This is a genomic window from Nitrospira sp. (genome assembly GCA_029194675.1).
Taxonomy (GTDB): domain Bacteria; phylum Nitrospirota; class Nitrospiria; order Nitrospirales; family Nitrospiraceae; genus Nitrospira_D.
Genome location: JARFXP010000001.1, coordinates 1,665,629 through 1,722,602, shown reverse-complemented (window position 1 = coordinate 1,722,602; position 56,974 = coordinate 1,665,629). Strand labels below are relative to the sequence as shown.

Below are 56,974 nucleotides of genomic sequence, written 5' to 3'. Positions count from 1 at the left end.
TCACCTTCGGTTGAAATTTCTGGAAGTCAGCACTGAGGCGGGTGAGCAATGGATACAGCGCGTCCGAGCCTTGAAGTTTGAACGCACCTGCGACCTGCTTCTTCGGGCTATAATGAGCCAATTCTGAATGTGCACCTCCAACGGCAAATGGATCTCTCAGCTCAGCCGACGATGGCTCAGGAAAGCAGATAAGATAAAGAGCGGACCGCACAAGAATTCCAAGCGCGATCGTTTTCCAAAATGGCCGTATCATTGGGTTCCTCCCTGCTTAAGGTAACCGTTGCTGTCGGCTTCCATGTAATCGCTCAGGATTGCGAGAGGGTAACCGCAGTATTACAAGACTGTTAATTTTCTTTTGGAACCTACAGTGACGAGGACAGGCCAAGGCGATGAGAGAGTGACAGACCTTTCACGCCTTGTTCACACCCTCGTGGGGTGGCATGCCATCTGACCTGCTTCAGGACTTCGGGATTAGGGAACGGCTGCGCAGCCGGACAATTAGTTGGGCATGACTGCAGCATCGACAAGCGATGAGAGTAATAGGAGTGAGCCTCCGCTCTGGTCGATCGGCCTTGCCGCAGTCATCGTTCTGGTTGCTCCGCTGGTTCTGTATTCTTTGGCGCCGACCGGCCCCATTCGGGATGGAGACACCGTCTTCTCCGAGGGTGAACAGCATGTGCAGATTCGTCATGCGGCTACCGAGCAATCAGGTAAGGCGGACGATACCTGCTTACTTGATCCGAACAGTCCCTTGATCGTCCTCCATTCTCCGATCGACCAAGCTGATGGCTTGATCATCGCTCAAGTTCAAGGCAATCCGGCCGGGGCATGGCCGTTTTGCCCTGTGCATGCCGAAGTTCTTGTCAAATTGCATCAGATATTTCAGAAACCGGCGGTGTTCGGGGCGGTAAAGGAGATACTGACGAGATGGTTCAGCCGGTGAGCGAGGTCTAGCCTAGACTTTGAGGCGTTGGGCAAACTGTTTTCTAAACTTGGCGACTTTTGGACCCACCACAACCTGGCAGTAGCCTTGGGAAGGATTTCGGACGAAATACTCTTGATGGTAAGCTTCTGCTTCATACCATTGGGTAGCCGGTACAACTTGAGTTACGATAGGAGTGTCGAACAGCTTCCCTTCCGAAAGCGATTGGATGAGCCTCTCAGCTGTTTGTTGCTGTGCCGGACTACCGTAATAAATTGATGAGCGGTATTGGGTGCCTCGATCGTTTCCTTGCCGATTGAGGGTCGTGGGATCATGAATGGAAAAAAAGATTTCAAGGAGTTCTTTGTAGGAGATCATTCGAGGATCAAACGTGATCCGTACGGCTTCAGCATGGCCGGTCTGCCCCCCGCACACGGCTTCGTATGTAGGATTGTCCAGGGTTCCACCGACGTAACCTGACTCGACCGATTCCACTCCCTGGACCTGATCATAAACCGCCTCAAGACACCAAAAACAGCCGCCTGCGAGAATAGCGACTTCCTTCTCCGATGAGATCAAGTGAGATTCGTCTCCCATTGTGCGATTTGTCGGCGAATGGAGAGATGCTTTCAGTTGACGAAGACCGACTACTCCTCTTCTTCTTCCTCAATATCCTCAATCCCTTCGTAACTCATTTCCGGGAATGAGGCCGAGGCCTTTTCACAGGCAGTTTCGACCATCTCTTCAGCATCTTCCGCAGAATCGGCATCGACGAAGAATTTCACGGTGATCGCATACCTCTGTTCCACTCCCCACTCCTTTCTCTATCCTCATGCCGAAATTTTTGATTCAAACCTTAACCATTCTGTACTTTCTGACAGTTATGGCAGCCATGTCAACCGTGTTCAGGATAGCCTGGGAGGGCACATCGCCCCACAGCGGAACGAGAGAGCGACGAGATCCACTGCCGAACACTCCATCAAGAAATCATACGAGAGTGGCCGTGTCTGCGCTGCAGCGATTAGGGGAGAACTACTCGTCCTGTTCAAGTTCGGAGAGTACCGTCTTGAGCTTTCCAAACTCTTCTGGAGCGATACGCGAAAACGCGATCCCAAAACTATTGCCATCAACCCAACGGACCGTCGCTTCTTCGATCCGCAAAGGCCAATCAAGGCCTGGAATGTGGAGTCGGCATTCGAACTTCGCACCTTGCTCCACCATCATGTCGCTTTCAATTTTACAACCGCCGGCTGAAACATCCAGAGTTCTTCCCTGTCCTTCCTGTTTCTCACCCGAGAAAGTGCTGCGAAATTGCGTGGTGAATCTCGGTTGGACTCGCCGGTCCTGTGGTCGAGGTTTGGACGGGGTCTGATCGGGTGCATCTGACTTGAAGAGAGAACTGAACTTGTTCAAAGAGGAGGCCCTTGTCTAATTTATCTATTATCTGAGGTGATCGACAGATCTTTTTGAGGCCCGTCCCCGAAACGCACAACTCACATGAAGCGCCTTACTTCTTGGTAGTCAGAAGCATGTGGTCGCGGCGGTTCTGCCGATAGCAGGGCTCATCCCGATCAAAGCAAAAGGGGCGCTCTTTGCCGAAAGACACGATCGCCATCTGTTTAGGATTCACCCCGGCTTCCGCAAGATAGTTCCGCGCTGCCTTGGCGCGTTTGTCGCCCAAAACCATGTTATAGTCGCTGGTGCCTCGCTCGTCACAGTGCCCTTCAATTTTCAGCACGGCCGCTGGATGATCCTTGAGATAAGCAGCGTCATGATTGAGTGCTTCCATCCCGGTATCCGACAGGGTCCACTGGTCATAACGAAAGAAAACATCCTGCAACCCTGCTTCCACGGCAGCCTTTTCCTCTTTTGTTAGTTCGGCACGCTGACGTGGGCTGAGTCCTGACGGGTTCAGTGCCGTCGAATATCCGCCTTGCGTAAGCCGCTCTTCCGACGGATTGCGAGAAAAACCGCTCAATTCGCCGCTTGAGCCTATTGAGCCTAGTCCTGACATGCTTGGAAGCTTCGCACTCCCACTCTCGGATCCAGCTTCACCGTCAGACTTGAGCCATTTCGTGTTACAGCCCTGGTTTGACAACAAGATCAGTCCCATCACCATCAGCGCTCCGGACTTCGCCATCACCTTATTCATGACCCTTCTCCTCCATGCAACATTCCCATTCAGCCCCTCAATCGATCCAGAAACAATCAATGTAATGAGGATCACCTGGAGGCTCGCCAGTTATCTTCTCCACACAAAACAAATATAGCACCGGCGTTGAAAACTGATTCTTTAACAGGAGCTTAGCGGATCGATGGCAGGATGCCTAATGATTTCACATATTTGGAGAGACAGGAGGGAGAATCTTCTTTGATCAGACAAGAACGCGATTAAGCCAGCTGCTAACCTATACTGACAGACACTTTCGTTCAGCGACCGCCTTTGCGCTCAGACCAACGGGCCGGTTGTAGCACCGCTCCTAATCCGGCCAGCGCACAGATAAACAACAGCATGGCGAGTGCGATCAAGAGGAAAAATGCTGCTCTCACGTCGTGCAAAACGGGGATCATGGTACCTCCCTCTTCTTGCTCGATTCATTGACTGCGCCATCCGCACTCACAGATCCAGGGGGTCATCGGATCCAGCTTCTCAAGTGGTCTCCCACAACAGGGACATTGTCTGGTCCAGGCAAACCGCTGCTTCTGTTCGCAGTATAGCGCTCCGATGGTCGTCTGCCTTCTATATCGGCAAAACCTCCGCAGGGCATAACCGCTTTCGCGCATGAACGGTATAGTGGACGAAACTCCATCACGGATCTATCCAACTTTAGCGGAATGAACCCCCTACATTCCTGACCCGTAGAGAAAGCATCCTCTGTCGAGCGCCCTGGCATCAATTGAACGTGAAATCTATGGGGTTCGAGAGCGCCCTCTGAGCGGTTCAGGTGTCGGAAATTCTACAGATGGGAAGGCTACACAGACGGATGAACGAAAATCAAGGGAGGAGTTTCAGAGATCGACTCCTTTCCTGCTTCTCAAGCCTTGCTCGTACCACAGCCTGCTAAAACAGCGGCTTCTTTCCGCCAGCTTTGACGATGGCGTGCTGAAAGGCCTTCGAAAGGCTTTCTAAGGATGCCATATCACAGACAGGAATATACACCTCCCCCTTCTTTTCCCCCGGTTTGTCTTTTGGGGTACCATCCTCATACACCAGGTCTTCGAGGCTCGTGATGGCTACCCTGCCGGTTTTTAGTTCGTGCATGGGTTTACCATGTATCGCGAGAGACGCTAGCCATTCCGTTATACACGCGCCGCGGGCACAACGTAACCGAATTCCAAAAATATTCTCACCTTCCCGCTCCGGGTTCACGTTAGGCGATAGTGCATTCAAGTCGAACTCCTGAATCCTTTCTGCTGGTGATTGGAGTGCGAATATCCCGCTCAACTTCCTCAGTTCATTCAGACGTGTAACAACTTTGAGAGCTGATGGAGGCATAAGAACCACGTCGACCTTCGCCATTCGATCCACATGCCAGAGTGATCCGTCCTTAGCCATCATGCGTTGCAAACCACTGTGCATTGTTGAGCACGCTCCCCACGTGTCTTTGATAAACGCCAACGTCTCCTCCAGCGACGGCCCGTCAGTGCCGGGTGTGTCGTTCGATGTCGCCCGTGCACCAGGCAGACTCGTCATGAGGATGAGGATGCAGGTGGCCAGCACCCCTGCCTGACGTTTCCTCATCATTTTGCCTCCCCAAAATGAGCGGCGAGATGCGAGTCCTGAACTATTCTCGATGTTCACAGTTATGAGTACAGCTCGATCATGATAACGGTCGAGTTGCCTGAACATGAATCCCTGGTGGCCATCGGCAGGCGGTAGATCGGCTCGACGAGTAAGTCACACACGATGGAGAGGGACCTGCAGCCTCCGCGCAACCAACCTGGTAGGAATATCGGTGAAGCTCCGGTAACCGCGTGACCTTGGTGCGCCCGGCAGGAATTGAACCTGCGACCTACGGGTTCGAAGTCACACCCTGATCAATCAGATACTCCAGAAACTCAAACAAATCAAGAGCCTGGGTGTGCAGATGAATGAGAACTGCGGCAGGTTTTCCGCAACCCTGCAACCTCGGCGCAACCAGAACTTACTCAGTAGTCAGAAAGATAGGCCACACTCGGGTGTTGGAAGAAGGACCGCACCAGCGCCGGGCGGTGACCGATCTCTGTCAGCTGCGTGGTGACCCGCGCCTCAAGCGTCTCGCCCTTTTGCAGCGGGGTCCGGGCTGTCCCAGTCCGCTTCGCATAGCTCCACACCAGCTCATCCGGGTTGAGGTCTGGGGCGTAGCCGGGCAGATAGTGCAGGGTCAGCTTGCCGTTGAGTCCTGCCACATAGTGCGTGACCGCCCTGGTTTTGTGGGCCGGCAATCTATCCAGGATTAGATGCAGGGGCTTGCGCCGGCCGCGCAGCATCCGGTGCAGCAGGGTGACAAACCGTTCGCCCGTCAGTCCGCCCGCATAGGTAGCAAACCAGAAGGCACCTTGGGCACTGACCGCGGACGCGGCACTGATGCCTTGGCGCTGACCAGGGACCGCCACCACTGGGGTCTGGCCCTTAGCCCCCCAGGTGGTGCCGTGTACCGCATCGGCCCGAAAGCCGGACGCGTCCCAGAAATAAATCTCGGCCTTGGCCCGCTTGGCGCGGCGTACGATCGCCGGATACGTCTCACGCTGCCAGCGCGCAATCGCGACGGGGGCGCGCTGGTAGGCGCGCTGGAACGGCTTCTGTGGAGGCAGCCCCTGACGGGCCAGGACTGCCCCGATTGACGCCAGGCTCAGGCGCACCCCAAATCGCCGAGCGACTAATTCACGCACGATCTGGCGCGTCCAGAGGCCAAAGTCAAACCCGTATTGCCTCGGATTCTTGCCGTTGATCCAGCGAAACACCTGCCGCTCCTGTGCCGCCGTGAGGGTGCGGGGACGACCGGTGGCGGGCCGGGCTGCCAAGGCGTTCAGACCCTGGCCACGCCGGCGGGCCGTCTTCAGCCAGCGGTAAATCGTGCAGCGATGAAACCCCTAGCTGGCGATGACCGCACTCGGGCGCTCCCCCTCACGCACCCGCGCGACGGCCATCGTGCGAATCGTCTCCAAGGTCCGGTGATCGAGGGTGCGACCGTCGCGTGTCATGGCGAGGCCGAGTCTCGCACTTCCAGATACTGTTGTCTATATTACTGACCGATGAGTAGACATTCCAGATCCATCTGGGGCAGAGGGAGGTAAGCCATGAACACTCGTCTTGCACTCCCTTCACGTCGTCACCACATCACCCAGAAGGTCCGCATTGCAGACCAGCGAACGCTCTACATCTCCGTTCACGACGATCCATCCCCTGCCGAGATCTTCCTTCGGGTGAAAGGGACCGACTGTACTCCGGAGACGATCGCGCTCTACGACGTAATCGCCCGCCTGATGAGCGTGGCTTTGCAGTACGGTGCTCCCCTCGAAAAGCTCGGGGATCTCCTCACCGGCGCCCAATTTACCCCATGCGGGCAGGTGTCGGGACACGATCGGCTGAAACACTGCTCCAGCTTGCCCGATCTCATCGGCCGACATCTGCTGGTCGAGTACTGCGGGCGCGACGAGCTGGCCCATGTAACAAGGGCGATAGCCGAGGATAGGGCCGAGGGAACTTGACGCGAGGAGGTCGTGATGACGAAACGTAAGGAGACCGTTGAGTATGACGCAGAGGCCTTGTTGCGGAAAAACAAGCTCACGCGCCATGAGGCGGCGTTTCTGCTCGAAGTCACGCCTAGGACGGTCGATAATTACATGCGGGACGGGAAAATCGAGTACACGCGCACACCGGGCGGACAGCGACGGCCACTCACTGAGAGCGTCAAGCGGTACTTATAGTCCGCGTCAACCGGGAGGACGTGAAGCCTTCGTTAGTTTTATCTAGGAGTAGGATGGGAACACTGCTTAACGCAATGAGCGGCCATCTTTTCCACGTCCGTCTGAGGCAAGGCCGCATACCTCGCCAGAGCCAATGTGAAAAGAATCCCGCAACAAAGCCCACTTGCCAAGGTCATCACAAGAACAAGCATGGTGAGTCCCTCCCGTTAAAACCACCATAATGGTCGGAATGGTGGCTGACCTCATCATTTTGTCCCGCCTGGAGATCCCGCCCCGACGTCGCCCGCCTCTTTAGGCGGCACGCGGTTCAACCGGCTCCGATTCCCAGGACAATTCGGAAGTCTCTAGAACCGTCACGGCCTGAGGACTTACGACGATCGGCTTGGCGTGTAACTGACGGTGGTGCCGCATGACCGCGTCATCTCGATGGCCACAATTGAAACATCGCCAACTGCAGCTCCACATCTCGCCATACCCCGCTTCCATATCGATCATGTGTTCTTCCAGCATCAACCCCTGACAGCGTGTACAGTTCATTGCAGTCCTCCGGGTGGTGATCGCGTCGCGCATGAGTTAACCGTATCAGGTATGAGCATTGGAGCCAGATTCGAACGAGGTACGTCGAAAGGGGGATAGGGAGCGGGGACCGTGCGTTATTGAAGTGACAAGAAACGAGCTAGCCCCGTGAGAAGATTGTGGGTGAGCTACTGGGGATGCGGTGAGAACAATCGAGCTGGTAAAAAAGCAATTGCCGAGAACCGCCGAGCCTATGTGATCATCGACAATCAATCAGAGGGGAACGCCCCGTTGACGATTCAGGCCTTGCTGAAGGCATTGCAGGGGTGATGAGCTGTGACCACTCGTCAATCTTGAGCGTATCTCTGTCCTGCTGCAGAACGCTACGAAAGATTTTTCTCTTCGACGGTGACGTCTCCCAACTTTGAAACCTGAATTCGCTTCCCAGGGTTCTTGAGGACCTTCGGGATCACCTTGTCTTCTACGAATCGCCGCAACTTCTCGAGGGACATGTGACCAGCTAAAAACTCCTCGTTCACGACAAGGAGCCAGGATACCTTCTCGACGCCGTGGTGAAAGCCAAACGTCGGTCTGATAGTCTGACTGAACTTCACGTCTACGAATTGCTTTTCGAGACATTCCCGTATGGTCTGAATTGTGATCGGATTAACTCCACATTTACCAGTGTCCATGATTCCTCCATCACCTGAAGGGGGCACCTCAATCATTTCTTCTTTTCCTTGTCCTTGTACTTCTTCGCTAGATCCTTTCAATGGTAGCATTCGGAAAGCTTACCTTAGGGATTCGCCCAGTATCGACCTGAGTCTGAACGGGATAGCATGAAGGTGGAACAGCGCAGAGACATTTTGAGCGAGTAGCGGAAACGTGACCCGACACAGAATGAGAGAAGCTGTGCTGTTCAGCCAAGCTCCGCCCTTGCGAGAGGACGGAGTTTTCTTTTAGTGTGGTCGAGCGCAATCGACAGCCCAGTACTCAGTAGCGGTCATGAGAGGAAAGGAGGTGGCTCGCTATGATGCTATGGCTCATCGAACCGGTCTTGGTGGGCCTCATTGTGGGACTCATGTACATCGTCGTATCAGCGTGGAGGAATAGACGGAGGGACTCGTAACAACTCAGAAAAAGACGCTTCAGCATGAACGTGAACAGATTCGCTCCGCCCGGTTCTCGCTGGGAGGGAGAATCATTCCAGCAGTCAGATGGAACTGAATGTATGTGAAGAAAGAGTGTTTCAGAGATTTGGGCTCGCGGCTTCTTCTTTCGTAGCTCAATCACCGTCTTCACCAGATCCTGCTTTGTACAGATGCCCTTCTTCTCCAAGACCTTCACGAGCGCCGCAATCTCCCACATGTTGGAGATCGTCGCTTCTTCGAGGGACATGCTTTCGCGTTTGGGCCGGTCGCTGCTCATGGCGTGAGCAAAACCTTCACTACCTGTCCCTCCCCTAGTGTTATGGGCTTCCGTATTACGCCTCCAGTCGTTTGATTTCCAGCCAACCAGGTAATGGTGATTTCAAGGAAGTAGTCTCCAGGCGGGAGATCTGTAAACTCATAATTACCTTGGGCATCACAAACGTTCTCTCGAACATATGGGCGCATTTGTTGGACCATCTCCGTGGTGTAGTTGGAAATGCTATACCCTCGGTCTTTGAGCGAAATTACTTCCTTCATGAAGGGAGGATTAGGCCACAATCACACCGTGTCACCAGCCCCTATTTTTACATCTCCCCCTCTAGTCTTCAAAAAAGCTTGGCCATAAATCTTCCCCTGCCCCTTAGTCTTGTAAGGTTCAAAATCATTCACCGAAAAGGGTGTCTTCATCTCTACCTGGGGATTACCAATACATCCTGATTGAGCTAGAAGGAAGAAGCTCACTAACGTAATTACAAGATATGCCTTCATTGACAACAAACCTCCTTAGCTAAGCCACTTCCCTGCACCAGCCGCTTCACATAGTGCTGAAGTCTTGCCATCGTGCGCGGGTTGATCGTATTTGTCTCCGCAGCAAACTCATTGCCTCTCGACCATCCGACGGTCGCCTTTGGAACATTGATTCGTTGCTTGTTTGGTAGCGTCACTGACAATGACGGCGTTTCCCATTCTCTCATCGGTAAGTCACCGGAGAGACGCCACCCGGCCAACGAAAGATTCCACACAGTGCCCACCCCGTTAAACGGACCAGCGGAATAGGCAACAGGGCATTGAATCTGGAAGCGACGATAGGGATGCAGCACGAAGGGCATAGGCATCTCGATAGAGGGGCAAATTCTAGAAGGGAGTGAAATCTAACCGCAATAGGACTTTAGAAGGTGGTGCAAAGTTGAGGCGAGCCTACTATGGAGGATGAAGAATCAAATATTTATGCAATTGCCGGTGGTAGCCGCCTTTGCACGGCCAGGCTAGGGCGTGTCCTCAATTGAGCCAGATGACGGAGGCGGCGAGATAGATTGCGCCGAGGAAATTTCTGGCGGTTTTGTCGGAGCGCGTCGCGATGGCGCGATCGTGCTTGAGTTTGGCAAAGAAATGTTCTATCAGGTGGCGCGTTTTATAGAGTTCTTTGTCGTATTCCCGCTGTTCCATGCGGCTGGATTTTGGCGGGATGACACTCTCAACGCCCGCCTGCTTCAGAAGGTCCAGAACGCGCTCGCTCGCATCGAAGGCTTTATCCGCAAGCAAGGCTTCGATTTTTTCAAGAACCCCCGGCAGGAGAACATCGGCCCCTTGCAGATCGTGCGCGTGACCGGGCGTGAGGTGAACACCCGTGGGATTGCCCAACGCGTCGCATGTGGCGTGGATGTTGGTGGTCAGTCCGCCCTTGCTGCGCCCGATCGCTTCTTGTTCGCGGACGTCTTTGGTCTCCTGCCCCCCTTTTTACGCGCCCCCGCCGCGTGCTGATGGGCACGCACGATTGTGGAGTCGATCATCGCGTATTCATTGTCGGCATCAGCGGCCAGATGCTTGAACACATTTTCCCAAACGCCGCGCTCGCACCAGCGCGTGAAGCGTGTGTGCACAGCCTTCCACGGGCCAAACCGTTCCGGCAAATCCCGCCAGGGAATCCCCGCCCGGTAACGGTATAAAACCGCCGCCACGAACAACCGGTTGTCCTTCGCCGTCACGCCAACCGTATCGTCGCGCCCCGGCAGCCATCCTTCGATCCGCTTCCACTGATCGTCCCGCAATCCATAACGCCGTTGCCCCATCCATAAGCCCCTCCCCTGGCTTATGAAGAGTGAATCACAGACCTAAGCTATTGTGAATCCTCCAAACTAATTGAGGACACGCCCTAGCATCAGCCGCAAGTTCCTTCGCCGCTTTTGCCATGCGATGCCCCAGTGTACTTAGTTGGTTCTATGAGGTAACCTCGAAAAAGTGGACGCCTTCAACCTAGAATCAGAGGTCTGGAGGTGTGCGATGGAACGAGTCCCACGACAGAAGTATACGAAGGAGTTTCGGGAGCAAGCGGTGCAGCTTGTGCTCGAACAGGACTTGACGACTCTGGAGGCGGCGAGACGACTCGCCATTTCAGACAAGACGCTCGGGAACTGGGTGTGTCGAGCCCGGCGCGGTCAGCTCGCGACGCTGGGGGAGAGCCGACGGCCCGTGACAGAGCTGGAGGCCGAGGTCTCTCGGCTGAAGCGCGACCTGGCCGAGGCGCGGATGGAGCGCGACATCCTAAAAAAAGCCACCGCGTACTTTGCGAAGGCGCAGCTGCCCGGTACGCGCTGATGAGGACGCTGCGGCCCCACTATCCCCTGAGTCTGTGGTGTCGGGTACTGGAGGTGTCCCGAAGCGGGTACCATGCCTGGCAGAACCGCCGCCCCTCGAAGCGCGCCCAGGAGAACGCACGGCTGGAAGTGGCGATTCAGGCGGCCCATGTGCGCACCCGCCAGACCTATGGACCGGAACGCCTCCAGGCGGAATTGCGTGAGGATGGTTTTCCAGCCGGGATTGGGCGCATCAAGCGGCTGCGGAAGAAGTTGGGCTTACGCTGCACACAGGTGCGCCGGTTCACGATCACCACGGATTCGGCGCATCAATGGCCTGTGGCGGACAATCTCCTGGCTCAAACGTTCCCCGCAACGCGCCCGAATGAGACCTGGGTCACCGACATCACCTATGTCCCCACGGGAGAAGGGTGGTTGTATCTGGCCGGGCTCAAAGATCTGTATACGTGTGAGGTGGTCGGACATGCGATGGGAGCTCGGATGACGACGGACTTGGTGCGTCACGCCTTGGTGAGAGCAGTGTGGGGGAAACGCCCACGCCCAGGCTTGATTCACCACTCCGATCGCGGATCCCAATATTGTGCCCAGGACTATCAAGAGCAGTTGCGGCAGTTCGGCCTGACCCCGTCCATGAGTCGGAAGGGCAACTGCTATGACAACGCGCCGATGGAGAGCTTCTGGGGAACGCTCAAGAATGAGCTGATCCATCACCGGCGTTATGCCACGCGGGAGCAGGCCCGGCGGGAGATCACGGAGTACATCGAGCTCTTCTATAACCGTCAACGGCGGCATTCCCGGCTCGGGAATTGCTCGCCCGCTGCATTTGCCCAGCGATGGGCCCGTCAACAGCCGGCGGCATGAGGCTGCAATTCATGGCGTCCACTATTGACAACCGAGGTCAATCCAGCAGAGCAATAGTTTTTCGGTCGCCATGATTGCGAACACCTGGACTTCTGGCCTGGCCAACGCCATCGTGAAAGGTGGAGATTTCGCCAAACAAGCCTGGGAATCCACACAGATCGCGCTCCTGCAAGGGGTTATGAATCTCGGGATCCAGAAGGCTTCGCTCCTGGCCGGGCAAGCCGCCGAGGAACTGTCCTTGATGCTGGCAACGTCGACCTCCGTGGCAGGCATTAATGCCGCCAAAAACGCGACGATTGTCGCAGGCGATGCAGCGGCAGCCGGGGCAACCGTCGGGATTTGGGAAGGGGCAGGATTGGCCATTACCGGGACCTTCGCGATGATCACGGGGGCAATCACTGGCTTTTTTACCTCGACGCTGATTCCCTTTTTCGTCTCGATCGGTGAAGCTCTCATGACGTTTTTGTCGTCCATCGCGGCAGCGGCCTCCACCACGATTTTCGGCATTCCCTATGGGGTGGCGATCTTGGCCGGGGTGGCCATCATCGCGGCGGCCATCGGGACACTCGCGGCCTTTGCCTTTGCCGATGGCGGCATCGCGACGGGGCCAACGATGGGATTAGTCGGCGAAGCTGGCAGTAGCGAAGCCGTCATTCCGCTCAACAAGCGCGGGGCGGCGTTCATGCGCGATGCGATGGGCGGGACGAAATCAGGAGGGCCAACCAGCATCACGGTCGAACTCGATGGGCGGCAGATTGCGAAATCGGTCTTTGACTCCATGCCGTCCGTGATGCGGATGCGAGGAATTTCCGTATGACGATCCCGGATAGCGCGCGTGCACTAGGATAGAGCGCTGTGAAACTACAGGATTACATCGAACCTGAGTATTTCGATCTCCAGGCACTAGCCGCCTACTCGTCCTGCTCAGTGCGGTGGCTACGCGATCGGCTCGTTGATCAGTTCCGTCCATTGCCTCACTATCGGATCGAAGGAAAGATCCTGGTGAAGCGAGAAGAGTTCGACCACTGGCTTTCCGCCTGTCGCGTTGCCTCACCGGCGGACGGACTGAACGACATCATTGATTCGGTTATGGCACAAGTTCGACTATCAAAGCGGGTTGCTTGACAACCGAGTAGGAAACACGGACCCTATGCGCACCATGGGCGTGAAGATTCGAGAGTGGAAAGGGGCGTGGTGGGTCTTTATTAACCATCAGGGCACTCGCAAGGCCAAGCGGATTGGCACCGGTGAATCCGGCAAGAAAGCTGCCAAGCAAGTTGCGCAACAGATTCAGGCCAGGCTGGCTCTCGGGCAGGCGGCTCTTCCGGAACGAACGCGCGTCACGTTGCAGGAGTATGCAGCGAGGTGGCTTGCCCATATCCGTCAGGTGCGAAAGCACACCACACACGAGGACTACCAGAAGCGGCTTGATCGATGGCTCCTCCCTGCCCTCGGTTCACTTCACCTACCTGATATCACCCGCGAGAAGGTTCGCTCGATGGTGACCGAGCAGCTCAACTCGGCCCTATCTCCCAAGACTGTGCAGAACAACGTTCGGGTCCTGAGCAGCCTCCTCAGCCAGGCTGTCGAAGATAACTTGATTCCCGTCAACGTGGCGCTGAAACCCGGAAAGTTTCTTCCAAAGGTCTCCAAGCGCCGGCAAGTGAACCCATTCACCAGAGAGGAAGTCTCGATCTTCCTCGCCACAGCTCAGCGCCATGCCTCCCGGTATTATCCGCTGTTTCTGTGTGCCGTCCGCACAGGGCTCCGCCTCGGCGAGCTCCTGGCGCTCCAGTGGGGTGACCTCGATTTCCAAAGCCGCTTTCTGCTCGTGCAGCGAAACTATACACACGGCAAGATGACGTCTCCCAAGAACGGAGAGGTTCGGCGTGTCGATATGTCGCGAGAGCTGACCCAGGCCTTATCAGACCTCCACCTGGACCGCCAGCTGCAAGCCAGCACGAACGGCTGGCCGGGCGTTCCGGAATGGGTCTTCTGTAGCGAAGCAGGTGGATTGCTGGACGGAGACAACCTGCGGCATCGGGCGTTCTATGCCCTTCTTAATGCCTCAGCGACAAGTGTCAACACATCGCTGACACATGAATTGGTCTTCATGCGCGACAAGACATCGCTGACTGTACCCAGTTGACCCTCCGACACTCGTGCGGAAGTCACCGGACGACGCATGACTTCAGAGCAAAGGAGTGCAGGCCTTTTCACGGAGGCGATAGGCTCGATGCACAATCCGTTTGAGGCGCCCCTGTTGGGACGCAGTCCAGTACACCGAAAGAGTTTGCGGGCCGGTCCGAATGACCACGCGGACAAACTCATGGGCATAGCGCGGGGGGAGCCGAATCGTTTCGTTGAACACCTGGATGTGGCCGTTTTCATCGATTCTCCTGATCACCCAGATCTGTCCGCGACAGAGTGGCAACGGGTGGGGCATACGGAAGGGCACGGGCAACGGGCACCGAGGGCCGTTCAAGCGCGCGTACTGCCCCTGATGGATCAGCCTGCGTGTGAGATAGGTGTTGTAGGCCACCTGAAAGGCGTGCGACCGAGCCCGCAGGTGCCGCAGGGTGCGGAAGCGATACCGCTGCCAGACCTTCTCCTGCCAGAGGCCGTTGTAGCGTTCGACGCGGGCGTTGGCGGCGGGTTGCCGCTCGGGCGTAAAGACCGGGATGACTCGACAGGCCAAGCAGAATCGGATCAGTTGCCCCAGACTGCGAGGATAGAACCGGCCGCCCGTCAAGCTCATGTCGTTGTCCATTTGGACAAACCGAGGCCGGCCATGACGGTGCCAGTCCCGCGTCAGAAACGCCAGCACGCGCTGGACTCGTCGGTCGGGTTCCTCGGTCCCGCCGACCAGCCCCGTGGCTATGTCCTTGCGGTTCAAGATGACGACGGGCCGCCGAGCTCCCAGATAATGCCCGACAATGAAGTCGAGTTGGTGCACGTCGTTCTGGCGCCGGGCCGGAGGAGTGGGCAAGCTGGGACCGCGCCGAGATCGGTCCCGTCGCCTGCGCGTGACCAGCTGGTGCCGGGCCAAGATTCGGTGAATGGTGCGGATACTGTGCACGGGGGACACCCCCACATCGGCCAACTCGTGTGCGATCGCTTCCGCGCCGTAAAACCCAAGCGGATTGCGCGGACTGGTGAGCCGAGCATGCGTTCGGATGACCGCCTGCTCGAACGTGGCCGACACACGCCGGGCTATCTGGTGCGGTCGTCGGGATCGCTCCAAAAACCACGTCGGGCCTCCTTGGCGATACCGCCGGATCCATTTGTGCCCCCACTCCCGACTTCGTCGCAGTCGTCGGGCAATCCAACTGATCGACCGCTGTTGCAGCCACCAGCCGACACATCGCTTGCGTTCCTCGATCAGCTCCGCACTTTTTTTGACTCATATCCTTCCCCCCTGATGGACTGGAGGGTCCTTCTATCCGTTTTATCGGTGTCGGCCAAGTGTCATCGATGTCGTGTCAGTTTGGGTGTCAACGATGTGTTGTCATGTGACCCCTCAGGGCTACGAAAAATTCGATTCCATGATCTACACGTCACACATTCGTCAGTTTGTTGCTCCAGCAAGGCGAGAGCCCCGTGTACGTGAAAGAACAGATGGGACACAGCTCCATTGCCATCACGGTCGACTTATACGGGCATTTAATCCCTGGTGGCCATCGGCAGGCGGTAGATCGGCTCGACGAGTAAGTCACACACGATGGAGAGGGACCTGCAGCCTCCGCGCAACCAACCTGGTAGGAATATCGGTGAAGCTCCGGTAACCGCGTGACCTTGGTGCGCCCGGCAGGAATTGAACCTGCGACCTACGGGTTCGAAGCCCGGCGCTCTATCCAACTGAGCTACGGGCGCACATACTTACCATATAAAGCAATGGCTTATGTCCATAAGCCGTTGAATGAAAGTGCTCTAGCTGTCACATAACTGCGATTTGTTATGTGAGCATCTCCCGATGAAGAATGAAATAATCAAACTTCGTGATGGGCGATTACACATTTTCAAACAACCTAAGTGTGAGAACTATTTCTACCGGTTCTTCGTTAACGGAAAATAACTTATTCGGACAACCAAGACTAGCAATCTCTCACTTGCCAAATCAACCGCAGAAACCGCTCACGATTCATACCGCTTCAACAATTGAGCACTTGACGGCAGATTCACCATTCCTGAGACGCCCGTCTTATCCATACAAATCACCTTGGTGCAGCTGAGCGTCTCAACGGAGGGCAGGTGCTTGATCAATGCGTTGCGTTTCGCCATGCGCTGGCTGCTGATGGCGAGGGCCAGGGTGACGGTCGGGAGCAAACCTTCCGGCACGTTTGCCACGATGATGCCGATGCCGAAGATGGCGCTGATCCAAAACCCAAGTCCTGCCCAGAGGCCGATCGCAAAAAACGAGGCTCCCATCGCCAACGAAATGACGGCGATGATGCGAGTAACCTTGGCGATCTCTTTCTGGAGAGGACTGAGCCCGGTTTCAATCATGGTGGTGAGTGCGGCGATCTTGCCGAACTCTGAATTCATCCCGGTGGCGAAGACGACGGCGCGACCATGCCCCGACAGGACGGTGGTGCCGGCAAAGACGAGGTTTGGGAGGTCGAGCCAGTGCCCGTCCTCAGTTGCTTCGGCCGCCCGTCGTTTCGGTCTTGATTCACCGGTCAAGGCGGCGTTGTCCACTAGCATGCCGACTGCCTCGATCAGACGTGCATCGGCCGGCACCCGTTCTCCTTCTTCTAGAATCAGCACATCGCCAGGTGTGATCTCGCTTCGCGTCACCTCGACTGGCTGTCCTCCTCTGCTCACCCATGTCTTATCAGGCAATAAGCGGTGGAGGGCCTGGAGAGCTCGCTCGGCCTTGTATTCCTGGAAGAAGGCGAATACGGCGTTGATCACGATGATGCCGAGGATCGCCAATCCCAATGTGGCCATCCCTTCACCGGGCTTCACGACGTCCGCGGCGAAGGAGAGACCGACGGCAATCCAAAGAAGAATCGCGAGAAAGTGAGTGAACTGGTGGAGGAGCTCTCGAAGGAGCGAGTAATGGCTTGGCCCGACGAGGACATTGGGCCCGTATTGAGCCAATCGCCGTTGAACGTCAGCGGACGACAGACCACCGTTGGCGGTGTCCAGTCGCTTCAGCACGTCTTCTGCCGAGAGCCGGTGAATGTCGTGGTGGCTAATGTCGGGCACTGGTCCCTCGTACGACCAGGGCTGAACAGGGAGCATGTCTGAGCAGGCTTTCGGAAACGCTGCCGAGGTAGAGCCGCTCGTGCTTGGTCAAGTCGCGGGACCCGACCACGAGTAGCTCGTCACGATTGGCTTCGACGTGGTTGATAATGGTCTGGACGACGTGGTCCATCCGGACCTGTGTGACGACGGAATAGCCGTCTTTGATGAACTCGTCACGCAGGCCGTTGACGAGCGTGGTTGCCCGCTCCATGACCGGTTCGGTTAATTCGGCCAGTTGCGACTCGGACAGGTACCGCTTAGCAAAGTCCGTAACAGGACTTTCAGCCGAGGTCAGGATCGTGACGGTGGCGGATTCTGGAAGCACATAAGATCGCAGAAACCTGGCGGCGCTTCGTGACGGTTTGGAGTCATCGACAGCGAGGGCAACACGATGCAGGTTGGGCATGGGCTGTTTCACGACCAAGACGGAACAAGCGGCCGCCGAGACCACCTGACGAGAGACGCTCCCAAGCAAGAATCCCTGAATGTCGCTCAGACCGCGGGATCCCATGATGATCAGATCCGCCTTCAGGCGACGGGCTGTCTTCGCAATGGTATGGGCGGCCGGACCATGCGTGAGGATAGTCTGGAATTTTGTGCGTGGTCCGGTTGCTGCCTGCCCGAGGGCGAGTCGGGCCGATCGCGCAGCGTCGCGCAGCACGATAGTCCCGGCCTTTTCCATAGCGGCAATGGCACGCTTTGCTGCGACGGGGTTCTTGTTCTTGGAGGCCTGAAGCGCCGGCTGGTCGACTATGTGCAGGAGCCCCACATGCTCAGGTTCTCGAGCAGCAAGAGTCTCGAGCGCTTCTACTCCCCATCGTGAATGTTCCGACCCATCGACCGCACAGAGAATTCGCATCATCGATTTCCCTCCTGAGCATGGTCAATCTGGAGTAACGATTTCGGGTATTAGAACTGCATTGGATGTGCCTGTGTCATGGAGAGTCATGGAAGAAGAATTGGTCATCTTTCGAAGAGTTAGGCACGTTCCCTGTGTTGTAATCCGATGGAAGGTTGCGGCGTTTTGCAGCAGAGGCCGGCGACACTCTGTGGTGATTAGCGCCAGTCGAAGGGGTATGTCTTCGCGCGGAAGAACTTTTCGGGTGGCCAAGGAAGGACAGATTGTCTCAGCAGCGCAATGAGACCCGCGGCTAACTAAGTAAGGGCGTTAAAGCTGCGGATCGTCTCGCTTCGCTGGAATGGCGATGTGGCATCCGCCCTTCTGAGGGGCGACGCATGACGCATGGACGGTGAGGGTGGACCAATCGGTAGGGAGGAATGATGAAAACAAAGAGAGCCAAAAAGAGGACCAAGGCGGTCAAGGTCAAAGACTTCGATTCCATGACGGTCGGCCAGGTGATGGAAAAAGAAGTGCAATGCGCCCGCCTGAGGACGAAGGGAGACGTGATTGCTTCGTTGATGATCGAGGGGTTCGGGGCCGTGCCGGTCGTGGAGAATGGAAAGAAGTTGGCCGGTATTGTCAGCGAACATGATTTGCTTGCAGCCATCGACGACCGTCATCGGCTCGGTGCCGTTGCGGCGAAGGACATCATGACTTCTAACCCTTATTCAGTAAGGGCTGAAACGACGCTCGGTACGTTGGTCCATGTGCTGCGCGCAAGCGATCTCGTTCGTGTTCCCGTCGTGGATGACAAGGATAAACTGATCGGTCTCATCGCGAGACGCGATGTCTTGCGAACCTACCTTGCCACCGGAGGAAAACAAGAACAATGAGGAACCTATGAGACAAACCGATTTTTTCATGAAAGCCAGCGACCCCAAGGCCTTGATCGTGGAACAGTTGATGCAGGACGCAGTCACCAGATGCACGTCACGCACCGATGCCTCGACGATTGCGCACATGATGACCCATCGGAACTTCGGGAGTCTTCCGGTCGTGGAAGAGGACGGCACGTTAGTCGGGATCGTCACGGAATACGACCTATTGCAGGTCATGCTCGATGGGCGTGACCTTCGAAAAGTCCTCGCCACGGAAATTATGTCGACCCATCCCGTGACCGTGACAGAAGATCAAACACTAGCCCAGGTGGCCGACCTGTTCCAGGATCGCTATTTGACTCGCGTACCGGTGGTCCGGAACAACAAGCTGGTCGGAATTCTTGCCCGGCGTGATCTGTTGTACGGCTATATGAAAGCGTCGCAGCATTGGTCGTGATTCCCAAAAAGGTTGAGGTCCAGGTCAGGATTGAGCCAAGCGTGAGGCGCCGCTTAACCTAAGTCTGTTCATGCCTGGTTGGCGGTGATCCATTGTGTCATTAGATCAGGGTCGATGAATCCCACTCGTCCGATGGCGAATGCCTGATCTCTTTGCGGATAACATTAGTCGCGCGCATTCGTAAGTTTGTAATATCACGCATTGGAGGTGCCCCGAACGAGCGGCTGTACTCTCGGCTGAATTGGGAAGGACTCTCATAGCCAACCTGAAAGGCCGTGGTGGTCGCGTCAAGGCGCTCAGTGAGCATCAATCGCCTCGCTTCGTTCAATCGCAGCCATTTTTGATACTGCAGCGGACTCATCGCCGTCAGCGTTCGGAAATGATGGTGAAAGGTGGAGGGGCTCATATTGACGTGACCGGCGAGTTCCTCGATGCGGAACGACCTGGTGAAATTACTCTTCAACCAGCAGATGGCCTGCGCGATTTGTTGACTCTGGCTTCCTGCCGACGCCATCTGACGAAGATGAGTACCTTGCTTGCCTACAAGTAACCGGTACATGATTTCCCGCTGAACGATCGGCGCCAGAATCGGTATATCTTGCGGCTCGCCAAGCAGGTCGATCAACCGTTGAAAGGCAGTGAGTAGCGGCAATGTGACCGGACCGATCGCCATTCCGCGTCCCGCTTGCTGCACAGGCGGTGGAGGAAGATGGCTGTCCGCGATCAACTGTGAGATCTCATGTCGATCAAGTTTCAAGAGGAGACTCAGGTAAGGCTGCTCCCGGCTTGCTTTTATAACCCGGCAAATGACGGGTAGATCCACAGACGTGATCAAAAAATGGTGAGCGTCATACACATACACGTCACCTCCTAGCAGTACCTGTTTGACCCCATGCGCGATCAGGCAGACGCTTCGCTCGTACATGTAGCTCATCGGTGGAGTGGGTGTGTCCCGCCGAAAAAGTGACAAGCCAGAAATGGCGGTTGTGAGGAGGTCTCCCTTATCAGTCCATCGGGCAATACCCTTCCTCAAAGCGTGAAGGGCCTGTAGCACCTTAGCACTCGAAGACTCCTGCTTGAGACGATCCGGTTTTGGAATTTGATTCACCTTTAGAATGTTACAAGACCCCACATGTCAGTACAAGTGATGCGTTCATGAACCTCGGAGGATTAGGCAAGAAATAGGCAGGATCATTCTACCTGCCGGTCGGCTCATGGGTACAGGATGGTGCTCCGTGCAAATGATGTGAAGAGAATCTACGAAGTTGTCGGGCCCTCAATACGTGAGACCATTCAGTATTCTCAAAACTAAACATCGCGTGGAGGTGAAATCATGGGCAGAATATCCAAAGAGAGAATGGAAAAGGCCTTGGAACAACTCAAGACGATTTCCGAAAAAGATTACGCAAAGATAAAAGGCATGGTCAATGTCGTGCGGCCGTTTAGAAGCGTGCTCCATAAAAACCCGGACGATTATGGGATGACGGGATGGAGCGATATTTACTTTCCTGCTGATGACGGTGTGCCATTGGAAGGTTGGTATATACCGGCAAAAGGCGGCGAAAGTGATAAATTGGTGATCTTTAACCATGCGCTTCCCATGTGCCGTGCCGGATTTCAAGGGCACTTTGGGGAGCCCTGGAGTAATTACGACGCGGTAGAAATTGATTTCGTCATCCAAATGAAGCATTTAACCGACGCCGGATACAACGTCCTGGCCTACGACATCAGAAATCATGGGAGAAGCGGCGCCTCAAACAACGGCGTCAGCGGCATTGGGCAGATCGAATGGCGCGACTGCGTCGGCGTCAAGCAATATGTCGATCATCATCCACGATTGAGGAACATGAAGGTCGGGTTATACAGCCAGTGTATGGGTGGAAATTCCCAGTACGAAGCGATCAACCGGCGTCCGGATCTGTTCGAGAACGTGTCATGTATGTGCAGTCCGATGGTGGTGTCCATGAGGGCCATTTACCAGGCATTCTCCGAGCTGCAAGGCGTATCCCAATATTTGGAGCTGTTGGATTTCGAATTACTGAAAGCCGGTGCGTTCTTAATGGATGAAATGACGCCGCACTTGTCCGCTCACGGAGTAACAATGCCGGTCCTGATGGTCCAGGTCAAAGACGATGCTTGGACCAAAAATCCGGATGACGCGCAAAAAACATTTGATCTGTTAGGGAGCAAAGAGAAAGAATTGCTGTGGATTGAGGGAACAACGAGAAGGTTTAAAGATGGCTACAACTATTTTGGACGATATCCCGAAAAGATCATTCCCTTTTTTGACAAATATATGAAACAGAAAGCCGCCGCTGTTCGCAAAGGTGTCTAACTGTGGTTTTAGCCCCTTGATCGAGTCGAATACGGATGGCACCAAACCGGCGTTCTCCTGAGACGAAAAAATTTCATGTCGTCGAAGGTGCAAACCACATGTCGATGTACGACGGCGAGAAGTACATCAACGAGGCGATCGGCCAGCTGGCGCCGTTCTTCAAGTCGAAGCTGTAGTGCGCATGACGACTCTCTGGGTGCTCAAATGGCTGTCGTACTTGCTTGGCCTGCTCCTGGTGCTGGCGGCGCTCGTTGTCGTGACTGTTACGTGGATCGAACGCCGCCAAGCCGGCGATCTCCAAGCGCTAGCGCCGTACGTGTCGCCGATGGCTGAGCAGAAGAGTCGGACTGCGGTCGTGTATTTCTCCCGCTCCGGCAACACTGCCCTCGCAGCACGGCATGTTGCGAGGCGGTTGGACGCGCAACTGTTCGAGATTCAGGCTCCGGCCTATCGTCTGGGCCTGCAGGGATAGTTGCGTGCGATGTTGGATGCGCGTAAGCACGAAGCCGATATCGCAGCACGCACGATCGATCTGAGCGAATTCACCACGGTCTACCTAGGGACTCCCATCTGGTTGTACAGCCCGGCGCCGCCGATCTGGGATTTCATTGAGCACAACCGCTTCGATGGAAAGCGCGTCGTACTGTTCAATACGTTCAACAGTCAGTTCAAGTCCGAGTACATCGAAACCTTCAAGGCCAAGGTCATGGAACGAGGCGCCAGGTCATTCGAGTATCGATTCGTCCGCCGTGGTCGCATGATTCAGCAGATCAGCCCGAGTAAGGTGGTCGGTGCTATCGATTCGCAGGTGGTTCATCGAGGATGCGGAGCCTCGGCTTGAGACCGTCCCATCTCAATGAGTTCCAACCAGACGGAGAGGAGGTAATCCATGAGTATGGTCACCACCAAAGACGGCGTCGAGATCTTCTACAAGGACTGGGGCCCCAAGAACGCGCAGCCCATCGTTTTCCGTCACGGCTGGCCGCTCAGCGCCGACGACTGGGATGTGCAGATGCTTTACTTCGTGGAGAAAGGGTATCGCGTCATTGCGCATGACCGGCGCGGCCATGGCCGATCAAGCCGGGTCACCGATGGTCACGACATGGACCACTATGCCGCGGACGCCGCCGCGGTCGTCACGCATCTCGGTCTACCAGGCGCTATCCATATTGGCCATTCGACCGGTGGCGGCGAAGCGACGCACTATGTCGCCCACCACGGCAAGGGCTGTGTCGCAAAGCTGGTGCTCATCGGCGCTGTGCCGCCGATCATGGTTAAGACGACCGCCAATCCGGGTGGTTTGCCGATTGAGGTCTTTGACGACCTCCGGCGAAAGCTCGCCGCCAACCGCGCGCAGTTCTATCGCGATTTCGCGAGCGGCCCCTTCTATGGGTACAACAGACCGGGCACGAAGGTGTCTGAGGGCGTGATCGAGAACTGGTGGCGCCAGGGTATGATGGGCGGTGCTAAAGCACATTATGACGGCATCAAGGCGTTTTCGGAGACCGACTTCACCGAGGACCTAAAACTCATCGACGTGCCGACGCTCATCATGCATGGCGACGACGATCAGATTGTGCTGATCGCCGATTCCGCGCAACTTTCGGCGAGGCTTCTCAAGAAGGGCATCTTGAAGGTCTACGAGAAATTCCCGCACGGTATGTGTACCACGCATGCCGATGTCATCAACGCGGATCTCCTTGCCTTCATCAAGAGGTGAACGGGCACGTTGCCAAATGAAAGGATGATTGAACCGACGGGGCTCGCGAAGATCATGCACTGGTTCCGTCCCTCCTGACGCCTTTTGCCATGGGAACTGACCATCACGCCGCTGTGACTGCGAAGGTCAATCGTGGCAAGAAAGCAGCTGTGGTCGGTGATGGCACGGTCGGTTTGTGTGGCGTCATTGCTGCGAAGCGACTCGGCGCAGAGCAGATCATCATTCTCGGGCGGCACCCGACGCCATGGTCGTCGATGGCGGCCAGACCGTGTAACAATGTTAATATCATCATACTGACATCTTTTGCATAGAGGAGGATACATCGATGTACAACGCAAAAGCTTACTCCGCTGCCGGTGCGACATCGTCGCTTACTTCCTCGACGGTCGCTCGTCGAGATCCAACCGAACACGACGTGCAGATTGAGATATTATTCTGCGGGATCTGCCACTCCGATCTCCACCAAGTCCGCAATGAGTGGAAGAACGTCATGCCGACTGTCTATCCCTGCGTCCCAGGCCATGAGATCGTCGGCCGTGTCACCAGGGTCGGCTCCTCAGTCACTAAGTTCAAGACCGGCGATCTCGCAGCGGTCGGCTGCATGGTCGATTCCGATCGCACCTGCTCCGAGTGCCGGGCCGGCCTTGAGCAGTTCTGTCGGAATCTGACTCTGACCTATAATTCCCCTGACAAGCACCTCGGCGGCGTCACCTATGGCGGCTACTCTGAGAGCATCGTGGTCGATGAACGCTTCGTTTTGCGAGTTCCTCCCAACCTCAACCTGGCAGGAGCCGCACCGCTGCTCTGTGCCGGGATCACAACATATTCTCCCATGCGTCACTGGGGCGTCACCAAAGGCAAGAAAGTAGGCGTGGTGGGTCTCGGCGGACTAGGCCATATGGGGGTGAGGTTTGCTCATGCACTCGGCGCTCACGTCGTGGTCTTTACGACCTCACCCAATAAAAAGGAAGACGCGCTCCGCCTTGGCGCCGACGAAGTCGTCATCTCCCGCAATGCCGACGAAATGAAGAAGCACAGAGACAGCTTCGACTTTATCCTCGACGCCGTCTCCGCCGATCACGACATCAATGTCTATATCGACCTGCTGCGCCGCGACGGCAATATCACCCTCGTCGGCGCGCCTGAGATGCCCCTCCGCGTGGCCGCCTTCGGTCTTCTGTTCGGACGCCGCAGCCTTTCCGGCTCACCCATCGGCGGTATTCCTGAGACCCAGGAGATGCTCGACTTTTGCGGCACACACAACATCACTGCCGATGTCGAACTCATCCCCATTCAGAAGGTCAACGAAGCCTACGACAGACTGCTCAAGTCCGATGTGAAGTACCGCTTCTCCATCGATATGGCTTCTCTCAAATCTAAATGACCCAGGTGACATCTCAAAGGACAAACAATGCAAAAACGTAACTTGGGAAGGGCAACCTAAAAGGTTCGGCCCTTGGACTCGCATAACTCAGCAAATCAGTCCACGTGAGGTGCACAGTAGTGGCGCAGCCGAGGGGGAAGCTGGTACCAAGAAGCAGGTGCCGACGAGAATACTCCTGCCCAACAGATCAGCCTTCAAAGATTCACCTCTTTGACCGCGCTAGAGTAATTCGAACCGACTTAAACGCAGGTTGATCGCTCCGGCCGTCAACACTCCGGACTGATATTAGGACGTTGGTTTCCGGATAATAGGCGGCCGCACACCGCCTGGGAATGTTGTACGGCACAACTTGAAATCGGCGTACCACGCGTTCCTCGGCTTCGAAATGACTTGTGATGTCCACCAACTGCCCCGCCTTCAACCCTCTGTCATCCATATCTTCCTGGTTGAGGAGGATGACTCGACGACCGCCATAGATCCCGCGATACCGATCATCCAACCCATAGATCGTCGTGTTGTATTGATCGTGACTGCGGATCGTCATCATGAGTAACTCTCCTGGCGCGAGGTCCCACTGGGAAATGGTGTGGACGGTGAAATTGGCCTTTCCTGTTTTGGTAATGAACTTGCGATCTCGTGCCGAGTTCGGCAAATAAAAGATATCCTTACGGATGCGCTCGTTGAACCGTTCGAAGCCGGGAATGACTCGGGAGATATGGTCACGAATACGATCGTAGTCGGCCTCGAGGGCTGCCCAATCCACCGTGCTGCGCTGACCCAAGGTGGCCTCGGCCATCCGTGCAATGATAGCCGTCTCACTGAGCAGATGTGGGGAGGCGGGTTTGAGCACACCGCGCGAGGGGCTGACGACTCCCATCTGATCCTCAACCGTCACAAATTGATCCCCCGTGGGTCTCATATCTCGGTCCGTCCGACCGAGACACGGCAGGATCAATGATTGCTCGCCGGTGACAAGATGCCCACGGTGCAGTGTCGTCGATACCTGGGCCGTCAGTCGGCATCGACGCATAGCTTCGGCAGTGTATGCCGTATCAGGTGCGGCGGACAGAAAGTTGCCACCGAGTCCAAAGAATACTTTCACCTCGCACTCATGCATTGCCTTGATCGTATCCACCGCGTCGTAGCCATGCTTCCGCGGTGGTTTAAAGTTGAATTCACGCTCTAAGGCCTCTAAGAACTCTTCAGGTGGGCGTTCCCAAATACCTACCGTTCGGTCACCCTGCACATTCGAATGCCCACGCATGCAGCACACACCAGCGCCGGGTTTTCCGATATGGCCACCGAGCAGCAACAGGTTGACGGCCTCCTCGATAGTATCCACGCCGTTTCTGTGCTGCGAGAGCCCCATACTCCAGCAACAAATCATGCGCTTGGATCCGGCCACAATTTTCCCAGCCGCACGGATCTGCTCGAGAGGAACGCCGCTTCCCTCCATGATTTCATTCCAACTAATGCGTCTGAGTTCGGCCACGACAGCATCAAATCCGGCCGTATAGGTATTGATGAATTCTCGATCGAAGACTTGCCCTGGATGCTGATCCTCTTCCTCCAGCATCTGTTTCATGATGCCCTTAAGCACCGCCATGTCACCGTTGATACGCACCTGCAGCAAAAGGTCCGAAAGGACCACACCTTCGCCAAGAAGGGCGGGAACCATCGCCAGCGGGTTGGGGTACTCCTGTGGGTTCGGATTCTTGAAGCGCAACACTCCTATTTCCGGGAGCGGATTAATTGCGATCATCTTTGCTCCCTTCCGCTTGGCATGCCAGAGTGAAGTCATCATGCGGGGGTGATTGGTGCCGGGATTCATGCCGATCAGGAGGATCGTATCCGCGAGCTCGAAGTCCTTCAGTGTGACTGTCCCTTTGCCGACGCCAATCGTTTCGGACAAGGCAGTACCGGACCCTTCCTGACACATGTTCGAGCAATCAGGCAGATTATTTGTGCCGAACTGGCGGGCGAACAATTGGTAGAGGAACGCCGGCTCATTGGTGATTTTGCCGGAGGTATAAAAGGAGGCTTCATCCGGAGAGCCAAGCCGGTTCAACTCCTGGGCAATGAGCGAAAACGCATCTGTCCATTCGATCGGTTCATAATGACGCCGGCCCCGACTCAGAACCATGGGATGGGTCAGGCGACCTTGTTGATTCAGCCAATAGTCCGATTGTGCAGCAAGTTGTTCAACGGACCAACGTCGGAAGAACTCAGGGGTCACCCGACGGGTCGTCGCTTCCGACGCCACAGCCTTGGCCCCGTTCTCACAAAACTCGGCGCGATGCCGTTTCCCGTCAGGGCTCGCCCACGCGCAACTCGGACAGTCGAAACCATCCTTTTGATTTATGTTGAGGTACGTTCTGAGGCTACGGACGACCCCCATCTGATGCCATCCAAACTCCATCGTTTTAAGAACCGCCGGTATTCCCGCGGCAGCATGGGAGGCTGTCCCGCGTTTGGCCTGAACAATTTCTTCGGGGGGTTGTGCAGACTGTAAAACAGGATCACCATCGGCATTGGCCTTACATGTTTTGAGCATTTCCAGCCGATCATGAGGACTCTGCTGCCGGTGGTTGGTCCTGGGCGTATGTTGCACATCAACGCGATATCGGCTCGTCTGCTCTGCGTTCGGGCGCTGTTCTGTGCTCATGGGTTCTCCTCTTTCACTTACAATCTAAGTGAATACCGATCCAGCTAATCACAGATGCGTTGAGCAGCACTGTACACGTTGAACCGTCCGTCCCGTACGAACCCGACCAGAGTCATATTCGCATCCTTTGCGAGATCCACCGCAAGGCTCGAGGGGGCGCCGGGCGGACCATTTACTGGTCACATCAACGCTCCTGGTACCGATATATCCTCTTCTGAAGCCAGCCAGGTGGCGAACCGCCCACACGCTCACCAAACGAACGGTCCGACTCATCACGAGCCCTATTCCTCACGCTTCTGCTCAAACACACATTCACCACACGATGTGCATTCTCCACAAGGCCCTCCGGATCACTTCGCCTTCGGCATTGTCGCGCGTATTTTGGCCACTGCTGCTGCGGTGGCGTTCGGCTGCGCAGCGTTGCCCCAGCTCGTCCGGATGTAATTGGTGATGTCGGCGATGTCCTGATCGGTTAGCTGGCCTGCGAACGGCGGCATCGGCATATACTTGCTTTGCGTCGGTATGCCGCCCAGCACGACATTGAAGATATCCGCTGGATCGGACGCGACCACGGCGCCGTTACCAGCAAGCGGCGGAAAGATGCCCGGCATGCCGCGCCCAAGCGATTGATGACAGGAGCTGCAATTATCCGAATACAGTGTGGCTCCCTTTTGCCGCGTTGCGTCCGGGACCCGTCGTCCAGTGCGCAGCCTTGTCTCTGGAGGAATGGACTTCAGGTACTCGGCCATCGCTTTGAGATCAGCGTCGGACATGCGGCTCGTGCTGTTCTGGACGACTTCAGCCATCGGCCCGAACGCCGAGGTTTTGCCCTTGTATGCGCCGGTTTTCAAGTATGTTGCGATGTCGTCGACGCTCCAAGAGCCCAATCCGGTCGCGATGTCAGAACTGAGGTCCAGCGCGAACCATCCGTCGACGACGGCGCCGGAGAAATCCCTACTCTTTTCAATGCCGCCCAAGAGATTCCTCGGCGAATGGCAGTCGCTGCAGTGGCCGAGCCCCTCGACCAGGTAGGCGCCTCGATTCCATGCCTCGGACTTTTCCGGCACCGGCTTAAATGTGCCCTCAGTAAAGTAAAGCTCGCGCCAGACGGCCATCGTTTTCCGCAAGCTGAACGGGAAATGCAGATGGTTTGTGTCGACGGTGTTCAGCGCTGGCTTGACGGTCTTCAGGTACGCAAAGATTGCGTCGACGTCCTCGCGTGTCACCTTCGTGTAGAAATCGTACGGCATGACCGGGTACATGTCTTGTCCCTGCCTGTTCACGCCATCGTGCATTGCCCGGTAGAAGTCGTCGGCCGACCAGTTGCCGATGCCCGTTTCCAGATCGGGCGTGATATTGGACGAAAGCATATAGCCGAACGGCGTGTCGATGCGCCGGCCGCCGGCGAAGGGTAGACCGCCTTTTGCGGTGTGGCAGGAGATGCAATCGCCGGCACGCTCGAGGTACTCGCCTCGCTTGACCGAATCCGCCGGCAACACCTGGGAAAAACTGTCGTATGATCCGAGTGCAGCAACGGCAAGTGCGGCGACTGTCGCGGCACGACCTGTCCATTCAGATAGTGACATGTTTGTTTGTTCTCCTCTCCGGTTCCACGGTGGGTATCCATACCGACAAGGTCCCAATGTATGATTGCAAGACCTTGAGCATGGGGTAGAGAGTACCCGTCATGTCTTACATTTTGGCCATTGGTTATAGCCGACGACTGGATCATTCGACTTCAGGGTGATGATGACTTCAATTTACTTCTTCCACCTTGATCAGTCCCATTACGCATTGATTTCGTTCGGAAGTTCTTCAGGACCGCTGATTGGCGATCAGCAGACATCTCACACGAACAACTCAAAGGACCGCCTCCCATGCTCGGACATTGAGGAATTCGAGTCCCGGTCTTTTGCTGATAGTTCGCCATGGTGTGCCGTTTCTATTGGTCCTCTGGGACATCGGGAATTTTTCTGCGCTCAGAGTTCACCCCTGAGGTGAGAAGGTTGTCAGCTGTCACCAGTCCTGTTGCAGATTCGTTGATGTCACAGATTCGTTGAGAGGCGCTGTAGATGTTGAAGCGACCATCCCGCACGAAGCCGACCAGCGTCATATTGGCATCCTTCGCAAGATCTACTGCGAGGCTCGACGGAGCGCCGACGGCGGCCAGGATCGGAATGCCGGCTGCGATCGCCTTTTGGACCAGTTCATAGCCCACGCGTCCGCTCACGAGGAGCACTCGGTCATACAAGGGGACCATGCCATCGAGAAACTGCCGGCCTACCAGTTTGTCGAGAGCGTTATGCCGCCCGACATCTTCTTTCACATCGTGCAGCCGTCCGTACCGGTCAAAGAGCGCGGCTGCATGCAAGCCTCCGGTAGAATCGAATACCATCTGCGAGTGACGCAGCATGTCGGGGAGGTCGTGGATGATGGAAGCAGCCACGACGAAACCATCCGATAATCGGGTTCGGCGCAAGGGCGGCAGGGCCTCGATCGAAGCCTTTCCGCAGACACCACAGCTTGACGTAGAGAGGAAATGTCGTTCCAGACCGGTCGGGTCAATCTTCGCCTCGGACCGCAGTTCGACGAGCACGACGTTCCTGAGCCGGAGCGATCCCGCGGGAGGGCCGCAGTGCTGCATTGTTTGAACGTCCTCGGGGCAACGGATGAGGCCTTCGGCTAAGAGAAATCCGACAGCCAAGTCCAGATCGTTGCCCGGAGTCCGCATCGTCACGGAGATCGTCTTACGTGTGCGCCGGTGTGTAGCACCGTACACAAGACGAATCTCGAGCGCCTCTTCGACCGCCAACAGATCTTGGTCGTGCAACACATCGGAGCCGCTCCACCGTTCCACCTGCATGTCGACCATTCGCTGTTCGAGTACCGCGGACGGATCAGGATGACAGTGGCTTGGGTCATCGAGAATTCTCATGGCATGTTCTCCTTGGCTACATCTTCGATGGCACCGCAGAGAGTCGGTGTCGACTGTTTGACCTATTTCATTTTTTAACGCGGCTTCGGCGTCGCGGTGATATGGCCCGGGATGTCGGGAGCCGGGGCCGGCGTCAAGCCATTGGCGTTCCGGAAGGGATCTCCGGGCAAGCCGACGGGCGGCGGCCCACCGCTCAAGAGAAACCCCTTGATCAACACGCGGGGGATGTGCAGTTGCACCAGACGCACGACATGGTTCTGTCTTTGCGCGAAGAGCTCGTCCTGCGCCTCCAGCACCGCTCGCCAGTTCGCCCGATTCTCTTGATAGCTTTTGAGCTGGGCGGTGTAGCGTGTTTCGGCCTGCGGGAGAATGGCGCTCTGCAGAGCCCGCACGTACTGCAGCGAGGTCAGATACATCCCGAATGCATCAGCCAGCCGGCGCCGCAAATCCAATTGCATGCGTGTGATTTCGTACTGTGCATTCTTGAGAGCCGCCTTGGCTTGCTGAATCGTGCCCTGGTTCCGGTCGAAGATCGGCAGGTTGATGGACACATCCACATTAGCCACATTCCAGGGCCCAGGTCCCGCTCGGGGGGCCCCTTCGTGGTTCACGCCGCCGCCCGCGACGATCGTGAGGTTAGGGATCGGCTCGACCTGTTCCCGCTGGACCTTGATGTGATCGAACTTCACGAAGAGCTCCGCATGCGCCAGCTCGGGACTTGCGTCGAGCATCCGCTCCAGTTCCTTGTCGAATTCGAGCGGCGGCGTCAGGTCTGCTTCGAGGTTGTCTTCCAGCGGGCTTAGGGGGAGCAGCTTCCCGATGCTGGTCACGAGATTCTCCCAATGCATGCGCAGGCTGTTTTCCGCTTCCAGGACCTTCCACTCCCGTTCCTGCAGGACGATCTGAAGGTGCTGGACAACGGCGCCATCGACAACGCCTTTGTTGAACCTTCCCTGCGCCATGACGAGCTGATCCTGCGCCCATTGAAGGCGCTCCTTCTGGATCTGCAAGATGCGTTGCGCGCCGAGCACGGTGAAATAGTTGATCCGCATGCTGTTAGTCACCCTGAACATCTGCTCGAGTGCCTCGATTTCCGCCAACGAGGCGCGCATCAAGAACTTCTCGCGGCTCAGGCGCAGCTTGCCCCCGGAGATGAACGTTTGTTGCGCGTAGCCGCCGATGAAGATGGGGCCGCCGGAAGGAAGAAAGAACTGCACGCCTGAAAAACCCAGGATCGGATTGGGGTAGAGCCCGGCCTGCAACACCTTGGCTTCTTCCGCCTCCACATGCCCGACCGCTTGGGCGAGGGTGGGATTGAACCGAAGCGCCAGATTGCCCAACTTCTCCAGTGTGAACGGCGGGGTCAGCAGCTCCGCTTCTTTCTGCGGATCGACCTCGCGGGCCTGCAGAATCTGTCCGGAAGGTGACTGCCTGTGCGGGCCGCCGCCGAATGTCACAGTCTGCGCTTTGGCTTTGTCATTGATGCGCGCCCCTTCCACCCCGTGATGAGGGAACTGACAAGCAAACATTCCGCAGAGAAGGGGTATGGTCATTAGGCCCCGTGACAGCCGGCCGATAGGCCGGCTGCCAACACAAGGGTGCAGAGTCGAGCGCCGAACAGGCATGGACAGCGTCATGATGTCCTCCCTGAAACCGTTATCAAGCGTCGTGATGACCTGGGTTGTCAATAGTGGACGCCATGAGTTGCCGCCTCACGCCGCCAGCTGTTGACGAGCCCACTGCTGGGCAAACACCGCGGGCGAGCAATTTCCCAGCCTGGAATGCCGACGCTGACGGTTATAGAAGAACTCGATGTACTCCGTGATCTCTCGCCGAGCCTGCTCCCGTGTTTCATACCGCCGGTGGTGCACCAGCTCATTCTTGAGCGTTCCCCAGAAACTCTCCATCGGCGCGTTATCATAGCAGTTGCCCTTCCGACTCATAGACGGGGTCAGGCCGAACTGCCGCAATTGCGCTTGATAGTCCTGGGCACAATATTGAGAGCCGCGATCAGAATGATGAATGAGCCCCGGGGCCGGGCGCTTGGTGTCGAGAGCGTTCCTGAGCGCCCCCTGCACCAAGTCCGTCGTCATCCGCGCCCCCTCGCATGCCCAACCACCTCACATGTATACAGATCTTTGATCCCCGCCAGATACAACCACCCTTCTGCGGTGGGGATATACGTGATGTCGGTGACCCAGGTCTCGTTCGGGCGCGTGGCGACAAACGTTTGGGCCAAGACATTCTCCGCCACCGGCAGCGAGTGCTTTGAATCCGTCGTGGTCGTGAACCAGCGCACCTGTTTGCAACGTAGTCTCAGTTTCTTGCGTAGCCGTTTGATGCGTCCGACCCCAGCGGGGAACCCATCCTCACGCAATTCCGCTTGGAGACGTTCCGGCCCATAGGTCTGCCGGGTGCGCACATGCGCGGCCTGGATCGCCACTTCTAGGCGCGCGTTCTCCTGAGCGCGCTTCGAGGGACGGCGCGTGCGCCAGGCATAGTACCCACTTCGGGACACCTCCAGCACCCGACACAACACACTCAGGGGATACTGGGGCCGCAGCGTCCTCATGAGCGCGTACCGGGCAGCTGCGCCTTGGCAAAGTACGCGGTGGCTTTTTTTAAGATGTCGCGCTCCATCCGCGCCTCGGCCAGGTCGCGCTTCAGCCGAGAGACCTCGGCCTCCAGCTCTGTCACGGGCCGTCGGCTCTCCCCCAGCGTCGCGAGCTGACCGCGCCGGGCTCGACACACCCAGTTCTCGAGCGTCTTGCCCGACATGGCCAGGCGTCTTGCTACCTCTGGAATCGTCAACTTCTGTTCCAGGACCAGCTGCACCGCTTGCTCACGGAACTCCTTCGTATACTGCTGTCGCGGAACTCGTTCCATCTCACACCTCCAGACCTCAGATCATAGGTTGAAGGCGTCCACTTTTTCGAGCCTAGCACATGATGCCGAACAGGGGTGATCCGAGCCTGATTCACGTCATCCGATGACTGGGGATTCATGCTAATACTCCTCCACGTCCCGTCCATGGATGGATTGCACCGGTCGAGCATTCTCTCCGACAATGTCCGCCAACCGCTTCTGTTGATCGGCAGATATCTGAACGGGTTTTTCCAGCAGAATCCACTGCACTCCCTCGGTACAAGGCGGTGTGGTTAAGGAACCCTTGTACGTATAATGGTGAGTATTTGACGGGAGAATCTCTGCGACGTTTATGAAGAGCGGTGTGAACACCTTGGTCGTCGTTTTAGGCATCCAGTTCCAGATATTGGCGATCCAAGGATTTGCGGCACCGAGCTCCAGAAAGACACTGACCACGACGATATGCCCCCTAGGATCCTGGTGCACGAGATGAAGCTCCATCGGGTAACGGACTCCCTCAATCTCGTGTTCACTGGGGTCATGAAAATGAAACTGCCGAAGGCGGTAAGTCCGGTCGTTCACATGCAGCACGCTGTACGATTTATAGTCCACTTGGATGGTATGACCGTTGTTGGCGACGTGAACAGGAGTCGGTTTGTAATCGAACGCCAGCGTTTCTTGCGTATTGGAATGGTGAGGCGCGTGGATATTGATGGGCGATTGCTCAGAGCCGGCTTCGCACGTCATATATTGCGGGCTCAACATGGCCCAATGTTTAGGCCCTTCGATCCCCCAATAGCCCCAATGACTCTGTAGGCGAGCGTCCTGTTGTGTCTTGTCCATCTTGTCCCAGTCGCCTGCCGGTGATCCTCGCGACGCTGGAGCCGTATCGAGCTACGGTCCAGGGTGCGGCGGTCGAATCCACTTATAATTGGTACTGGTTGGTTGATGGCCTCATGGACGCCGGCTACCGCGTGCACTTGGCCCATGCGCCCGCGCTTCCACAGTGTAGTGGGCTCAAGCACGTTGACGATCAGCACGATGCGCAGTGGTTAGCCCACCTGCTCCGCCTGGGCATCCTTCCCACCGGCTATATTGATCCCAAGGCAGAACGGGCCATCCGAGATCTGCTCCGCAAACGCAGTCAACTCGTCCGACACAAAACCATGGTGGTGCTCAGTCTGCAAAGTCTGCTCACGCGGCTCACCGGGAGCCGCCTCTCTCTGCCGCGACTCCGGGCACTGACCCCCGAACACATTCAGACCCTCGTGCCGTTTCCCGAACAGGTGCAGGCAGTCATGAGTTTGTTGGCGGTCCTGGCGTGTCTGGAGCACGAGGGGCGTACGATCGAGAACCGAGTCCGAGAAGCCGGGCGGACCCAGCCCGGCTATGCGCTGTTGCAGACCGTCCCCGGCATCGGCCCCATCTTGGCGGGCACCATTCTCTTGGTGTGCTAGGCTCGAAAAAGTGGACGCCTTCAACCTATGATCTGAGGTCTGGAGGTGTGAGATGGAACGAGTTCCGCGACAGCAGTATACGAAGGAGTTCCGTGAGCAAGCGGTGCAGCTGGTCCTGGAACAGAAGTTGACGATTCCAGAGGTAGCAAGACGCCTGGCCATGTCGGGCAAGACGCTCGAGAACTGGGTGTGTCGAGCCCGGCGCGGTCAGCTCGCGACGCTGGGGGAGAGCCGACGGCCCGTGACAGAGCTGGAGGCCGAGGTCTCTCGGCTGAAGCGCGACCTGGCCGAGGCGCGGATGGAGCGCGACATCTTAAAAAAAGCCACCGCGTACTTTGCCAAGGCGCAGCTGCCCGGTACGCGCTCATGAGGACGCTGCGGCCCCAGTATCCCCTGAGTGTGTTGTGTCGGGTGCTGGAGGTGTCCCGAAGTGGGTACTATGCCTGGCGCACGCGCCGTCCCTCGAAGCGCGCTCAGGAGAACGCGCGCCTAGAAGTGGCGATCCAGGCCGCGCATGTGCGCACCCGGCAGACCTATGGGCCGGAACGTCTCCAAGCGGAATTGCGTGAGGATGGGTTCCCCGCTGGGGTCGGACGCATCAAACGGCTACGCAAGAAACTGAGACTACGTTGCAAACAGGTGCGCTGGTTCACGACCACGACGGATTCAAAGCACTCGCTGCCGGTGGCGGAGAATGTCTTGGCCCAAACGTTTGTCGCCACGCGCCCGAACGAGACCTGGGTCACCGACATCACGTATATCCCCACCGCAGAAGGGTGGTTGTATCTGGCGGGGATCAAAGATCTGTATACATGTGAGGTGGTTGGGCATGCGATGGGGGCGCGGATGACGACGGACTTGGTGCAGGGGGCGCTCAGGAACGCTCTCGACACCAAGCGCCCGGCCCCGGGGCTCATTCATCATTCTGATCGCGGCTCTCAATATTGTGCCCAGGACTATCAAGCGCAATTGCGGCAGTTCGGCCTGACCCCGTCTATGAGTCGGAAGGGCAACTGCTATGATAACGCGCCGATGGAGAGTTTCTGGGGAACGCTCAAGAATGAGCTGGTGCACCACCGGCGGTATGAAACACGGGAGCAGGCTCGGCGAGAGATCACGGAGTACATCGAGCTCTTCTATAACCGTCAGCGTCGGCATTCCAGGCTGGGAAATTGCTCGCCCGCGGTGTTTGCCCAGCAGTGGGCTCGTCAACAGCTGGCGGCGTGAGGCGGCAATTCATGGCGTCCACTATTGACAACCCAGGTCATGGAAGCCGGCGACATGCGGCGGTTTGCGACCGTCGGGCACTTCGCCTCCTATTGTCGCTGCGTCGGCAGCGAGCACGTGAGCAACGGTAAACGCAAAGGGGCAGGCAATACAAAAAACGGCAACAAGTATTTGAGCTGGGCGTTTATTGAAGCGGCTCACTTCGCCATTCGCTATGAAGGCGTGATTCGGAAGTATTATCAGCGGAAGCAGGCGCGGACGCATCCGTTGGTGGCGCTCAAGGCCGTGGCGCATCAATTGGCGCGGACCTGTGATCACCTGTTGCGCGAGCAGGTGTCGTTCGATCTGGCGCGCGCCTTCGGCTGACCGTGAACGGAGCAGGGGTGGAACTGGGAGCTCGCAAAGGGGTTGGGGCTCGATCCCGCACTCCCGATTCGCTTCAGTTGCCACCCCGTCTTCTCCCTTGCCTGTGGTGTGGGGGACTGGGACGCCTCGGTCATGAGCCAGCACGGGGGTGGCGCCAGCCCGCTGGCAGCCAGACATCCTGTGCCTCTATCCGGTGGACGTGACCGGGAACCGACGGTGGTCTGGGGCACGACGTGCCAGGGGTTGGAGTCGATTCTCCATGAGGCTCGCTCCTGTGCCTTGATCCTGATGGGTGACTGGTGCGGCTCAGCTGAGAGCTAACACCACTGACGAAGACAACCGGGATGCGACGGAGTCACGTGACCGGCATGGCGAGGAGAGACATCGTCTGAGATCTTGCCCCCTTCGCAGAATGGGAGGGGCACGATGGACTGTGCCCGCTTGACCGGAGCCTTCGAGATGGGCGACCCTTTGTTTGATGCGGTAGGCCCAGGTGGCTGAGGATCTTGACGATCACTAGCGGAGCTTCGATGCCTGTCCTGAGCCTGACGAAGGGGCGGCGATGATCTTCAAAGCGCCGCTGCAGTTCGGGCAGTGTTCGATGTCGATGTCGAAGACCCGTTTGAGCAGCCGGGCCCAGCTCATGCGCGGCGCTTCTCCCTGGGCAGACGCGTGATCGGTCGGGGGCGCGGCGGCACGCTCTGCCGGAGCGGGAACGATTTGACGGCGCAACTTCGCGTTGGGCGCCAGCACGCCGTGGAAGCGGATCAGATGTAAACGCGGGCGCGGCACCAGGGCCGCCAGACGCTCCATGAACTCCAGCGGCTCCATGACCATATGGGGGGTGCCGTCTTTGTAGGGACTCTTCAGTTGCAGCACGACTTGGCCGGCGTGATTACGTTTGAGCCGTTCGTTAGCGATGGGCGGCCGGGTGATATAGCGGCAGAGCTGTTCGAGTTCTGCGCGCTCATCGGAGCGCCAGCGCAGCGCCGCATGGAAGCTAAAGCCGTGCGCGTTGACTCGCAGCTCTGGGCTGGACGGCCTGGTTACGCTCGGCAGGCTTTGCAAGCTCAGCACTTTTTGACCGGCGCGCGGACCCAGCGCAATACGATAGGCGCACGAGGCGGCTTGCAGGGATTTGAGCGCCCCATCGGTGTCCGTTTCGGCGAGGTACGTCTGGTCGGTTTCCTTAATGAGAGCCCCCAGGCGCGTCAATAGGCGCATGGTGCGCGTGATGATCTTGGCGAGTGGAAATTCAAGCTCTTCCACCGTGGGAGGCGCCGCCTCGTAGACCGCCGCGCCGTCGCGGTTTAAGTACACACCGTCGAGCACCACTGTGAAGAGTGACGTTCACGCGTGACATCGTAGTGATGCGGTCCTCGTTGTAGCTGACGTGGGCCGTCCACAGGTGCAGCCAGCTGCGCGTGACGGTGAAATCATCGCGTGTCACGTGAGTGCCCGCACCGAGCAGGTCCATGCCCTTCGCCGCTTCGCTCACATAGTTGCAGAACTCGTCGCGGCCGCCCTCGAAATCCGCCGGCGGATCGGCGCTGTGGTCCTGGGTGGAAACTTTCAGGTCGTCGTGCAGGCGTGCACAGTATTCCTTGCCCTGAGCCGACAGCGAGAGATGCTCGAGGTCGTTCAGAAATCGGTTTGCACCGGATTCGGACAGGTTCACCGCGGCGGTGCCGTAGGTTCCGGCCAGTGCGATCACCAGCTACATCACGATTTTCTTCATGGGGCTGAATCTGCGCGATTTCACGCGGAATCGCGCTGTCGCATTTCACGCGGCGTGCGCAATATCACAGTGCGCGGACGACAGGGATGTCGGCAAAGGTGTGTCAGAATTTTGTAGCGAATGGACTCGCGCCGCGCCTACACACCAATCAGACCCGAACATAATGAAGTGCGCAATTTGCGACATTGGAAACAGTGTGAATCCCGGCACACTATGTACGGATCATGGTTAAGCAAACTGCATACGCGCACCTGCCCGAAGCGGCCGGTGACGCAGAAGAAACGGTCCAACGAGAGCGGAGTCTCAGAAAAATGCGTAACGACACGGCTGCCAGCGGCGAATTCCGGATCAATCTCCCGCCCGATGTGCTGGCGGAAATGCGCCGTCAGAACACGAATCCGCGCGCTGCAATGCAAGTTGACGGCTTCCGTCGGGGGATCTTCGGCCGCCCGATCAACCTGGTGACCGGCCGCCGCCGCTAATCGCTCCTGCCGCGCCAGGCTGGCGAGGTGAAACCTCGCGCTAGCTTGCGCGGTGAAAAAGATAGCGGCTCGTCAGCGGTAGCCACCGCTGGAAGACCTGCAGCGAAATCGCCTTGCTTGCCGGGATTTCTTCGAGTGCCTTGCGCACCGGTGATTTCTCCTGGAACGTCTTTTCGAGCCAACCTCCGAACGTCGTTTGAACCTTCGGAGCCGGACTCAAGGCACCGTTCGCGGCAGTGGCCTCGGCCTCGAGCTTCGAAACCAGCTCCGACGCCAATCGTGGATGGCTCGTGAAGAACGCGAGCTGAATCAGGCAGGCTCGATGCGGGCTCGAGGCATCCTCGGTCACGAAGTCCGTTCGCTCGATATCCGGAAGACTCGCCTTCAGCAAACGATACGTATTGACGAAGCGCTTGAGGGCGCGCGGCCGGTCGCTGAGCAGGTCGGCAATCTCACCGACGAATTTTGCCTCTTCGGGAAGTATCTTGAGCGGGTCGGGTCGCTCGCGCGCATAAGCCACCAGTGTGTTGAACGCGCCTGCCTGGGCGGGTTGATCCTCCTGCGCCGTCGCGGTGTGGTCGGCACCATTGCCAGTTGCCCTGGCAGCGGGAGCCGCGGTTGGTCCGAGCAGGGAGTTGACCAGGGTCGCTCGAGTCTGGCTCTCGATCGGCGACATCCAGATGGGAATCTGGAAGATCTTTTCCAGGTAGTCGCCGACGGTCGCGGTCGCTCCGGTCGGTACCTGGCCACTGGGTGCATCTTCGTCAATGAACATCTGCTTACGGGCCTCGCGCAGGCATTTCTCCACCCAGCGCGGGTCCACCGCCACGGCGCAGACGAACAGAGGGAACGCCAGCAGCAGGTGCACGGCTTCGAGTACGGCAAGCACGGTGCTTTCCTTGCAGCGGTCGAGATCGTCGATATAGAGCACGATGCGATTGATCGAAGGTTTTCCTTTCGAGTTGTCCGTCGCAAGCCATTCCCGATTCGCGTCATCGATCAGCTTTGACAATCGCTCGATATCCCGGCGCACCAGGGCCAGGAATCCGAGCTGCTTGCGGTATTCGTCGGTACTCGCGCGTTCCGTGATGAATTCCTCCAGCAGCAGCGCGCTCGACAACCGTTCGAGTTCCGCCTCCGCCGCACGCACTTTCTTCTCCGCTGTGACGCGTTCGAGCAGCCGTGCGTCATGTACCTGCGCACGGGCTGCAAGGTTGCTGGCCGCGAGATTCATTGCCGTCTCGCATTCTGCGAGATTCTTGCGGCGCGTCTCGAGATCGGCGCTGAGCGCCGCAATCTTTTGCTTGGCGTTTTCGGTGAGGGCTAGTTGCTGTTGCTGAATGTTCTTTCGAACCTCCTCCGCGCGTCGGTCCTGCTCGGCATCGAGCGCCGCGAGCTTCGCTTCGAACTGCTGGCGACTGCGCTTGAATACATCCAGGGCACTGCCGAGCGCGGTGACAATAGCCGCCACGGAACCCATCAAGGCCGACCATTGCGCTTCGAGCACATCCTTGAGCGTCAACACCAGGGGCACCAGCAGGCAGAGGGCGATGATCACGAGGCCTTTGGTGCTGAAAACCCGGCCGAAGAATTCTTTCCAATCGAAGACCCGATTGCGCGCGTCCTCGCTGGCGCCCTGAACTTTCGCAAAAAACGGCGCGAGCGGGCCGAACGCCACGGCAATTACGGCGTTGGGGTCGACGTGGCCCGGTTCGAGCCTGGCTGCCTTCAATGCGTCATCGAGTTTGCCGAGCTCTGACTTCAATGCATCGTTCTCGATCTTGATTTGCTGTGCATGCTGGTCGACCTGGTGCTTCGCCACCGCGGCATCCCTTGCGGCGTGGGCTACGTTCGTCTTGGCGGTTTCGACGTTCTGTTTCGCGGTTGCGACGGTCGCTTCGACCGTAGTCAGATCACTGTTCAGTACCTTGAGCTGCATCAGCATGTTCGCGCGCCGTGCGTCGAGCTCCTTGTCGCCGTCGTTGGGCAGGATCCGGAGATTGCGGAACAGCTGCTCGACGAGACTCGCGACGAGATTGCCCTCGTTGTAGTGCCAGGCGTTGAACTCCACCTGTGCTATTTCGCCGAAGTAGAGAGGTGCATCCTCCGGTTTCGCGGATTTTTTCTCTCGTTTCTCCACCCACGAGTCGATCCGGTCCTGCTCGTCCTTGCGGAGCCCAACGATCCGCTTCTGCAGGTGACGCATGAAGAAGCTCTTGCCCGAGCCCCAGGGGCCGAACACGCCGATGGCGAGCGGCGTCACCGTGCGCGTGGAGGCCATGAGGAGCGCCAGCGCATCGACGCTGCGATCGATGCCCAGGAGGTCTTCCTGCGTGTACACGTCGGCGCTGAACGAGGTGAGCGGTACAGGCGCGGCGCGATCCGCGTATCGCATCCAGTAAGTCCGCTCGACTGGAAACTGTCGCGCCATGTCCGAGCCCACGGCACGCGCCCAGTCGAGTCGATCGATCTGGAAATCGGCGAAGTCCTTCAAGTGCCATTTTTCGAGAATGGGGTAGGCCGCATTGAGGTGCCGGATGTCGAGAACCGGGCCGGATGTCGCGCGCGCAATTCGCTCGGTTTCCTCGAGAGCCTCGCGCGCCGACATCGAAGCGAGGTAATCGCCCCTGAGCGTGCCTTCGTTGAGACTGCGAAGCGATGCCTCGTTGTAGGCTCGCTTGCGTGCAATGGCCTCGAAATTCACCCCCTGCAGAGACTTGAGCTGCGTTTCGAGGCGTTTGTCCTCGTCGACCAGCATCGCTATCAGCAGCGTGCTGAATTGAAGCGGTGGTTCGGAAGTTGGAGCAATACTGGCCGCGCGCACCAGAACGCGCGCGAGCTGCGCCGACACGACGACGGGATAACGCTTGGGCTGCGCAAGCCGGACACCTTTCTCCGTATCGAAGACCAGTGTCACCGCATAGGTCTTTGGAGGATCGGTAGTGGGCGCAGGTTCCGCCGCAAAGTCGTCATCCGACGTCTGGTTCGGCACGCCTTTGGAAGGCGGGGGCACAGTCTGCTTAGGCGCTGCCATTTGGCCCTCCCGTGGGCGGCAGTGGCTGTGGCCGCAGTTTCTCCCGATTTCCTTACCGATGCCATACGCCATCGCCTGGAGAAAGTAGGGATAGGATTTTTAAACGGCCTTTTCTATGGCGGAGCTATAGCCCAAGACCAGGAGAGGTGTCAATTCTTTTTCTGCGTGATGAAAAACCCACTATTGTAGCGCTCCGGCTCGGCGGGGGAGTAGTCGGTAAGCGCGCGAAAGATTCCTTATCGCGTCGCTCGCTCGGACTGCGGGCGAGCGGCGCCGTCGGCTTGCGTTTGGCAGGCGGTTTTCGGCTGTTAGATTGTCTAGAATAGCTTGACTCGACGAGGGGCACGCGGTGGGGCGCGGGCGGGTAGGCCCAGGTGGCTGGAGATATGGGTTGTCATACATCCAATGGAAACAGCGGATTATTGGGTGCAGCAGAAAGGAACGGTCGCTAACGGCAAGTGAGGGAATTTATAAAGGGTCGGATACCTTTGTCTGATCCGAATTGTTCCGATTGTGAAGCGTAGGGAACGATCGATCAGTCGGGCGATTCAAAATGACAGCGCAGTCTTCTGGCAGCCCGTCGTAGAGGCTGATCGAGAGACCAGAGTGTCGCCTGCCGGAGCATTGTCGAGGCGAGGAGATGTACGTCGATCCATCCTAAACCCTGTCCGAAGAGCTTATGGGTTGCGATAAAAGTCAGGAGTTCCTGATATTCAATGATGGGCGTGGTAGGCAACGCGGCCAGAGACTCGAGCACCTCAGATCGATGTTTCAAGTTGCCGCAGGCAATTTCCCCGATGACGAGCGGGTGGCACATGACCAGGTCATCGTCCAGCAGCCGTCGGAGGGCGAAGGAATTGGTACGAAAGTGGTCGATCCACAGGGAGGTGTCGACCAGAGTGGGCATACCTAGGCGGGGCGACGCCGGCGGATGCCTTTCAATTAGGGTTCGCTGCCGCCCAGTCGAGCAAGCCGCTTCGCGGCTTCGCGTGAAATAAGGGTTTCGAGTCCGAAGCGTACGAGTTGCGTCTTCTCCTGAACGTCGGTCAGTTGTCCAGGGCGTCTGAGGAGCTGGTCGTCGATGTTGCGCGTAGTACGACATATGCGTGTCGCTGAGCGGCGCGACCGAAGACGCTGTCGGCCGGATAGGCTTCATCGCGCACTCGTTTGTTGGCTGCGATATCCTTCTGCTATTCGGCGGCCTCTTCGATCACATTCACGGACAACGTGTGGTGGACGTGTTGATTTTCTCCACAGTAAGGTTTAGCAAGTGGATGCCTATGCATCAGTTATCGACAAGCCTGGCTATAGCGCGTTTGCTCATACGGGATTACAACAGATGCTGACGAAGCGCGGCGTTGAAACACTCATTCTAACGGGCGTCACCACAGAAGTGTGCGTCAGCTCGACGTTGCGTGCTGCAATCGACCTCGGCTACCGCTGTATCACTGTGAGCGATGCCTGCGCTTCGGGTGATCCCGACCTACACAAAGCTTCATTAGCCATGATCGGCGTGGAAGGCGGCATCTTTGGCGAAGTCGCCACAACCGCCGAAGTCATTGAGCGGCTTGCTCCACGATACAGATTGGGTTGGTCAGCAGCTGATAATTAATCCGAGACTCGCTGAATCGTCGTGGCATATCCGTCTTCCGAAACGTAAGCCTTGACCTGATCTTTGACCGCCATGTAGTCCATCTTGATTTGCTCGTCTACACGGGCGCATGTCGTTTCTCCTTTATGGACACATACTTCGCGCTATGCCATGATCCTACCGGTGACCTGTTTTAAGAACGATAAAATGGATCACCGCAACGTCAGCCTTCTCGCCTCGACTCAGTTCATCCATCATCACCTGCTTTGGTTTTTGATCGGCGCGTATGCCATTTCCGCCATGTGGCCGACAGCCGGCCTATGGATTCGGAACCTTACGTTTGGTGATCTTCAAATCTTCAACGAGCAGCTCCATGTCTCCTTACTCCTGCTTCTACTGGCGACATTGATGTTCAACGCGGGACTGGGCGTCAAGACCTCGCACCTCACAGCTCTGGCCCAGAAAACCAAGGTATTGCTTGCGGGGCTCACCGCGAATCTCATCATCCCCATGGCCTATATCTTTCTGGTCACCTTCATCATGCGGCTGTGGCACAACCCGGTGGAAGCCCAACACATCTTGATCGGGCTGGCGTTGGTGGCTGCCATGCCGATTGCCGGAGCCTCAACTGCCTGGGCCCAGAACTCCAATGGCAATCTCGCATTGAGCTTGGGATTAGTCCTCGCCTCGACCGTACTCAGTCCTGTGCTGACGCCTATCGCTCTGTATGCATTCGGAGAGATGGCCACGGAGGAATATGAGACGGTTATACACCATCTCGCCGCGTACGGATCGGGGGCATTCCTGGGTCTTTGGATCGTGTTGCCTTCTCTCCTGGGCCTTGGTGTGCGCTTCGTTGTGTCTGAAACTCACCTGACGGCGATCATGCCGTTCCTCAAATTGATCAATTCCATTGTCTTATTGTTGTTGAACTATTCGAACGGGTCAGTGTCACTTCCCCAGGCAGTAGCAGACCGAGATTACGACTTCTTGGCGGTGACGTTGGCCATCACGGCGGGCCTCTGTTTCACGGCATTTGCATCTGGCTATGGGTTGAGTCGACTCTTCAAGGTCGATGATGCTGAAGGGATCTCGCTGATGTATGGATTGGGGATGAATAACAATGGGACTGGATTGGTGTTAGCTTCGCTTGTCCTCGCCTCGTATCCCCGTGTCATGGTGCCGATCATCTTTTACAACCTCGTTCAACACCTGGTGGCTGGTGGGGTGCATGAGGTCGTAGAGCGAAAGGTTGTGCATCAAGCAGCAAGAGGTACCTAATCAGAACCCCATCCGGCGATAGCGCATGAAAAGATGTTCCGCTTTCTGCCCATGGATCCGCCGCACAATCGGCTCGTTCCGTTGGGCGATGGTCGCTGAGACATGCCGATCATGCCCACATGTCCTCATCGCTTCTCGCCCGCCGACTTGAGATCGTCCGAACAACCGGTGTGTCGGCGCCTGGGTTAGTCGCTTGACGTCGACACGGATGAAGGGATTCGGGACACCATATTGGTCCTCATGACTTCTTGTGCCAGCGATTCTGCGTCCATCAATTCGTTGTCATAGACGTCGGTCTGATATTCCTCGCTGTCGGCTTTCGCCAGAGACGACCAGATGGATTGCCCGACATCGCTGACGCGGATTTTGGTGACCGTTGACAGGCCGGGCCTAATCGGATGCTCTCGCAGTTCTTCGGCTTCCAGCGCGATCCGTACCGGTACTCGTTCGATGATGTGGATAAAGTTGCCGGTGGAGTTGTCCGGCGGTAAAAGCGCGAACGGACTACCCGTGCCTGGTACCAGCCCTTCCACAGTGCCGCGAAACGTGTGTTTGCCGCCGTGGAGGTCCACGCGCACTTCGGCCGGTTGACCCGGTCGGACGTTCCCCAAGTCGGTTTCTCGCAAGTTGGCTTCCACCCAGAGATGGTCCAGCGGAACGATCGTCATGAGGTTCGTGCCGTGCTTGACCCGTTCGCCGACCTGCGCCTTACGTTTCGCCACGTATCCGGACGCCGGCGCTCGGATCTGCTGTCGCGCATATTCGAGATGGGCATGGATGAACTCATGCTTCGCCAGCTCGACTGTCGGATGTTCCATCACTGTCGTGCCGCCGATCTGAGCGTCGAGCGCGTCGTATTCAGCCTGTGTTTCCCGCACATCCGCTTCCAATGCCCGCAAGTGATCCTGCGCATTCTGGAGAATCTGCTTCGACACGGCTCCGCTGGGCACCGCTCGACCGTACCGATCCATGTCGTGGCGGATCACGTCGTATCTCGCCCTGCGAGCCGCCAATTTGTCGGCCAATTGCCGTTGCGTGATGAAGAGCGAGTTGATGCGCCGGACCGCGTCGCCGAGTCGACCGCGCGCCTGTCCCAGCGCCGCAGTGGCTTCGTTCGCATCGAGACGGACCAGCACATCGCCTCGATTCACGAACTGAGTTTCTTCGAACAGCACCTGCGTGATGATGCCGTTGGCCTGCGCGGTGACCGGCACGAGGTTGCCGGTCACGTAGGCATTGTCGGTTTGAACCCAATGCCGGGCCGACGTCCACCAATATCCGCCATAGGCGAAGCCTGCCAGACTCAGCACGAGCGCCACGATCAACAGCCGCCGGGTGCGTTGTGCGTGCAGCGACTCTTCAATCAGTTGCGGGGACGGTGGGGGAATGGAATGGCTGTCGCTCATACGTTCAGCTCGTCGGCTCCTTCGGCTTCTTTTCGACATCGGGATTGTTGTATCCGCCGCCTAATGCTTCAATGAGATCCACCACCGCGACGAGTTGATCGCTCTCCAGCGCCCGCAGAGCATATTCCTGTTCCAGCACCGGGTAGCGATGGCGGAGAACTTCCCGGTCGTCGTCCAGTCCGGACACGACCCGTACTTTTGCGAGACGCCACTCCTCACTGAGCGACGTCACCAAGCGATGATGCGATTCCAGCATCTCGCGCGTCGCCTGCCACGCGCTCAGACTGTCCGCGACTTCCCGCAAAGCGTCGAGCAGCGTGTCGTTGTACAGTTCCACTGCGGTATCGTACTCCGCCCGGCGCGTCGCCAGTTCGCCTCGCAAGCGGCCGCCTTCAAAGATCGGCAAGCGCAGGCCCGGGGCGATGCCGTAGGAAAAGCTCTGTCCCGAGAACAGGAAATTCGCCAACTTATCGGCACCTTTGGTGAACGTCAACGCATTGAAGCCGACGAAGGCGGTCAGATCGATCGTCGGGTAGAACTGCGTCCTTGCGACCTTCACCACCCGAGCGGCGGAGTACGCGCGATACAGTGCCGCGGCCAAATCAGGCCGGTGGACCAGCAATCCGATCGAGAGGTGCTCAGGGACGGGCACCTGCTCAGGAATGGTTGGGGAAGAAGCCGTGAAGAGGTGTCGACCGTCGTCCGGCCCTTTGCCCATGAGGCGGGCGAGCAAATTACACTGAATGTCCAATTGATCGTGAACCGAGGCCTGCCGTGTGACCGCCGCTTCGTAGTCGGCGACGGCTTGCTTCACCGCCAGGTCATTATCCAATCCCAGTTTGGACCGGGTCTCCGCGAGAATCCGAAGCCTGCGGCGTAGATCGACGATGGCGTGGACCAATTCCAGCTGACGATGAAGCGCATGACCGCGGAAGTAGGCACGTGCGATGCCGGTGGTCAGGCGGAGTCGGACTTCAGCCAATTCCGCTTCTTCGGCTGCCGCATGCCCGAGCGCCGCTTCGAGCGTCGCGCGATATTTGCCCCAGAAGTCGAACTCGTACCGAAACGTGAGCGGGTTGATCATGCCGAGCAGAATGCGTTGTCCCGCGGTCTCGGCATTCAAGGCAGCGAACACTCCGTGTTGCGAGATGCGCTCGTAGGTCAACGACGCGTCGGCATCCAGGAAGGGAAGAAGGCGTGCGCCTTCCACACGTGCCAGCCCTTGCGCTTCCCGTAAGCGGGCCGAGGCCACCTTGAGCCCCGGGTTGTCGCGCAGCGCCGTCTCCATCAGTTGGCTGAGCTCGGCGTTTTGGAATTGTTCCCACCACCGATCGTCGGGCCATTTGTGCAACCGGTTGGTCACTTCCTCAAGGGTTTCCTGCAACTTGGGCGACACCATATGAGTAGCAGGCGGATCGCCCTTCGGGATCCACCAACCACAGCCGGTGACCGCGAACATGACCGACAGGCACAAGGCCGAGACGTATGGGGGGATGGTCGGTCGGCCTTGGATCATGGTTGCTCCATCAGCTCTTCCGCCTGCAACTCGCGCACGGCTTCCGCCTGCTTCAACAGCGGCACGCGGCTGGAATGCGCGAACCAGACCAGCGCCGCAATCCCCAGACAGAGATAGCTCGACAGGAGGAACGTGTCATTCAAGGCGAGAATGCCGGCCGCCTGCTTGATCGTCAGTTGCACCTTGCGTTGGATCATGGCGGGATCGAAGCCGAGTGCCTCGAGCTTAGCCGTGAACTGATTGAGCGCGTCATACGAAGCCGAGATTCTCCCGCCGAAATGGTCGCTGAGTTGCAATTGATGAAAGGGGAGACGGCGGAAGACGACGATCCCTTGCCAGGTAATCCCCACCGCGCCGGACGCGATGCGAAGAATATTGGCCGTCTCCGCCGCGCGAAGCATTTGCTCACCCGAAAGGCCGTGCAACGTCAACACGGTCAACGGCGTGAAAAACGAGCCGAGGAACACCCCCTCGAGCGCCATCGGCCAAAAGATCTGATCGTAGGAGTGGGGATCGTCGTAGAGGCCGATCCAATAAAACGTGGCGGCGAATCCCAAGCTGTTCAAGCAGGCCAGCCATCGGACGTCCAGCCGTTTTGCGATTTCGTGCATCAGGGCGATCATCGGCATGCCCAGCAGAATCATGGGCAGGAACACCAGACCGGCCAGCTCGGAGGAATAGCCCAGCAACAACTGCAGTTGAACGACGAAGAGGGAGAGCAATCCTTGAATCGAAAGGAAGCCCAGACCGAGACAGAGTAAGCCGATCGAGAAATTCCGATGCGCGAATAACCGAAGGTCAATCGCCGGACGGCGTTCTCCGAGCTCCCAGACGATCCAGACCGGGACAGTCACGATGACGACGACCAACATGGCACGTAAAAGCGGATCGTCGAACCAATCAAAATCGTTTCCTCCGTTCAAAATCGTCTGAAGGCTACCGAAGATCACAAACAACAGGACAAATCCAACGAGGTCGAATGGTTCATGGCGAACATCATGACGTCTTCCATGGAACAAGGTGGCTGCCAGGGCGGCGATCAATATCGCCAGGAAGATGTTGAGGTAGAACAGGGTGCGCCAGCCCCAATGATCACCCAGCCAACCACCGGTGACCAGCCCCAACGTAAAGGGCGTCAACGTGAAAAGCCCCCAGATTGCCAGACCCAACGACTTCAGGTGATCGGGATACTCCTTGATCAGCAAGGATTGGCTCAGGGGCAAGGTGACGCCGCCGGCGAGACCGAGAAGGACGCGAGCCGACACGAAGCCTTCAATGCTGTCGGCCGTCGCGCAGAATGCGGATGCCACTGCGTAGGCGATGAAGGCGACGCTAAAGACGCGTGGTTCTCCATAGCGGTCGGAGAACCAGCGGGCGAGGGGAAAGCCCAGGGCCAGGGCGATCATGAAATTCGTCTGCGCCCACCGCCCGAAACTGACCTGCACGCCGCCCAAGCCTCCTGCCGCGTGCGGCTCCAGCGCCACGTACGATCCGGCGTTGAACAACACCACGATGTGGGCTAGGCCTAAGACGAGGTTGAGGAGGATGAAGTGCCATCCGAGGCAGCGGCTCTCTGGATAATCCCGTGTCGTCATAAGAAGGCTCGTTCAACAGAACGTGGTGTGCTCGGTTACTCATCTGCTGAGGTCTCCGGCACAAAGGCCAACTGTGGTGCGTGAGGCAGCCTCAATATCAGAAGCTGTGCATAAGCAAGGAATGTGCCTCTTCAACCATATAGTCTCAACCTATTGAAATTTCAGGGCTGCGAGGGATTATCTTCCTAAACCGAAAAAGAAAATTACTGAGAACCCACGATACGTCGCGGTTCATCGCGGACTCTACTCACGACGGATCGAGGCCTATGATGCTAAGGGGATGGAGAGCCTTCCTACGAGACGGGAGGGTGAGTGCTTCAGTTAGCGGTCGGTCGCTTTATCGCATGTTGTTTCATCCGGCTGCGCAAGGTACTGGGCGGGATGCCGAGACGTGCTGCTGCTCCGTCAGGACCTTCGATGCGCCAATCGGTCAAAGCCAGGGTTTGGAGAATGTGTCGACGTTCGACATCTTTGAGGTCGGACGGCGGCAAGCTGGTGAACGAGCGATCATGCAATCCCAGGAGATGGTCATCGATCCGCAAAATCGACTCGCGTGAAAGAATCAAGGCTCGTTCAATCACATTGGCCAATTCACGGACATTGCCCGGCCACGAGTAGCGCACCAATCGTTCTAAAGAATCAGGATCGATATCCGTACAGGAATGGCGGAGTTTTGCTGCGTAGAGTTCAAGAAAGTGCCGGGCTAACAATGGAATATCTTCAGGACGCTCGCTCAGTGTGGGTAGTCGGATCGGGAACACGTTCAGGCGATACAGTAGATCCGCTCGAAACGTACCGAGCTTGACCGCGGCGGAAAGATCGCGGTTCGTGGCGGCGATGAGACGAACATCCACTCGAATCGGCTGTTTCCCACCCAAACGATCGACCATCCCGTCCTGTAAGACTCGCAGCAATTTCGCCTGTGTCTCCAAGGGCATTTCACCGACTTCATCCAAGAACAATGTTCCTTCATGGGCCAGTTCGAATCGTCCTTCACGGGCGCGGTCCGCTCCGGTAAATGCGCCTCGTTCGTGGCCGAATAATTCACTTTCAACCAGTCCAGCCGGAAAGGCGGCGCAATTCACGCGCACCATGGGTTTCCGATGGCGCTGACTCAAATCATGAATGGTTTGAGCGATCAATTCCTTGCCGGTCCCTGTCTCACCCGTCAGGAGAACGGTCGTCGGCGTCGAGGCAACTTGTCGCGCGAGGGTTAATACATGCTGAAAGACGGTACTTTCCCCTACCAATCTGTCGATATTTTTTGTGAGTCGCAGCTCCTCGTTCAAGTACACGTTTTCTTTAGCCAATTGGTTCCGTAACTGGTCGATTTGTTCGTAGGCTTGGACGTGATCGATCGCATAGGCGATTTGCATCGCCACTTGTGTGAGGAATTCGATATCTCCAGGATCGGGATCGCCCGATTCCCGAGTGCCGATATTGAGAATACCGAGGCATTGATCTTTCACGAGCAGTGGAAGATTAATCATCCGTCCGAGGCCTTCTTGGGCGTATAGCTTGTCTTCAGGAAAGATTTGCTCTTTCTTGAGATCGGGGCGAATGTGCAGGATTTTGTGTTCGTATACCCATCCCATCCCGCTTCCGTGGCGTGGGACGATGGCATCGCGGTTAAGCGCGACCAGCGGGACAGTGGTCGCGAGGACATAAAACCGGAATGCATCGGTCTGAGGATCGTATTGGGTGATCGAGGCGCGGGCCCATGGGATGGCCTTGGTGATCTCCACTGTAATCGCTTCCCACAAGCTGCGCATGTCGCGCTGCGAGTTCAGCACGAGGGCGACGGACAAGAGTGCGCGATAGTTTCGTTCGATCTGATCCAATGATTCCGGCTCCTGGCGCCCTGATTCAATCACAGAAGAAACGGTAATGTCCAGGTACCTGCGTGTGGGATTTTGAACGAGATATACGCGGAAGCTGAGGTGCGGGCAAGGCTTTGCCCGGCACCTCAGCAGATGATGTCCATGTCCCTACAGCACACTCAAAAACGCGGCGAGGTCGGCTATTTCTTGATGAGTCAAACCCATGTCAAAGCGGATGTTGTAGAACTCCACTGCCTCCTTCAAGGTTGCGGCCGAGCCGTTGTGAAAATAGGGCGCCCGGGCGGCCAGACCTCGGAGAATCGGGCCTTTGAACTTCCCAATGTCGGCCCATTTTCCTGTAATTAGCGCTCGGCCTGGATCTGTTGTGGACAGTTCCGCTCCATCTGCCTTGTTACGCAGAGTGATGACAGGGAGGTAACCTACCCCCAAGGGGTTCGTTACATCGGCAATTCCAATATTCAGCGGAGCGCCCATGGAGTGGTCACCCACATTGAACGAATTATGACAGGTGCCGCAGGTGCCATTGATAATCTGGAGACCAGTCGCATCGTTGAGACCGCCCACCGCCACAATGTTGATGGGGTGTGAATTGAAGAGGGTTTGTCCTCGGAGGATGCTTGCCCGACGATCCTGATGATGCCTCTGCTCCTCATGAGCGGAAACATGAGCCCAGTGATTGGTGAAGAGGGTGAAGACCACCGGTGTGAAAGGTGTCTTGAAGGGATTGAGCCCCAGTGGGTCGTTGATGCCGATAAAAAACGGTTGCTCGGAGAGGATGATGGGACCGCCGCTCGCGCCGTGAACATCGAGGGCCCCAGCACCGAAATCGATCGCCTGAGCCGTGGAGATCGCCATTTCAAAATCGACGATCCCTTTTTGCTGTTCTTGGGTCGGCGCCGTTGTGGCTTGTGCATGGCCGAGGGCGGCAGCCATTGCCTGGTGGGCTAGGTCGGAGAGCAGATCGGCGGGATTCGTGGCGAACGTGATCGGTTTCGTGCCGGTCTGTGGTGAAGATTCGCGCCCATCCCACATCACGGTGCTGAGAAACCGGAGGTTGGTGGAGGGCAGAGGACGTCGGTACATGGAGAGTGTGCTCGTCTCGCTGCAGCCGTAGGGGTTCCTGACGCTCACGACATCAAACTCGGCCTCTGCCGGGACTGCAAGTGCAATACGGATCAATCCGCGGGTGCGCAGGAGGCTGTAGGCTTGGCGACGCGCTTCCACCGTGGCGGTATCAATGTTGTGATCACAATTGGAGCCGTCATTGGTCCGAAAGATCGGATCGAGGCCGTGCGACCGCTCAAACCGATCCTCGACGTGCGCCGCCGAGATGGACCAGGCATCGCCGGGCTGATGACAGCTGGCGCAGCTGCGACCGTTGGTTCCCAGACTCTGAAAGAAAGGGCCGGTCAGATCGAGCTTCCCGGACAAATTGAAGGTTTTCAGAATGCCTGTGGCATTGGGAAAGGGGAAGAGGTTTGGAAAAACGGTGGGTGCGTCGGATTCCGCAGCCACGACCGATGTAAGGCTCAGCAGAAGCGCAGCTGCCAACCAGAGACTGGATTTCACCATAGTCTCTCCAGTCTCGCATTGTAAGCGGTTGAGGCAATCGGCATGCGCTCATGCGGCTGTGCGACGGGTTTGCACCCAATGGACCTGTCTAGAATCCAAGATGACATCGGCTTGGCCAGTCCGACTTAAAAAGTCGATGGCTAAGAACACTTGATTCCAGGTCAAGTCGGAACACAGTTGCGTGACGTCGTCCAGCGAACAGGCTGTGCCGCATTCCTCCAGCACGGACCGGACACGATCAACGATATCTGTCTCACCCATGAGCCATCTCGCTTCCTCGTCTCAGGTCGGCACAAGCACATTAAGTGCCAAACATGAGTTTTTCCCTTGTCGGGGTATACCAAACGCCCCTGATTCATAAAATACAAGCATAACGAGTGGTTATGATATGATATGGATACCTAATGAAGTCTGAGGTAATTTCGTCTTGATTTTGAACTGAGCGGAATTTCCAGCGGCGCAGCGTGCGCAATCGCTCTTTAAGAAACCGAGGTATAAACAGAAGGTGTGGGAACATGAAAAAGCCTGTGGCAACATTTCGCGCGACCACACCCACTCGGCTAAGGCCGGGTCAGGAAGGGAGGCACTGCCGATACCGCCCACATCGCCCCTCCTTCAGCTTGACTGAATTGGATGTCTGATGGCTAACTGTTTCAGCCCTATCAGTCGGCACCATGCGTGATAGAATTTTGTAACTCCCCGGCCTTGATCTTGCAGCGTCTAAGAAGAACAACGTCACAAGGTCTTCATGCAGCCCCTCATACGAATGAGAGAGATCTCCGCTACCAGGCACGAGCTGGTCGAGACGAAAGGTCCGAGAGCGGATCGCGAACGATCCTTTCTGGCGGGCGAACGACGACTCCCGCGACATTCTCAGCAGAGGACACAGGCCAAGCGATGGCCTGGCTCCTACCGAACGCGCTCCTCGCGTCGTACGCCCCAAACCCTGTCCACGTTCGCTGAGGACTCATGGTGAACGGAAAACCGCGCGTAGTGATTCTGGGTGGGGGGTTCGGCGGGATGTATGCCGCGCTGGAGTTCGAACGAGCCCTGACACGCGGAGCCGACTTGGACGTCACCCTCGTCAACCAGGACAACTTTTTCCTCTTCACCCCGATGCTGCACGAAGTCGCGGCGAGCGACCTGGATATCACCAATATCGTCAGCCCGATCCGGAAGCTGCTGCGGCGCGTGACGTTCTTTCACGGCGAGATCGAAGCCATTGATCTCGTGCACAAGCGCGTCGGCCTCTCGCATGGGCACGAGGCCCATTGCCACTCGCTGCCCTACGACCACCTGGTGCTGGCCCTCGGGTCCACCACGAACTTCTTCCACATCCCCGGCTTGGCCGACCGGGCGCTGACCATGAAATCGTTGGATGATGCGATTGTGCTGCGCAACCACCTCATCGCGAATCTGGAAGAGGCGGACTATGAGTGCGGAGCGTCGCTCCGGGCGCCCTTACTGAATTTCGTCGTGGCCGGCGGCGGGTTCGCCGGGGTCGAGACCATCGCGGCCATGAATGACTTTCTGCGGGAGGCAGTGCAGTTCTTCCCGCATCTGCGGGCGGACATGCTGCGGATCATCCTGGTCAGTGCGGGGAAATTCATCTTGCCGGAACTGGGGGAGGAGCTCGGCACCTACGCCCAGCGCAAACTCATCGAGCAAAAGGTGGAAATCCATTCAAGTTGTAAAGTCACCGCCGTGACGGACCTCGATGTCACCCTCAGCGATGGGACGACAGTGTCGACCAATACGCTGGTCTGGACCGCCGGCATCAGCCCGCATGCCCTCTTGGAGACCCTGCCCTGCCCGAAAACGAAGGGCCGGGTCCTCGTCAACGAGTACCTGGAAGTGCCGGGGTGGCCGGGCCTCTGGGCCTTCGGCGACTGCGCGCTCGTGCCGGATCGTAAAACCGGAGCCTTCCATCCTCCGACCGCGCAACATGCGCTGCGTGAAGGGAGAGTGGCGGCGCGGAATATCCTGGCGACCCTGCGAGGGGAGCGCATGAAGCCCTTCGTCTACTCGACGCTCGGGCTGCTGGCTCCCATTGGGAAACGGACCGGCGTCGCGAACATTCTCGGGGTGAATTTCTCCGGCTTCATCGCCTGGTGGTTGTGGCGGACGATCTACTTGCTGAAACTGCCTCGCTTTGAAAAGAAACTGCTCGTGGCCTTGGACTGGACGCTGGATGTGCTCTTCTCGAAGGACCTGGTCCACTTTCGAACGAAGCGCTCCCGGATCCCGCATGCGGCAGCCAACCGGCAGAACCCTGCCTGAATCTGTCACGCCTCGCATCAGCAACCGCCATCCAGACAGATCTGCCTGATCGGTTCCTTTTCTCCTTCATTCCATGTATTACAGCCTGCGCCATCTCCTCAAGTCGCTGAGCGGTGCGACGAAGCTGTCGGTCGGATAGGCTTCATCGACCCTCACTCGCCAGCTGCGATACCCTTCTGCTGTTCGACGGCCTCTTCGATCACGTTTACGGACACGGTGTGATGGGTGTATTGATTTTCTCCTCGGTAAGGTTTAGCAAGTGGATGGCTATGCATCAGTTATTGAACGAGTGTGGATGAAAGTGCGGAAGGCAATGTTGGATCGCCACTCTTCAGTGTTGAATTGAAACGCATGAGGTTTGACTAATGACGAGTCGGTTTCTCAGCCCGCTCCGATCACGTGGAACATGACTTGCGACTTATTGCGGTATGCCAAGGTTAAGTAAACAAGCCCTGCAGCTGTATCTACGGAGTCGTTTTGGTCCTCGTGTCGAGCTACGTTCCTATGAAGTCATCGGCAAAGAGAGTTCCAAGGGAGAGCAGAAGCGCTATGGGTACGGCACGCCTGTCAAATTGACGTTTCAGATCGGGCGTCGACTTCAGTCCGCTGTGCTGGCGACCATGAAGCCAGGCCCGTTTGGTCATGAACATATGGCGGATCGGGCCCAAGCGATGTTGTGGGACTATGATTCGTACGGGCGTCTTCCCCGCCATGTGAAGGCGCTTGATGTAGGTGCATTCGATACCAAGCAGACGCTCTTTTCTCTCGCGGAAGCTCGCGAATTCTTCGTGTTGAATGAATGGACCGACGGCGCGAGCTATCATGGGGATCTTGAGCGGCTGATGAAAGGCGGTACGCTGCGTAAGTTGGATCGACAACGCACCGTCGCATTGGCGCGCTACTTGGCCCAGATCCATGCGAAGAAACGGCGTGATGCAGATCTGTACAAGCGGCGGCTGCGTGAATTAATCGGCCATGGCGAATGCATCATGGGATTGACCGACAGCTATCCAGCGCGCTGTGGTTTTATCACCGGCGATTTGTTGCGAACGGTGGAGGAAGCGTGCAATCGATGGCGATGGCGGCTCCGAGACAGAGCCAATCGACTTTCCCAGGTACACGGGGATTTCCATCCGTACAATGTGCTGTTTCGTACTGGGACGGATTTTGCGGTATTGGATCGCTCACGAGGAGAATGGGGCGAGCCGGCCGATGATATCACTGCGATGACGATCAACTATCTGCTCAACTCGCTCATTCGATGGGGCAAGCTCCGGGGGCCGTTCGAAGTCTTGTTCCGGCTGTTCTGGGATACATATGTGGAGGCCAGCGGCGACAAAGAGGTGACCGAAACGGCAGCGCCGTTCTTTGCTTTTCGCGGCCTGGTCGTGGCCAGCCCACTGTGGTACCCCAATTTGTCGACCGGCATCCGACGGAGCCTGTTTCATTTTATCGAGAATGTCCTCGATGTGCCGCGCTTTGAGCCGGAACGAGTGAATGAGTATTGTCAGTGATGAGTGACCACAGCTCCATTGCCATCTGGCTCACCGGCCTGCCCGCTTCGGGGAAGAGCACCATCGTTGCCGCTTTGAAACCGCAACTCGAAGGAATAGGCTGTGTGGTCGAGGTACTGGAGTCCGATGCGGTCCGGCAAGTCCTCACGCCAACCCCGACCTATTCACAGGCGGAGCGGGAGCTTTTTTACCGCGCTCTGGCGTTCATGGGGGCAAGGTTAGTGGCTCATGGCGTGACGGTCATCTTCGATGCGACGGCCAATAAGCGAACCCATCGAGACTTTGCACGAAGCCTCATTCCCAAGTTCATCGAAGTGGCAGTGGACTGTCCATTGGACGTGGCCATGCAGCGCGACTACAAAGGGACGTACCGACGAGGCCAGCGTGGTGAATCATCGACCGTCCCAGGATTACAAGATCCCTACGAAGCGCCGCTTAATCCGGAGGTCAGGATCGATACGACGAAGGTGAAGGTCAATGAAGCAGCGGAGATGATTATGAAGCTGGTCAACGAGCGATTTGCTTAACTACTCCTTGGGGCAGGTCCGGTTCGCCCCAAATCTTATCTTTCCCGAGCCAACCCTGCGTTGACACACCCAGTTGCTCACAGTAGCCTGTACGCACCAGCTAGCCGAAAGATCCTGCATAGAGTAGGTGTGGCCCCGAAGGCCCTGCTCACGGTGGACAAAGAAGGCAGTTCTATCGTGCTCGACAGTGAAACCACGCTCTCCGGCTTTCCGCGAGAGGCCTGGACCTATACCCTCGGCAATCGTTCTGCGCTCGAACGGAT

Annotated in this window: 60 protein-coding genes, 1 tRNA gene and 3 pseudogenes (2 of these 64 cut by a window edge); 28 read left to right on the top strand and 36 right to left on the bottom strand. The window is 57.2% G+C overall.

The features are described 5' to 3' along the window. Positions 1-253 carry the beginning of a substrate-binding domain-containing protein gene (locus P0120_08445; protein ID MDF0674355.1) on the bottom strand. The gene continues 827 nt to the left of window position 1, outside the view, so only the first 253 of its 1,080 coding nucleotides appear in the window; the start codon lies at positions 251-253; its stop codon lies off the left edge, out of view. Positions 254-508: 255 nt separating this feature from the next. Between P0120_08445 and P0120_08440 the strand changes: the two genes are divergently transcribed. Continuing rightward, a complete protein-coding gene (locus tag P0120_08440) occupies positions 509-943 on the top strand; it encodes a hypothetical protein (GenBank protein ID MDF0674354.1) in 435 nt (144 codons plus the stop codon). A gap of 12 nt (positions 944-955) precedes the next feature. Here the strand turns inward: P0120_08440 and msrA are convergent, their stop codons facing one another. The 7 genes and pseudogenes from msrA to P0120_08405 all read right to left on the bottom strand — a co-directional run bounded on the left by msrA (position 956) and on the right by P0120_08405 (position 6,106). Further along, positions 956-1,501: a peptide-methionine (S)-S-oxide reductase MsrA gene (msrA, locus tag P0120_08435; GenBank protein ID MDF0674353.1), complete on the bottom strand. Its 546-nt coding sequence runs from the start codon at positions 1,499-1,501 to the stop codon at positions 956-958. A gap of 68 nt (positions 1,502-1,569) precedes the next feature. Next, the gene (locus tag P0120_08430) at positions 1,570-1,731 is read right to left on the bottom strand and encodes a hypothetical protein (protein MDF0674352.1); all 162 of its coding nucleotides are present in this window, start codon (positions 1,729-1,731) and stop codon (positions 1,570-1,572) included. Between the two features lie 223 nt (positions 1,732-1,954). Next, on the bottom strand, positions 1,955-2,335 hold the full coding sequence (locus tag P0120_08425) for a PilZ domain-containing protein (protein ID MDF0674351.1): 381 nt from the start codon (positions 2,333-2,335) through the stop codon (positions 1,955-1,957). A 94-nt stretch (positions 2,336-2,429) separates the two neighbouring features. Next, positions 2,430-3,074 carry an OmpA family protein gene (locus tag P0120_08420; protein MDF0674350.1) on the bottom strand — a complete coding sequence of 215 codons (645 nt, stop codon included), beginning with the start codon at positions 3,072-3,074 and terminating at the stop codon, positions 2,430-2,432. 278 nt (positions 3,075-3,352) lie between these two features. Next, entirely contained in the window at positions 3,353-3,493 is a 141-nt protein-coding gene (locus P0120_08415; protein MDF0674349.1) for a hypothetical protein, read from the bottom strand. A gap of 490 nt (positions 3,494-3,983) precedes the next feature. Further along, a complete protein-coding gene (locus tag P0120_08410) occupies positions 3,984-4,667 on the bottom strand; it encodes a hypothetical protein (protein ID MDF0674348.1) in 684 nt (227 codons plus the stop codon). 404 nt (positions 4,668-5,071) lie between these two features. Beyond that, positions 5,072-6,106: pseudogene (locus P0120_08405) on the bottom strand (IS630 family transposase). Between the two features lie 96 nt (positions 6,107-6,202). Between P0120_08405 and P0120_08400 the strand changes: the two are divergent. Further along, the gene (locus P0120_08400; protein MDF0674347.1) at positions 6,203-6,613 is read left to right on the top strand and encodes a hypothetical protein; all 411 of its coding nucleotides are present in this window, start codon (positions 6,203-6,205) and stop codon (positions 6,611-6,613) included. 15 nt (positions 6,614-6,628) lie between these two features. Then, positions 6,629-6,832: a hypothetical protein gene (locus tag P0120_08395; GenBank protein MDF0674346.1), complete on the top strand. Its 204-nt coding sequence runs from the start codon at positions 6,629-6,631 to the stop codon at positions 6,830-6,832. A 291-nt stretch (positions 6,833-7,123) separates the two neighbouring features. Here P0120_08395 and P0120_08390 read toward each other — a convergent pair whose 3' ends face one another. After that, positions 7,124-7,369, bottom strand: coding sequence for a hypothetical protein (locus P0120_08390; protein MDF0674345.1), 246 nt, complete (start codon positions 7,367-7,369; stop codon positions 7,124-7,126). Positions 7,370-7,516: 147 nt separating this feature from the next. On the opposite strand from P0120_08390, the gene P0120_08385 reads away from it, so the two are divergent. Beyond that, on the top strand, positions 7,517-7,678 hold the full coding sequence (locus P0120_08385) for a hypothetical protein (GenBank protein ID MDF0674344.1): 162 nt from the start codon (positions 7,517-7,519) through the stop codon (positions 7,676-7,678). A 53-nt stretch (positions 7,679-7,731) separates the two neighbouring features. On the opposite strand, the gene P0120_08380 is transcribed toward P0120_08385, so the two are convergent. The 5 genes and pseudogenes from P0120_08380 to P0120_08360 all read right to left on the bottom strand — a co-directional run bounded on the left by P0120_08380 (position 7,732) and on the right by P0120_08360 (position 10,568). Further along, the gene (locus P0120_08380) at positions 7,732-8,040 is read right to left on the bottom strand and encodes a hypothetical protein (protein ID MDF0674343.1); all 309 of its coding nucleotides are present in this window, start codon (positions 8,038-8,040) and stop codon (positions 7,732-7,734) included. Positions 8,041-8,341: 301 nt separating this feature from the next. After that, a complete protein-coding gene (locus P0120_08375) occupies positions 8,342-8,776 on the bottom strand; it encodes a hypothetical protein (protein ID MDF0674342.1) in 435 nt (144 codons plus the stop codon). Positions 8,777-9,057: 281 nt separating this feature from the next. Further along, complete coding sequence (locus tag P0120_08370) at positions 9,058-9,267, bottom strand: hypothetical protein (protein MDF0674341.1); 210 nt, start codon at positions 9,265-9,267, stop codon at positions 9,058-9,060. Further along, a complete protein-coding gene (locus P0120_08365; GenBank protein MDF0674340.1) occupies positions 9,264-9,608 on the bottom strand; it encodes a hypothetical protein in 345 nt (114 codons plus the stop codon). Before P0120_08365 ends, P0120_08370 begins: the two co-directional genes overlap by 4 nt. Before the next feature lie 169 nt (positions 9,609-9,777). Then, positions 9,778-10,568, bottom strand: a pseudogene (locus P0120_08360) (IS5 family transposase). Positions 10,569-10,779: 211 nt separating this feature from the next. Here P0120_08360 and P0120_08355 point away from each other — a divergent pair. From P0120_08355 to P0120_08340, 4 genes are all read left to right on the top strand, one after another. Beyond that, positions 10,780-11,954, top strand: a protein-coding gene (locus tag P0120_08355; protein MDF0674339.1) for an IS3 family transposase whose coding sequence is annotated in 2 segments (ribosomal slippage) — positions 10,780-11,065 and positions 11,065-11,954 — 1,176 coding nt in all. Because the reading frame shifts where the segments join, the coding sequence is not laid out codon by codon here. A gap of 70 nt (positions 11,955-12,024) precedes the next feature. After that, positions 12,025-12,771 carry a hypothetical protein gene (locus tag P0120_08350; protein ID MDF0674338.1) on the top strand — a complete coding sequence of 249 codons (747 nt, stop codon included), beginning with the start codon at positions 12,025-12,027 and terminating at the stop codon, positions 12,769-12,771. 38 nt (positions 12,772-12,809) lie between these two features. Beyond that, on the top strand, positions 12,810-13,079 hold the full coding sequence (locus tag P0120_08345; GenBank protein MDF0674337.1) for a helix-turn-helix domain-containing protein: 270 nt from the start codon (positions 12,810-12,812) through the stop codon (positions 13,077-13,079). Between the two features lie 25 nt (positions 13,080-13,104). After that, a complete protein-coding gene (locus tag P0120_08340) occupies positions 13,105-14,103 on the top strand; it encodes a site-specific integrase (GenBank protein ID MDF0674336.1) in 999 nt (332 codons plus the stop codon). Between the two features lie 42 nt (positions 14,104-14,145). Here the strand turns inward: P0120_08340 and P0120_08335 are convergent, their stop codons facing one another. From P0120_08335 to P0120_08320, 4 genes are all read right to left on the bottom strand, one after another. Then, positions 14,146-15,288: a leucine zipper domain-containing protein gene (locus P0120_08335; GenBank protein ID MDF0674335.1), complete on the bottom strand. Its 1,143-nt coding sequence runs from the start codon at positions 15,286-15,288 to the stop codon at positions 14,146-14,148. A 462-nt stretch (positions 15,289-15,750) separates the two neighbouring features. Then, positions 15,751-15,827: transfer RNA gene (locus P0120_08330), tRNA-Arg, on the bottom strand. Between the two features lie 261 nt (positions 15,828-16,088). Next, positions 16,089-17,165 carry a cation-transporting P-type ATPase gene (locus tag P0120_08325; protein ID MDF0674334.1) on the bottom strand — a complete coding sequence of 359 codons (1,077 nt, stop codon included), beginning with the start codon at positions 17,163-17,165 and terminating at the stop codon, positions 16,089-16,091. Next, complete coding sequence (locus tag P0120_08320) at positions 17,152-18,066, bottom strand: universal stress protein (protein MDF0674333.1); 915 nt, start codon at positions 18,064-18,066, stop codon at positions 17,152-17,154. The genes P0120_08325 and P0120_08320 overlap by 14 nt, the downstream gene beginning before the upstream one ends. 416 nt (positions 18,067-18,482) lie before the next feature. Between P0120_08320 and P0120_08315 the strand changes: the two genes are divergently transcribed. Together P0120_08315 and P0120_08310 are read left to right on the top strand one after the other, a co-directional pair. Further along, complete coding sequence (locus P0120_08315) at positions 18,483-18,938, top strand: CBS domain-containing protein (protein MDF0674332.1); 456 nt, start codon at positions 18,483-18,485, stop codon at positions 18,936-18,938. Between the two features lie 7 nt (positions 18,939-18,945). Then, on the top strand, positions 18,946-19,380 hold the full coding sequence (locus P0120_08310) for a CBS domain-containing protein (protein MDF0674331.1): 435 nt from the start codon (positions 18,946-18,948) through the stop codon (positions 19,378-19,380). Between the two features lie 100 nt (positions 19,381-19,480). On the opposite strand, the gene P0120_08305 is transcribed toward P0120_08310, so the two are convergent. Continuing rightward, positions 19,481-20,434 (bottom strand): AraC family transcriptional regulator, encoded by a 954-nt coding sequence (locus P0120_08305; protein ID MDF0674330.1) that lies wholly within the window; start codon positions 20,432-20,434, stop codon positions 19,481-19,483. Between the two features lie 279 nt (positions 20,435-20,713). On the opposite strand from P0120_08305, the gene P0120_08300 reads away from it, so the two are divergent. From P0120_08300 to P0120_08270, 7 genes are all read left to right on the top strand, one after another. Next, positions 20,714-21,715: an alpha/beta hydrolase gene (locus tag P0120_08300; GenBank protein ID MDF0674329.1), complete on the top strand. Its 1,002-nt coding sequence runs from the start codon at positions 20,714-20,716 to the stop codon at positions 21,713-21,715. Between the two features lie 35 nt (positions 21,716-21,750). After that, complete coding sequence (locus P0120_08295) at positions 21,751-21,891, top strand: hypothetical protein (GenBank protein MDF0674328.1); 141 nt, start codon at positions 21,751-21,753, stop codon at positions 21,889-21,891. Between the two features lie 5 nt (positions 21,892-21,896). Next, positions 21,897-22,187: a hypothetical protein gene (locus tag P0120_08290; GenBank protein ID MDF0674327.1), complete on the top strand. Its 291-nt coding sequence runs from the start codon at positions 21,897-21,899 to the stop codon at positions 22,185-22,187. 9 nt (positions 22,188-22,196) lie between these two features. Beyond that, positions 22,197-22,556 (top strand): hypothetical protein, encoded by a 360-nt coding sequence (locus P0120_08285; protein ID MDF0674326.1) that lies wholly within the window; start codon positions 22,197-22,199, stop codon positions 22,554-22,556. A gap of 48 nt (positions 22,557-22,604) precedes the next feature. Further along, on the top strand, positions 22,605-23,435 hold the full coding sequence (locus tag P0120_08280) for an alpha/beta hydrolase (protein ID MDF0674325.1): 831 nt from the start codon (positions 22,605-22,607) through the stop codon (positions 23,433-23,435). A gap of 89 nt (positions 23,436-23,524) precedes the next feature. After that, positions 23,525-23,746, top strand: a complete 222-nt coding sequence (locus P0120_08275) for a hypothetical protein (protein ID MDF0674324.1) — start codon at positions 23,525-23,527, stop codon at positions 23,744-23,746. 14 nt (positions 23,747-23,760) lie between these two features. Beyond that, positions 23,761-24,819, top strand: coding sequence for an NAD(P)-dependent alcohol dehydrogenase (locus P0120_08270; GenBank protein MDF0674323.1), 1,059 nt, complete (start codon positions 23,761-23,763; stop codon positions 24,817-24,819). 202 nt (positions 24,820-25,021) lie between these two features. Here the strand turns inward: P0120_08270 and P0120_08265 are convergent, their stop codons facing one another. From P0120_08265 to P0120_08240, 6 genes and pseudogenes are all read right to left on the bottom strand, one after another. Next, on the bottom strand, positions 25,022-27,484 hold the full coding sequence (locus tag P0120_08265) for an FdhF/YdeP family oxidoreductase (protein MDF0674322.1): 2,463 nt from the start codon (positions 27,482-27,484) through the stop codon (positions 25,022-25,024). Between the two features lie 350 nt (positions 27,485-27,834). Then, positions 27,835-29,070: a cytochrome c gene (locus P0120_08260; GenBank protein ID MDF0674321.1), complete on the bottom strand. Its 1,236-nt coding sequence runs from the start codon at positions 29,068-29,070 to the stop codon at positions 27,835-27,837. 356 nt (positions 29,071-29,426) lie between these two features. Then, positions 29,427-30,419 (bottom strand): formate dehydrogenase accessory sulfurtransferase FdhD, encoded by a 993-nt coding sequence (gene fdhD / locus P0120_08255; GenBank protein MDF0674320.1) that lies wholly within the window; start codon positions 30,417-30,419, stop codon positions 29,427-29,429. Positions 30,420-30,493: 74 nt separating this feature from the next. Further along, the gene (locus tag P0120_08250) at positions 30,494-32,056 is read right to left on the bottom strand and encodes a TolC family protein (protein MDF0674319.1); all 1,563 of its coding nucleotides are present in this window, start codon (positions 32,054-32,056) and stop codon (positions 30,494-30,496) included. Between the two features lie 75 nt (positions 32,057-32,131). Then, positions 32,132-33,305 (bottom strand): annotated as a pseudogene (locus P0120_08245) (IS3 family transposase). A gap of 120 nt (positions 33,306-33,425) precedes the next feature. Next, complete coding sequence (locus tag P0120_08240; protein ID MDF0674318.1) at positions 33,426-34,127, bottom strand: carbonic anhydrase family protein; 702 nt, start codon at positions 34,125-34,127, stop codon at positions 33,426-33,428. Between P0120_08240 and P0120_08235 the strand changes: the two genes are divergently transcribed. From P0120_08235 to P0120_08220, 4 genes are all read left to right on the top strand, one after another. Then, positions 34,115-34,741 carry a transposase gene (locus P0120_08235; GenBank protein ID MDF0674317.1) on the top strand — a complete coding sequence of 209 codons (627 nt, stop codon included), beginning with the start codon at positions 34,115-34,117 and terminating at the stop codon, positions 34,739-34,741. The two genes, P0120_08240 and P0120_08235, sit on opposite strands and share 13 nt — an antisense overlap. Before the next feature lie 52 nt (positions 34,742-34,793). After that, a protein-coding gene (locus P0120_08230; protein MDF0674316.1) for an IS3 family transposase occupies positions 34,794-35,968 on the top strand; the annotation gives its coding sequence in 2 pieces (ribosomal slippage) (positions 34,794-35,070 and positions 35,070-35,968; 1,176 coding nt in all). A gap of 39 nt (positions 35,969-36,007) precedes the next feature. Next, entirely contained in the window at positions 36,008-36,334 is a 327-nt protein-coding gene (locus P0120_08225) for a transposase (protein ID MDF0674315.1), read from the top strand. Positions 36,335-36,466: 132 nt separating this feature from the next. Then, the gene (locus tag P0120_08220) at positions 36,467-36,655 is read left to right on the top strand and encodes a hypothetical protein (GenBank protein ID MDF0674314.1); all 189 of its coding nucleotides are present in this window, start codon (positions 36,467-36,469) and stop codon (positions 36,653-36,655) included. Positions 36,656-36,850: 195 nt separating this feature from the next. Here the strand turns inward: P0120_08220 and P0120_08215 are convergent, their stop codons facing one another. Beyond that, positions 36,851-37,603, bottom strand: a complete 753-nt coding sequence (locus tag P0120_08215) for a transposase (GenBank protein MDF0674313.1) — start codon at positions 37,601-37,603, stop codon at positions 36,851-36,853. After that, entirely contained in the window at positions 37,590-38,048 is a 459-nt protein-coding gene (locus P0120_08210) for a hypothetical protein (protein ID MDF0674312.1), read from the bottom strand. The genes P0120_08215 and P0120_08210 overlap by 14 nt, the downstream gene beginning before the upstream one ends. A gap of 248 nt (positions 38,049-38,296) precedes the next feature. Between P0120_08210 and P0120_08205 the strand changes: the two genes are divergently transcribed. Further along, positions 38,297-38,554, top strand: a complete 258-nt coding sequence (locus tag P0120_08205; protein ID MDF0674311.1) for a hypothetical protein — start codon at positions 38,297-38,299, stop codon at positions 38,552-38,554. 40 nt (positions 38,555-38,594) lie between these two features. On the opposite strand, the gene P0120_08200 is transcribed toward P0120_08205, so the two are convergent. Beyond that, positions 38,595-41,588: a P-loop NTPase fold protein gene (locus P0120_08200; protein MDF0674310.1), complete on the bottom strand. Its 2,994-nt coding sequence runs from the start codon at positions 41,586-41,588 to the stop codon at positions 38,595-38,597. A 535-nt stretch (positions 41,589-42,123) separates the two neighbouring features. Next, positions 42,124-42,744 (bottom strand): type II toxin-antitoxin system VapC family toxin, encoded by a 621-nt coding sequence (locus P0120_08195; protein MDF0674309.1) that lies wholly within the window; start codon positions 42,742-42,744, stop codon positions 42,124-42,126. 114 nt (positions 42,745-42,858) lie between these two features. Here P0120_08195 and P0120_08190 point away from each other — a divergent pair, with 114 nt between their 5' ends. Both P0120_08190 and P0120_08185 read left to right on the top strand, forming a co-directional pair. Next, positions 42,859-43,200, top strand: a complete 342-nt coding sequence (locus tag P0120_08190) for a cysteine hydrolase (protein MDF0674308.1) — start codon at positions 42,859-42,861, stop codon at positions 43,198-43,200. A 162-nt stretch (positions 43,201-43,362) separates the two neighbouring features. Beyond that, positions 43,363-44,460, top strand: a complete 1,098-nt coding sequence (locus P0120_08185; protein ID MDF0674307.1) for a bile acid:sodium symporter — start codon at positions 43,363-43,365, stop codon at positions 44,458-44,460. Here the strand turns inward: P0120_08185 and P0120_08180 are convergent, their stop codons facing one another. The 7 genes from P0120_08180 to P0120_08150 form a co-directional block, all read right to left on the bottom strand. Then, a complete protein-coding gene (locus P0120_08180; GenBank protein ID MDF0674306.1) occupies positions 44,461-44,589 on the bottom strand; it encodes a hypothetical protein in 129 nt (42 codons plus the stop codon). A 56-nt stretch (positions 44,590-44,645) separates the two neighbouring features. Next, positions 44,646-45,866: an HlyD family secretion protein gene (locus P0120_08175; protein ID MDF0674305.1), complete on the bottom strand. Its 1,221-nt coding sequence runs from the start codon at positions 45,864-45,866 to the stop codon at positions 44,646-44,648. A 4-nt stretch (positions 45,867-45,870) separates the two neighbouring features. Beyond that, positions 45,871-47,382, bottom strand: a complete 1,512-nt coding sequence (locus tag P0120_08170) for an efflux transporter outer membrane subunit (GenBank protein ID MDF0674304.1) — start codon at positions 47,380-47,382, stop codon at positions 45,871-45,873. Then, complete coding sequence (locus tag P0120_08165; GenBank protein ID MDF0674303.1) at positions 47,379-48,977, bottom strand: DHA2 family efflux MFS transporter permease subunit; 1,599 nt, start codon at positions 48,975-48,977, stop codon at positions 47,379-47,381. The genes P0120_08170 and P0120_08165 overlap by 4 nt, the downstream gene beginning before the upstream one ends. A 317-nt stretch (positions 48,978-49,294) precedes the next feature. Beyond that, positions 49,295-50,818: a sigma 54-interacting transcriptional regulator gene (locus tag P0120_08160; protein MDF0674302.1), complete on the bottom strand. Its 1,524-nt coding sequence runs from the start codon at positions 50,816-50,818 to the stop codon at positions 49,295-49,297. A 147-nt stretch (positions 50,819-50,965) separates the two neighbouring features. Continuing rightward, complete coding sequence (locus P0120_08155) at positions 50,966-52,390, bottom strand: hypothetical protein (protein MDF0674301.1); 1,425 nt, start codon at positions 52,388-52,390, stop codon at positions 50,966-50,968. 48 nt (positions 52,391-52,438) lie between these two features. Continuing rightward, a complete protein-coding gene (locus P0120_08150; protein ID MDF0674300.1) occupies positions 52,439-52,651 on the bottom strand; it encodes a hypothetical protein in 213 nt (70 codons plus the stop codon). A gap of 708 nt (positions 52,652-53,359) precedes the next feature. Between P0120_08150 and P0120_08145 the strand changes: the two genes are divergently transcribed. The 4 genes from P0120_08145 to P0120_08130 all read left to right on the top strand — a co-directional run. Then, positions 53,360-54,670: an NAD(P)/FAD-dependent oxidoreductase gene (locus P0120_08145; GenBank protein ID MDF0674299.1), complete on the top strand. Its 1,311-nt coding sequence runs from the start codon at positions 53,360-53,362 to the stop codon at positions 54,668-54,670. Positions 54,671-55,098: 428 nt separating this feature from the next. After that, positions 55,099-56,184: a phosphotransferase gene (locus tag P0120_08140; GenBank protein MDF0674298.1), complete on the top strand. Its 1,086-nt coding sequence runs from the start codon at positions 55,099-55,101 to the stop codon at positions 56,182-56,184. Beyond that, positions 56,184-56,711, top strand: a complete 528-nt coding sequence (cysC, locus tag P0120_08135; GenBank protein MDF0674297.1) for an adenylyl-sulfate kinase — start codon at positions 56,184-56,186, stop codon at positions 56,709-56,711. Before P0120_08140 ends, cysC begins: the two co-directional genes overlap by 1 nt. A 129-nt stretch (positions 56,712-56,840) precedes the next feature. After that, positions 56,841-56,974 carry the 5' end (the start) of a hypothetical protein gene (locus tag P0120_08130; GenBank protein ID MDF0674296.1) on the top strand. It continues 142 nt past the right edge of the window, so the window shows 134 of its 276 coding nt (coding positions 1-134); the start codon lies at positions 56,841-56,843; its stop codon lies beyond the right edge, outside the window.

Excerpts from the sequence above, each read along its gene's own strand:
- P0120_08395 (MDF0674346.1), top strand. The coding sequence starts at position 6,629 with ATGACGAAACGTAAGGAGACCGTTGAGTATGACGCAGAGGCCTTGTTG.
- P0120_08340 (MDF0674336.1), top strand. The coding sequence starts at position 13,105 with ATGCGCACCATGGGCGTGAAGATTCGAGAGTGGAAAGGGGCGTGGTGG.
- P0120_08195 (MDF0674309.1), bottom strand. The coding sequence starts at position 42,744 with ATGAAGCCTATCCGGCCGACAGCGTCTTCGGTCGCGCCGCTCAGCGAC.
- P0120_08225 (MDF0674315.1), top strand. The coding sequence starts at position 36,008 with ATGGAAGCCGGCGACATGCGGCGGTTTGCGACCGTCGGGCACTTCGCC.
- P0120_08165 (MDF0674303.1), bottom strand. The coding sequence starts at position 48,977 with ATGACGACACGGGATTATCCAGAGAGCCGCTGCCTCGGATGGCACTTC.
- P0120_08300 (MDF0674329.1), top strand. The coding sequence starts at position 20,714 with ATGGGCAGAATATCCAAAGAGAGAATGGAAAAGGCCTTGGAACAACTC.
- P0120_08270 (MDF0674323.1), top strand. The coding sequence starts at position 23,761 with ATGTACAACGCAAAAGCTTACTCCGCTGCCGGTGCGACATCGTCGCTT.
- P0120_08410 (MDF0674348.1), bottom strand. The coding sequence starts at position 4,667 with ATGATGAGGAAACGTCAGGCAGGGGTGCTGGCCACCTGCATCCTCATC.
- fdhD (MDF0674320.1), bottom strand. The coding sequence starts at position 30,419 with ATGAGAATTCTCGATGACCCAAGCCACTGTCATCCTGATCCGTCCGCG.
- P0120_08375 (MDF0674342.1), bottom strand. The coding sequence starts at position 8,776 with ATGAGCAGCGACCGGCCCAAACGCGAAAGCATGTCCCTCGAAGAAGCG.
- P0120_08370 (MDF0674341.1), bottom strand. The coding sequence starts at position 9,267 with ATGAAGGCATATCTTGTAATTACGTTAGTGAGCTTCTTCCTTCTAGCT.
- P0120_08365 (MDF0674340.1), bottom strand. The coding sequence starts at position 9,608 with ATGCCCTTCGTGCTGCATCCCTATCGTCGCTTCCAGATTCAATGCCCT.
- P0120_08285 (MDF0674326.1), top strand. The coding sequence starts at position 22,197 with ATGTTGGATGCGCGTAAGCACGAAGCCGATATCGCAGCACGCACGATC.
- P0120_08275 (MDF0674324.1), top strand. The coding sequence starts at position 23,525 with ATGGGAACTGACCATCACGCCGCTGTGACTGCGAAGGTCAATCGTGGC.
- P0120_08390 (MDF0674345.1), bottom strand. The coding sequence starts at position 7,369 with ATGAACTGTACACGCTGTCAGGGGTTGATGCTGGAAGAACACATGATC.
- P0120_08145 (MDF0674299.1), top strand. The coding sequence starts at position 53,360 with ATGGTGAACGGAAAACCGCGCGTAGTGATTCTGGGTGGGGGGTTCGGC.
- P0120_08290 (MDF0674327.1), top strand. The coding sequence starts at position 21,897 with ATGACGACTCTCTGGGTGCTCAAATGGCTGTCGTACTTGCTTGGCCTG.
- P0120_08150 (MDF0674300.1), bottom strand. The coding sequence starts at position 52,651 with ATGGGTGAGACAGATATCGTTGATCGTGTCCGGTCCGTGCTGGAGGAA.
- P0120_08140 (MDF0674298.1), top strand. The coding sequence starts at position 55,099 with ATGCCAAGGTTAAGTAAACAAGCCCTGCAGCTGTATCTACGGAGTCGT.
- P0120_08440 (MDF0674354.1), top strand. The coding sequence starts at position 509 with ATGACTGCAGCATCGACAAGCGATGAGAGTAATAGGAGTGAGCCTCCG.
- P0120_08280 (MDF0674325.1), top strand. The coding sequence starts at position 22,605 with ATGAGTATGGTCACCACCAAAGACGGCGTCGAGATCTTCTACAAGGAC.
- P0120_08180 (MDF0674306.1), bottom strand. The coding sequence starts at position 44,589 with ATGAGGACATGTGGGCATGATCGGCATGTCTCAGCGACCATCGCCCAA.
- P0120_08350 (MDF0674338.1), top strand. The coding sequence starts at position 12,025 with ATGATTGCGAACACCTGGACTTCTGGCCTGGCCAACGCCATCGTGAAA.
- P0120_08155 (MDF0674301.1), bottom strand. The coding sequence starts at position 52,390 with ATGGTGAAATCCAGTCTCTGGTTGGCAGCTGCGCTTCTGCTGAGCCTT.
- P0120_08315 (MDF0674332.1), top strand. The coding sequence starts at position 18,483 with ATGATGAAAACAAAGAGAGCCAAAAAGAGGACCAAGGCGGTCAAGGTC.
- P0120_08400 (MDF0674347.1), top strand. The coding sequence starts at position 6,203 with ATGAACACTCGTCTTGCACTCCCTTCACGTCGTCACCACATCACCCAG.
- P0120_08420 (MDF0674350.1), bottom strand. The coding sequence starts at position 3,074 with ATGAATAAGGTGATGGCGAAGTCCGGAGCGCTGATGGTGATGGGACTG.
- P0120_08170 (MDF0674304.1), bottom strand. The coding sequence starts at position 47,382 with ATGATCCAAGGCCGACCGACCATCCCCCCATACGTCTCGGCCTTGTGC.
- P0120_08240 (MDF0674318.1), bottom strand. The coding sequence starts at position 34,127 with ATGGACAAGACACAACAGGACGCTCGCCTACAGAGTCATTGGGGCTAT.
- P0120_08320 (MDF0674333.1), bottom strand. The coding sequence starts at position 18,066 with ATGATGCGAATTCTCTGTGCGGTCGATGGGTCGGAACATTCACGATGG.
- P0120_08260 (MDF0674321.1), bottom strand. The coding sequence starts at position 29,070 with ATGTCACTATCTGAATGGACAGGTCGTGCCGCGACAGTCGCCGCACTT.
- P0120_08205 (MDF0674311.1), top strand. The coding sequence starts at position 38,297 with ATGGTTAAGCAAACTGCATACGCGCACCTGCCCGAAGCGGCCGGTGAC.
- P0120_08310 (MDF0674331.1), top strand. The coding sequence starts at position 18,946 with ATGAGACAAACCGATTTTTTCATGAAAGCCAGCGACCCCAAGGCCTTG.
- P0120_08175 (MDF0674305.1), bottom strand. The coding sequence starts at position 45,866 with ATGAGCGACAGCCATTCCATTCCCCCACCGTCCCCGCAACTGATTGAA.
- P0120_08265 (MDF0674322.1), bottom strand. The coding sequence starts at position 27,484 with ATGAGCACAGAACAGCGCCCGAACGCAGAGCAGACGAGCCGATATCGC.
- cysC (MDF0674297.1), top strand. The coding sequence starts at position 56,184 with ATGAGTGACCACAGCTCCATTGCCATCTGGCTCACCGGCCTGCCCGCT.
- P0120_08295 (MDF0674328.1), top strand. The coding sequence starts at position 21,751 with ATGGCACCAAACCGGCGTTCTCCTGAGACGAAAAAATTTCATGTCGTC.
- P0120_08380 (MDF0674343.1), bottom strand. The coding sequence starts at position 8,040 with ATGGACACTGGTAAATGTGGAGTTAATCCGATCACAATTCAGACCATA.
- P0120_08200 (MDF0674310.1), bottom strand. The coding sequence starts at position 41,588 with ATGGCAGCGCCTAAGCAGACTGTGCCCCCGCCTTCCAAAGGCGTGCCG.
- P0120_08415 (MDF0674349.1), bottom strand. The coding sequence starts at position 3,493 with ATGATCCCCGTTTTGCACGACGTGAGAGCAGCATTTTTCCTCTTGATC.
- P0120_08250 (MDF0674319.1), bottom strand. The coding sequence starts at position 32,056 with ATGACGCTGTCCATGCCTGTTCGGCGCTCGACTCTGCACCCTTGTGTT.
- P0120_08220 (MDF0674314.1), top strand. The coding sequence starts at position 36,467 with ATGAGCCAGCACGGGGGTGGCGCCAGCCCGCTGGCAGCCAGACATCCT.